The 57,671-nt window shown below is 57.7% G+C and carries 45 protein-coding genes and 3 pseudogenes (2 of these 48 running past the window's edge); 15 read left to right on the top strand and 33 right to left on the bottom strand.

The window, feature by feature from the left end:
• Window positions 1-405, top strand: partial view of a DUF4197 domain-containing protein gene (locus LJU29_RS07885; RefSeq protein WP_005760182.1) — the 3' portion only. 285 nt of this gene lie to the left of the window's left edge; only the last 405 of its 690 coding nucleotides appear in the window; the start codon falls outside the window, past its left edge; the stop codon is at window positions 403-405.
• Between the two features lie 73 nt (window positions 406-478).
• On the opposite strand, the gene LJU29_RS07880 is transcribed toward LJU29_RS07885, so the two are convergent.
• Window positions 479-1,288, bottom strand: a complete 810-nt coding sequence (locus LJU29_RS07880) for a class I SAM-dependent methyltransferase (protein ID WP_005760181.1) — start codon at window positions 1,286-1,288, stop codon at window positions 479-481.
• 96 nt (window positions 1,289-1,384) lie between these two features.
• Between LJU29_RS07880 and LJU29_RS07875 the strand changes: the two genes are divergently transcribed.
• Window positions 1,385-2,008 carry a hypothetical protein gene (locus LJU29_RS07875; protein WP_005760179.1) on the top strand — a complete coding sequence of 208 codons (624 nt, stop codon included), beginning with the start codon at window positions 1,385-1,387 and terminating at the stop codon, window positions 2,006-2,008.
• Between the two features lie 34 nt (window positions 2,009-2,042).
• Here LJU29_RS07875 and LJU29_RS07870 read toward each other — a convergent pair.
• From LJU29_RS07870 to ppc, 8 genes and pseudogenes are all read right to left on the bottom strand, one after another.
• Window positions 2,043-2,186, bottom strand: a pseudogene (locus LJU29_RS07870) (extensin family protein); the annotation flags it as partial.
• 184 nt (window positions 2,187-2,370) lie between these two features.
• Complete coding sequence (locus LJU29_RS07865) at window positions 2,371-3,600, bottom strand: IS91 family transposase (RefSeq protein WP_442628774.1); 1,230 nt, start codon at window positions 3,598-3,600, stop codon at window positions 2,371-2,373.
• A gap of 354 nt (window positions 3,601-3,954) precedes the next feature.
• Window positions 3,955-4,497 (bottom strand): annotated as a pseudogene (locus tag LJU29_RS07860) (extensin-like domain-containing protein); the annotation flags it as partial.
• Window positions 4,498-4,629: 132 nt separating this feature from the next.
• Entirely contained in the window at window positions 4,630-5,493 is an 864-nt protein-coding gene (locus LJU29_RS07855; protein WP_010201500.1) for a DUF72 domain-containing protein, read from the bottom strand.
• A 2-nt stretch (window positions 5,494-5,495) separates the two neighbouring features.
• Entirely contained in the window at window positions 5,496-5,807 is a 312-nt protein-coding gene (locus LJU29_RS07850; protein ID WP_002554750.1) for a hypothetical protein, read from the bottom strand.
• A gap of 237 nt (window positions 5,808-6,044) precedes the next feature.
• Window positions 6,045-6,719 carry a tRNA (adenosine(37)-N6)-threonylcarbamoyltransferase complex dimerization subunit type 1 TsaB gene (gene tsaB, locus LJU29_RS07845; protein WP_057454561.1) on the bottom strand — a complete coding sequence of 225 codons (675 nt, stop codon included), beginning with the start codon at window positions 6,717-6,719 and terminating at the stop codon, window positions 6,045-6,047.
• A 92-nt stretch (window positions 6,720-6,811) separates the two neighbouring features.
• Entirely contained in the window at window positions 6,812-7,474 is a 663-nt protein-coding gene (gene adk, locus LJU29_RS07840; RefSeq protein ID WP_005760175.1) for an adenylate kinase, read from the bottom strand.
• 279 nt (window positions 7,475-7,753) lie between these two features.
• A complete protein-coding gene (gene ppc, locus LJU29_RS07835; protein ID WP_257112001.1) occupies window positions 7,754-10,390 on the bottom strand; it encodes a phosphoenolpyruvate carboxylase in 2,637 nt (878 codons plus the stop codon).
• A 380-nt stretch (window positions 10,391-10,770) separates the two neighbouring features.
• On the opposite strand from ppc, the gene LJU29_RS07830 reads away from it, so the two are divergent.
• A complete protein-coding gene (locus tag LJU29_RS07830; RefSeq protein WP_004657980.1) occupies window positions 10,771-11,184 on the top strand; it encodes a DUF4398 domain-containing protein in 414 nt (137 codons plus the stop codon).
• Window positions 11,185-11,242: 58 nt separating this feature from the next.
• Complete coding sequence (gene lptF / locus LJU29_RS07825; protein WP_002554755.1) at window positions 11,243-12,025, top strand: lipotoxin F family OmpA-related lipoprotein LptF; 783 nt, start codon at window positions 11,243-11,245, stop codon at window positions 12,023-12,025.
• 77 nt (window positions 12,026-12,102) lie between these two features.
• On the opposite strand, the gene LJU29_RS07820 is transcribed toward lptF, so the two are convergent.
• From LJU29_RS07820 to LJU29_RS07760, 13 genes are all read right to left on the bottom strand, one after another.
• A complete protein-coding gene (locus tag LJU29_RS07820) occupies window positions 12,103-12,423 on the bottom strand; it encodes a PA3694 family proteiin (RefSeq protein ID WP_257111999.1) in 321 nt (106 codons plus the stop codon).
• Window positions 12,420-13,316 (bottom strand): alpha/beta hydrolase, encoded by an 897-nt coding sequence (locus tag LJU29_RS07815; RefSeq protein ID WP_057454557.1) that lies wholly within the window; start codon window positions 13,314-13,316, stop codon window positions 12,420-12,422. Before LJU29_RS07815 ends, LJU29_RS07820 begins: the two co-directional genes overlap by 4 nt.
• Window positions 13,317-13,536: 220 nt before the next feature.
• Window positions 13,537-14,856 (bottom strand): flavohemoglobin expression-modulating QEGLA motif protein, encoded by a 1,320-nt coding sequence (locus tag LJU29_RS07810; protein WP_257111998.1) that lies wholly within the window; start codon window positions 14,854-14,856, stop codon window positions 13,537-13,539.
• Between the two features lie 90 nt (window positions 14,857-14,946).
• Window positions 14,947-15,672, bottom strand: coding sequence for a TetR/AcrR family transcriptional regulator (locus tag LJU29_RS07805; protein WP_005743405.1), 726 nt, complete (start codon window positions 15,670-15,672; stop codon window positions 14,947-14,949).
• A 77-nt stretch (window positions 15,673-15,749) separates the two neighbouring features.
• Window positions 15,750-17,252: a lysine--tRNA ligase gene (gene lysS, locus LJU29_RS07800; RefSeq protein ID WP_005732488.1), complete on the bottom strand. Its 1,503-nt coding sequence runs from the start codon at window positions 17,250-17,252 to the stop codon at window positions 15,750-15,752.
• A gap of 69 nt (window positions 17,253-17,321) precedes the next feature.
• Window positions 17,322-18,417, bottom strand: a protein-coding gene (gene prfB / locus LJU29_RS07795) for a peptide chain release factor 2 (RefSeq protein ID WP_099259081.1) whose coding sequence is annotated in 2 segments (ribosomal slippage) — window positions 17,322-18,344 and window positions 18,346-18,417 — 1,095 coding nt in all. Because the reading frame shifts where the segments join, the coding sequence is not laid out codon by codon here.
• A gap of 117 nt (window positions 18,418-18,534) precedes the next feature.
• Window positions 18,535-19,539 carry a response regulator gene (locus LJU29_RS07790; protein ID WP_002554762.1) on the bottom strand — a complete coding sequence of 335 codons (1,005 nt, stop codon included), beginning with the start codon at window positions 19,537-19,539 and terminating at the stop codon, window positions 18,535-18,537.
• Window positions 19,540-19,584: 45 nt separating this feature from the next.
• A complete protein-coding gene (locus tag LJU29_RS07785; protein ID WP_005732486.1) occupies window positions 19,585-20,595 on the bottom strand; it encodes a chemotaxis response regulator protein-glutamate methylesterase in 1,011 nt (336 codons plus the stop codon).
• Window positions 20,592-22,973, bottom strand: coding sequence for a hybrid sensor histidine kinase/response regulator (locus LJU29_RS07780; protein ID WP_257111994.1), 2,382 nt, complete (start codon window positions 22,971-22,973; stop codon window positions 20,592-20,594). Before LJU29_RS07780 ends, LJU29_RS07785 begins: the two co-directional genes overlap by 4 nt.
• Window positions 22,970-23,659, bottom strand: a complete 690-nt coding sequence (locus tag LJU29_RS07775) for a chemotaxis protein CheW (RefSeq protein ID WP_002554765.1) — start codon at window positions 23,657-23,659, stop codon at window positions 22,970-22,972. Before LJU29_RS07775 ends, LJU29_RS07780 begins: the two co-directional genes overlap by 4 nt.
• A complete protein-coding gene (locus LJU29_RS07770) occupies window positions 23,659-24,945 on the bottom strand; it encodes a CheR family methyltransferase (RefSeq protein WP_054996433.1) in 1,287 nt (428 codons plus the stop codon). The genes LJU29_RS07775 and LJU29_RS07770 overlap by 1 nt, the downstream gene beginning before the upstream one ends.
• The gene (locus LJU29_RS07765) at window positions 24,942-25,478 is read right to left on the bottom strand and encodes a chemotaxis protein CheW (RefSeq protein WP_002554767.1); all 537 of its coding nucleotides are present in this window, start codon (window positions 25,476-25,478) and stop codon (window positions 24,942-24,944) included. Before LJU29_RS07765 ends, LJU29_RS07770 begins: the two co-directional genes overlap by 4 nt.
• 8 nt (window positions 25,479-25,486) lie before the next feature.
• Entirely contained in the window at window positions 25,487-27,109 is a 1,623-nt protein-coding gene (locus LJU29_RS07760; RefSeq protein WP_004657990.1) for a methyl-accepting chemotaxis protein, read from the bottom strand.
• Window positions 27,110-27,399: 290 nt separating this feature from the next.
• Here LJU29_RS07760 and LJU29_RS07755 point away from each other — a divergent pair, with 290 nt between their 5' ends.
• On the top strand, window positions 27,400-33,363 hold the full coding sequence (locus LJU29_RS07755; protein WP_257111992.1) for an NEL domain-containing protein: 5,964 nt from the start codon (window positions 27,400-27,402) through the stop codon (window positions 33,361-33,363).
• Window positions 33,364-33,420: 57 nt separating this feature from the next.
• Here LJU29_RS07755 and LJU29_RS07750 read toward each other — a convergent pair whose 3' ends face one another.
• Complete coding sequence (locus tag LJU29_RS07750) at window positions 33,421-34,167, bottom strand: tellurite resistance TerB family protein (protein WP_257111991.1); 747 nt, start codon at window positions 34,165-34,167, stop codon at window positions 33,421-33,423.
• A 288-nt stretch (window positions 34,168-34,455) separates the two neighbouring features.
• Between LJU29_RS07750 and LJU29_RS07745 the strand changes: the two genes are divergently transcribed.
• Window positions 34,456-36,543 (top strand): hybrid sensor histidine kinase/response regulator, encoded by a 2,088-nt coding sequence (locus LJU29_RS07745; protein WP_257111990.1) that lies wholly within the window; start codon window positions 34,456-34,458, stop codon window positions 36,541-36,543.
• A 59-nt stretch (window positions 36,544-36,602) separates the two neighbouring features.
• Here the strand turns inward: LJU29_RS07745 and LJU29_RS07740 are convergent, their stop codons facing one another.
• The 3 genes from LJU29_RS07740 to LJU29_RS07730 form a co-directional block, all read right to left on the bottom strand.
• Window positions 36,603-37,709 carry an NADH:flavin oxidoreductase/NADH oxidase gene (locus LJU29_RS07740; protein WP_004656368.1) on the bottom strand — a complete coding sequence of 369 codons (1,107 nt, stop codon included), beginning with the start codon at window positions 37,707-37,709 and terminating at the stop codon, window positions 36,603-36,605.
• A 113-nt stretch (window positions 37,710-37,822) separates the two neighbouring features.
• Window positions 37,823-39,538 (bottom strand): single-stranded-DNA-specific exonuclease RecJ, encoded by a 1,716-nt coding sequence (gene recJ, locus LJU29_RS07735; protein ID WP_257111989.1) that lies wholly within the window; start codon window positions 39,536-39,538, stop codon window positions 37,823-37,825.
• A gap of 62 nt (window positions 39,539-39,600) precedes the next feature.
• Entirely contained in the window at window positions 39,601-40,143 is a 543-nt protein-coding gene (locus tag LJU29_RS07730; RefSeq protein WP_257111987.1) for a YaeQ family protein, read from the bottom strand.
• A gap of 333 nt (window positions 40,144-40,476) precedes the next feature.
• Here LJU29_RS07730 and LJU29_RS07725 point away from each other — a divergent pair, with 333 nt between their 5' ends.
• Complete coding sequence (locus LJU29_RS07725; protein ID WP_183137902.1) at window positions 40,477-41,316, top strand: TIGR02285 family protein; 840 nt, start codon at window positions 40,477-40,479, stop codon at window positions 41,314-41,316.
• Window positions 41,317-41,498: 182 nt separating this feature from the next.
• Here the strand turns inward: LJU29_RS07725 and LJU29_RS07720 are convergent, their stop codons facing one another.
• Window positions 41,499-41,795, bottom strand: a complete 297-nt coding sequence (locus LJU29_RS07720; RefSeq protein ID WP_004656356.1) for a DUF3509 domain-containing protein — start codon at window positions 41,793-41,795, stop codon at window positions 41,499-41,501.
• A gap of 287 nt (window positions 41,796-42,082) precedes the next feature.
• Between LJU29_RS07720 and LJU29_RS07715 the strand changes: the two genes are divergently transcribed.
• Window positions 42,083-42,745: a response regulator gene (locus LJU29_RS07715; RefSeq protein ID WP_005743385.1), complete on the top strand. Its 663-nt coding sequence runs from the start codon at window positions 42,083-42,085 to the stop codon at window positions 42,743-42,745.
• Here the strand turns inward: LJU29_RS07715 and LJU29_RS07710 are convergent.
• The 4 genes and pseudogenes from LJU29_RS07710 to LJU29_RS07695 all read right to left on the bottom strand — a co-directional run bounded on the left by LJU29_RS07710 (window position 42,718) and on the right by LJU29_RS07695 (window position 46,952).
• Window positions 42,718-43,995: an EAL domain-containing response regulator gene (locus LJU29_RS07710; protein WP_094185956.1), complete on the bottom strand. Its 1,278-nt coding sequence runs from the start codon at window positions 43,993-43,995 to the stop codon at window positions 42,718-42,720. The genes LJU29_RS07715 and LJU29_RS07710 overlap by 28 nt on opposite strands.
• A 44-nt stretch (window positions 43,996-44,039) precedes the next feature.
• A protein-coding gene (locus tag LJU29_RS07705) for an IS3 family transposase (protein WP_122320854.1) occupies window positions 44,040-45,202 on the bottom strand; the annotation gives its coding sequence in 2 pieces (ribosomal slippage) (window positions 44,040-44,947 and window positions 44,947-45,202; 1,164 coding nt in all).
• A 50-nt stretch (window positions 45,203-45,252) separates the two neighbouring features.
• A complete protein-coding gene (locus LJU29_RS07700) occupies window positions 45,253-45,783 on the bottom strand; it encodes an amino acid permease (protein WP_257112699.1) in 531 nt (176 codons plus the stop codon).
• 18 nt (window positions 45,784-45,801) lie between these two features.
• Window positions 45,802-46,952 (bottom strand): annotated as a pseudogene (locus tag LJU29_RS07695) (IS3-like element ISPsy29 family transposase).
• A gap of 70 nt (window positions 46,953-47,022) precedes the next feature.
• Here LJU29_RS07695 and LJU29_RS07690 point away from each other — a divergent pair.
• From LJU29_RS07690 to hisD, 5 genes are all read left to right on the top strand, one after another.
• Entirely contained in the window at window positions 47,023-47,580 is a 558-nt protein-coding gene (locus LJU29_RS07690) for an ABC transporter permease (protein ID WP_257111985.1), read from the top strand.
• 19 nt (window positions 47,581-47,599) lie between these two features.
• Window positions 47,600-48,379, top strand: coding sequence for an ABC transporter permease (locus LJU29_RS07685; protein ID WP_122321360.1), 780 nt, complete (start codon window positions 47,600-47,602; stop codon window positions 48,377-48,379).
• Window positions 48,380-48,400: 21 nt separating this feature from the next.
• Entirely contained in the window at window positions 48,401-49,483 is a 1,083-nt protein-coding gene (locus LJU29_RS07680; protein WP_057423662.1) for an ABC transporter ATP-binding protein, read from the top strand.
• Between the two features lie 180 nt (window positions 49,484-49,663).
• The gene (locus tag LJU29_RS07675) at window positions 49,664-50,476 is read left to right on the top strand and encodes a helix-turn-helix domain-containing protein (RefSeq protein WP_257111983.1); all 813 of its coding nucleotides are present in this window, start codon (window positions 49,664-49,666) and stop codon (window positions 50,474-50,476) included.
• Window positions 50,477-50,740: 264 nt separating this feature from the next.
• Window positions 50,741-52,048: a histidinol dehydrogenase gene (hisD, locus tag LJU29_RS07670; protein ID WP_257111981.1), complete on the top strand. Its 1,308-nt coding sequence runs from the start codon at window positions 50,741-50,743 to the stop codon at window positions 52,046-52,048.
• Window positions 52,049-52,138: 90 nt separating this feature from the next.
• Here hisD and LJU29_RS07665 read toward each other — a convergent pair whose 3' ends face one another.
• Both LJU29_RS07665 and LJU29_RS07660 read right to left on the bottom strand, forming a co-directional pair.
• Window positions 52,139-53,299, bottom strand: coding sequence for an MFS transporter (locus LJU29_RS07665; RefSeq protein ID WP_122321354.1), 1,161 nt, complete (start codon window positions 53,297-53,299; stop codon window positions 52,139-52,141).
• Window positions 53,300-53,442: 143 nt separating this feature from the next.
• Window positions 53,443-54,507 carry a LacI family DNA-binding transcriptional regulator gene (locus LJU29_RS07660; RefSeq protein WP_223886765.1) on the bottom strand — a complete coding sequence of 355 codons (1,065 nt, stop codon included), beginning with the start codon at window positions 54,505-54,507 and terminating at the stop codon, window positions 53,443-53,445.
• A 961-nt stretch (window positions 54,508-55,468) separates the two neighbouring features.
• On the opposite strand from LJU29_RS07660, the gene LJU29_RS07655 reads away from it, so the two are divergent.
• Complete coding sequence (locus LJU29_RS07655) at window positions 55,469-56,128, top strand: ThuA domain-containing protein (RefSeq protein WP_057423486.1); 660 nt, start codon at window positions 55,469-55,471, stop codon at window positions 56,126-56,128.
• Between the two features lie 89 nt (window positions 56,129-56,217).
• Window positions 56,218-57,671: the 5' portion of a thiamine pyrophosphate-binding protein gene (locus LJU29_RS07650; protein ID WP_257111980.1), read on the top strand. 334 nt of this gene lie beyond the right edge of the window; only the first 1,454 of its 1,788 coding nucleotides appear in the window; its start codon is at window positions 56,218-56,220; the stop codon falls past the right edge of the window.

Below are 57,671 nucleotides of genomic sequence, written 5' to 3'. Positions count from 1 at the left end.
ATGAACCAGGCCGCCGAAGCTGCAGTGCCTCAGGCTCAGGCGTTGTTGGTAGACGCCGTGAAAAAGATGAGCGTGACCGACGCCAAGGCCATTTTAAGCGGCGGGAAGGACTCGGCCACCCAGTACCTCAACAGCACCAGCCGCGAACAGATCCGCGCCAAATTCCTGCCTATCGTCAAGAAATCTACCGATCAAGTCGGTCTGGCACAGAAGTACAACGCATTCGCCGGCAAGGCGGCGGCATTTGGCGCGCTGGACAGCAAAAATGCCAACCTTGAAAGCTACGTGACCGAACAAGCGCTGAACGGGCTGTTCGAGATTATTGCAAAACAGGAAGAAAGTATTCGCGCCAACCCGGCGGCGGCCGCTACAGGCCTGGCGAAGAAGGTATTTGGCGCGCTTTGAGTGCAGGGTTAGCGCCTGTATTCACGGGCGCATCTGCGTTTGATTCGGGCTCAGGCCGTCGACGCTACAGGCGCTATGCACCGCTATCGTCTGTGACTGCCTTAGGCTTCAAGGCCTTCTTCGGGTAGATGTCGTAGCGGCTGGATTTTCCATCCAGCGCATAACCTGGCTTGGGCCCGTCAATGCAGGGGGCCTTGCGCGGGCGTTTGACCACAACACGGTGGGTGGCAAGCGCAAGAGCCGCTTCCAGCAATGCAGGCGCATCCATGTCATCGCCGACCAGAGGCCGGAACAGGCGCATTTCCTTTTTGACCAGAGCGGTTTTTTCCCGATGCGGGAACATCGGGTCGAGGTAAATGACCTGCGGCGGCTCCGCTGTCCAGCCACGAATGATTTCAATGGAGTTGCCGGTCAACAAATGCATCCGGGCAACGATCGAACCCACATCACGATCATCGCGTCCGCGCGCCAGACCGTCTTCCAGCAGTGCAGCAATAATCGGCTGACGCTCGATCAGGCTAAGCTCGCAACCAAGACTCGCCAGCACGAACGCATCCTTGCCCAAACCTGCCGTGGCATCCAGCACGCCGGGACGAACGCCTGGCTGAATACCGACGGCCTTGGCAATCATTTGCCCGGTGCCACCGCCAAACAGACGACGATGTGCCACTGCACCCTCGACAAAATCAACTCGCACAGCGCCAGGCGCATCGTCGCCCAACTGCTGCAATTGCAGGCCATCGTCGGTCGATTGCAACGCAAAATCAGCTTCCGCGTCGTGCAACGGCAAGCCTAGACGCTGCGCCCAATGCTCCGCCTGCTCCTGCCCTGCGACCGCGAGCGCTTCGACCCGGATACGACTGCCTGTTTGCTGCTCAATCATTACGCCCACACACTCAAAAATTGTTAATGATCGGCAAAGTCTGCCGATAACCAAGTATCCGGCATTTTGCCAGACCCAAGGCCAGTACTGATCGCTATGTCAGAGATTGTTCAATCATCCATCGGCTATTTGTCGCACTCAGGCGACTTTAGCGTTCGCAACAGACGCACACTGGGTGGTGTGACGCAGCTGTGGTCGGATGCATTTGCCCGAGCGATGGCGGATCAGGTCAGTGAAAGCACTCCCGTGCCGGTGCACCCGACGGCCGTTGAAGTGGATGTTGAAACAGGCGAACCGGTCGCTGGCGCAAAAACCCTGAGCAAGATTGTCGAGCAACGTACCTGCCCGGTCACCGACACCGAGGTCAAACCACCTGAGCCGCTGTTCCTGCCGATTGCCGAGTTCGACCTTGACTTGCTGCCGCCGCCTGCCGAGCCCTTCAGCATGGCTGAGCTGATCGAACAACAACGCCATCTGGAATTCGAGAGCCACTGGGTACGCCCTACCGTTCTGAACCCGTACAGCGACAGCGTCAACCCGGGCCCCGGCCCTCAACCGCGCCCATTGCACCTGCCAATCGCCGAATTCGAATGGGAACTGGCCGACAAGCCTGCCCTGCCCCTGGATGAGCAGACCATTGCTGCCCAACAACGCCAGTTCGACTACGAGAACGGCTGGGCTCGCCCGCTGATCCTGCAGAATCTGCGGATGGCGGCATAAGCCCCAACGCTCTTGCCGGCAGCTTACAGGCTCGCTACCTACACACCGACCAGCGCCCCATGTCGACGTGAAAATGATCGCGATGCGCCGCGTTATACTCAGGCCCGAGCACCGTACTGAAGTTTTTGCAGGCGCCGTCACGTAACAGCCTCAGAAAACGCCCCTTGTCCCCTTCGTCGTTCATGCATAGGAATTTCAAAATGCCTATGCATCAGGCTGACGCTATGACGGAGGCGTCATGCCTTCATAGCGATGCGTAGTAAGACGCTGAGGCGTTACATATGCAGTGAAAATCCCTATCAGAAAGCGTTAATGCAGGTTATTTCACCGCGAAGCCTAGGTGCGGACGCACCTTCCCCCTGTCAGGGCTTCACGTACCTCATCTGCGCGATCGCCTGAGCGTTGAGGACCAGTCCCTGCACCGTCAGCCCGCTGATTGCCGCCGTGTATACCATCCGCGCGCCACACAGCACGCAACGGAACGGATCGACGTTTAGAAAGGCTTTGGCCATCTGCACAAAATACAGCTTCGGTGTTGGTCCTGGCGTCGCCATCTTCAGTGCTTCATAGACCTTTGGCAGGTACTGCCCGCAGACCCGATTGGCCAGAAAACCAAAATACCGGATCATCCGGAAATGCTTTTCCGGGATGTGCTGCACCACCCGGAAAAGCATGTCGGCCTGGCTCAGCGTTTCCTGCTGATAGGTCTGTGTGCGGTGATCCAGGTAGGTGAAGCTCAACGTGGCCCCGTTGGTGTAATGCGCCAGACGACTGCCCGAGATGGGCGGTTTTTTCAGGTAGCGGCCCAGGTAATTGACGGTCTTTCGGCCGTTTTTCGTCTTCTTCGACAAGTGGATGTGCCAGTGCTGGCCACCAGCGGTCAGTATCAAACGGCGCCAGTCGCTTTCACAGAGGATGTGGGCCAGCGGCGGCGGCATCGTCAGTTGCGAAAGCGGCTGTCCCAGCAGGTAATCGCGCACCAGCCACATCCAGCGCCGCCGCAGGGCCTCTTTGTGGAACGACAGATTTTTCCAGACGCCCTGCTCATCCAGGCCGCCCGCGGTCACCGACAGGTGGACGTGGGGATGCCAGTTGAGCCGCCGGCCATAGGTGTGCAGCGCCCCGAAAATCCCGACGCGCAAACCGCGCCGCCTGGCGGCGTAGAGCAGGTTATCGGCCGCCAGCCGAAACAGCGCATCGAGCAGCCAGCGGTTGTAGAAGAACAGGGGCCATAGCGTGTCGGGCAGCGTGAACACCAGATGCTGCCAGGGGCAGTCGGGCAGACGGTTGTTTTGCACGGCGATCCACTGGTCGGTGGCCTTTTTGCCGCAGGAGGGACAGGCCCGGCAATGGCAGGTGTTGCACAGGTATTTGACGTGTGGGCAATGCTCATTGGCGCAGGTGTAGTGTTTGACGCCCAGTATCGAGGTGCCGCAGGCGAGCATTTTGCTGATCGACTCCACTTCGATTTGGCGCAGACCGCCGGCCTCCAGCAAATCTGCCCAGCAGCCGTTGGCCGTGAAGAGGTTTTTGAGCGGTCGAGGTTTGTAAGCAGGCGGTGCAGAGGCCACGTCAGCAGGGCGGCTCCTCATCGTGGTGAATGACGGCGGTGATGGCCAATCCGCCTGGCCCTTCTCTCATCGAAACGCTTACGCAAGAAGCGTCGGGAAACATGTCGTTCAGATACGTTGTCTGGCAGCAACTACAAAGATCGACATTACCGAAAGGATTGATATCGAAGAAAAAGTCGGTATCGGGAACGAAGGTGGTATGCCCGGCGCGTTGGAGACGGGTCTGCTTTGCCTTGGCTTTTGCCCGGCTCGCCCGTTTACGTTTTTTGGTCTCTGACGCCATGTGTAAGCCTGTGCTGAGGAGGGATCGACTCGATTTCGGCTATGATAACCGATTTCAAAATCCCACAATTTGCAGCCGCAGGCTGCCCAGTTCCAGTCCTTGAGAACACCGATGCGCTGACCGTCTGCGAGGCGAAAACCTGCCATATCCAGTGCATTGGCGGTCGCGTGCTGACTGAGCCGGCCGTTGGCCCGGTTGTAGATGTTGCGGCAGGCAAAGCTGCCCAAGTGATCTACTCGCGCTACCCGCTGGCCGAAAACCGCTTGGGCAGCGGGCTGCAAGGTGTGGACATCGAACAGCGCATAGGCCACCGCCAATGGGCAACTGGCCAGGAAACTGCTGCTCAGCGCCACGTCGCCGCCTTGAATGCGCAGGGTATTTTCCAGAGGGCAGCGAGCAGAAGGTTCACTGTCGGCCTGACGACTGAAACGCAGCCCGGACGTACTCAGCACCTGGTCGCACAGCGCAGCGTCGTTCTGCAGTCGTGACAGCTTGTAAAACGTCAGAAAATTGGGCTCGGCCCGCACATCCAAAGGCGCCCAGGGGTTCCAGCGCGCAGGCACGTCGACCCAGCCTCGCCAGACTGCAAACGCCCCTATTGCACAGAGCAGCAGGAATACCAGCATCACGCGCATGCTCAGCCCAGGCCCCATACAACAGGGATGGATTTGACGAAAGGTTTGTAAATGGGTGGCAAATAGCGCAGTTGCGAATCCATAAGCGGGCTCTCCACAAGGTCGGGCTCTGTCAGCCCCCTCTGGAAGACCTCAGAGCAAGCCCAACTGTTCCACCTGAGGCCCACGATCCAGCTCAAACAATGCCGGCAAGCCAGGCAATCGCGCCATCAGTTGCTGGTGAAAGCGCATGGCCTGCTCGGCAGCCCTGACGTTGTCCGGGGTGTGCAGGAAGACATAAGGCGTGCGCCCCTCTTCGATCCACACGGCGACCTTTTCCACCCACTGCACCAAAAACTGATCATTGGCCTCCAGGTCAGGACCGCCGATGAAACGGACCTGGGGGAACAGCGTCAGCGCAGCCGGACGCGGTGGCACCTTGGGCTTTTTCGATTGAGCGTGCAGCACGGCAGGATCAGTCGATACACAGCTGAACAATGCCCGGGAGTCGAGACAGATGCGCTCAATGCCTCGATCCAGCAGCAGACGATTGAGCATGCGTTCTTCGTCACCTTTCATGAAAAAGGCCATGTTGCGCACTTCCACAGCCAAAGGCACATTGAGTTCATCGAGGAACCCGACCAACTCGGCAAGGCGCTGCGGTGTGAAGCTGGCGGGCAACTGAAGCCAGAATGGCGCAATCCGCTCACCCAACGGCGCGAGCAGACGGATGAATTCCTCGGCGGCGCCCACCTGATCACGCAGGTCGCCGTTGTGGCTGATGTCTTTGTGAAATTTCGCAGTGAAACGAAAATCGGCAGGCATTATTTCCGCCCAGCGTTGCACCGTTGTGGCAGCGGGACGGGCATAGAATGTGGTGTTGCCTTCGACAGCGTTGAATACCTGAGTGTAGAGATTCAGGAAATCATTGGGGCGGGCGTCTTCCGGGTACAACGAGTCTCGCCAGGCGTTTTCACTCCATGACGGACAACCGAGGTAGTAAGGCAGGCGAGACACAGTCAAACGTGAAGATCGAGCCCCGATACTTCAAGGTCCCAATCGACAAAGCTGGCGGTGGTCAGGTAGCTGGCCAGTGCGTGAGCGACACGAGAGCTCATGGAGCGCGGGAAAATGATGTCTTGCGGACGCGCAGGCACATTGGCAGTGCTGCCTATCGGTGAATCACCCGCATCGCGACGAGCCTGCGCAGGAGGCGGCGGCAACTCGGCATCAACTACGACTTCCTCGAAAGAGCCTTCAACGGTCGAAGGCGTTTTCTGCGGCTTGCGCTTGATGGGGTAAGAGCGTGATGAGGTTCCGTCTATGCGCATCGATTATATACTCGGCGTCGATAGTGGCAATTTAGCGTTACTGCCTTGTAGTTCGCAAATTGCTTAACGATAACTAGACCACACATATTGCAAATTGTTTTCGCCAAATGAGATTAAAGACCATTCAGACGATAAACGGTAGCTGGCGAATTGATATTTTTCCAGCTATAGACGGAATAGCAAGACCTGGACAGGCACGACAGCAGAACACTGTGGCGTGCCTTGAAGCCAATCACATCAACGCGCTTTGGGTGTAGCAACCTTGTCGCGCAGGTAGACCGGCTGGGCGTCGTCTGCCGGCAGGGCTTCGCCACGCGCCCATGCGAAGGACGCCAGCGTCAGCAAGTCCTGCGCATGGGGCAGCATGCCTGCGTCATGCCCGGCAAGACTGACCGGAATACGCTCGGCATAGCCCCAGCCGGTACCGGCACCAAACCATTGTCCACTGGTGTGCGCAGGCAGCGTCGCCAACTCGGGCGCCATGACCGCCTCGTTGCCGAGCAGACGCATCTCCCCGACTGTCTCGTGATAGCAACCCCAATACACCTCATCCATGCGTGCATCAATGGCCGATGCCACCTGAGACACGCCATGCTCACGAAAGGCACGCTGGGCCAGCACGGCAAGATTGGAAACAGGCAATACCGGGCGCTCCAGCGCGAACGCCAGGCCTTGCACGACACCAATGGCAATGCGCACGCCGGTGAAAGCGCCAGGGCCGCGCCCGAACGCGATGGCATCCAACGCCGACATCGCGATACCCGCCTCGGCCAGCAGGTCCTTGATCATCGGCAGCAGCCGCTGGGCATGCAGGCGCGGGATCACCTCGTAGTGGCTCAGCACTTTGCCGTCGTGCAGCAAAGCGACCGAGCAGGCTTCAGTGGCGGTATCCAGGGCCAGCAAGGTGGTCATCGGTGTTTCCATCATGGTCAAGGTGAAAAAGTGCAGCAGTATAAATGACAAATGGCCCGCAAGCGGGCCATTTATTGTTCAGACTGAGAGTCTTACTTCAGTGCTTCAGGCTCCAGTGCTTCCAGTACTTTTGCAGTGATATCTTCAACCGAGCCGACGCCAGGAATATGGCTGCACTTGGGCTTGCCATCCTTAGCTTCCAGCTTGCTGTAGAACTCGACCAGCGGCTTGGTCTGGGCATGGTAGACCGACAGGCGATGGCGCACGGTCTCTTCGACGTCGTCCTTGCGCTGCAGCAGCGGTTCGCCAGTCACATCATCGATACCCTCGACTTTCGGCGGGTTGAAGATGGTGTGATAGATGCGACCAGAGCCTTCGTGAACCCGGCGGCCCGACATGCGCTTGACGATTTCTTCGTCATCAACGGCGATTTCCAGCACGTGATCGATTTCCAGACCTGCTTTCAACAGGGCTTCGGCCTGAGGAATGGTGCGCGGGAAGCCGTCGAACAGAACGCCGTTCGCACAATCCGGCTGGGCCAGACGATCCTTGATCAGACCAATGATCAGGTCATCGGAAACCAGACCACCCGAGTCCATGACGCTCTTGGCCTTCAGGCCAAGCTCGGTTTCAGCCTTGACTGCAGCGCGCAGCATGTCGCCTGTCGAAACCTGCGGGATGCCGAACTTTTCAGTGATGAATTTTGCCTGAGTACCTTTACCGGCCCCGGGAGCTCCTAGCAGAATCACGCGCATCGTCATGCTCCTCAAAATTTTTATAGTGAAATCAACGGATTCGCCTCGGGGGCCAATCTAAAAATAATCAGGCCAACAGGCCGAAAGGCTGATCAAGATACACAGCCGACCGAGGCCGCACAAGCCGCCAAAAGTCGCATTAACCGCGTGCGCACCGGCTTGCGCGCCCCGATTGTCGAGCGGCGTGATCTGTATCAACGTTTCCGGCAGGCCAGCCCGCAAACCCGGCATTGCCAATGCCGGGCCAAAACGGCCCGGCAATTAAAGTAATGCGCGTGTTTAACCAGTGTTACGCAGACCGGCAGCGATCCCGGCTACAGACACCAGCAGCGCCAGTTCCAGAGGGCTGTCCAGACTGGCTTCGCGACTGCGGGAGCGGGACAGCAGCTCGGCCTGGAGCAAATGCAACGGGTCGAGATAGGTGTTGCGCAGACTGATGAATTCCAGCGTTTCAGGGCTATGCGCCAGCAGTTGCTTCTGCCCGGTCAGCCCCAGAACCACATTGCACGCCTGCGACAATAGGTCGCGTAAATGTGCGCCTAAATGTTGCAGCTCAGCACTGACCAGACGCTCGTCATAGAGTCGGGCAATGTCCGAATCGGCTTTGGCGAGGACCATTTCCAGCATGTCGATGCGGGTTCTGAAGAACGGCCACTGTTCGCGCATCTGCGCCAGCACCATACCCTCGCCGCGCTCCAGAGCCTTGCTCAGCGCAGCTTCCCAACCCAGCCAGGCGGGCAACATAAGACGCGTCTGCGTCCAGGCGAAGATCCACGGAATGGCGCGCAGGCTTTCCACGCCACCTTCGCGGCGCTTGGCCGGGCGACTGCCGAGTGGCAGGCGCCCCAGTTCCTGCTCGGGCGTTGCCTGACGGAAATACTCGACGAACTCAGGGTTCTCGCGCACTACCGCGCGATAGGCGCTCACCCCGTCAGCGGCCATCTGGTCCATCATCGTCCGCCAAGACGGTTGCGGAGGTGGTGGCGGCAGCAGGGTCGCTTCCAGCACCGCTGCCAGATAGAGATTGAGGTTCTGTTCAGCGATGTCCGGCAGGCCGAATTTGAAACGAATCATTTCCCCTTGCTCGGTGGTCCGGAAGCGCCCGGCTACCGAACCTGGCGGCTGCGACAGAATCGCCGCATGCGCGGGGCCGCCACCACGACCAACCGTACCGCCGCGACCATGAAACAGCAGCAGTTCGACCTGCTGTTCGCGACAGATCTCCACCAGCTTTTCCTGCGCGCGGTACTGGGCCCAGGCCGCCGCCGTAGTGCCCGCGTCCTTGGCCGAGTCGGAGTAACCGATCATGACTTCCTGCGGGCCGTGCAGACGCGAACGATAGCCAGGCAAGCCGAGCAGCGTCTCGATCACCGGCCCGGCGTTGTCGAGGTCAGCCAGGGTCTCGAACAACGGCACCACACGCATCGGCCGTTGCAGTCCGGATTCCTTGAGCAGCAATTGCACGGCCAGCACGTCGGATGCCGAACCTGCCATCGAAATGACGTAAGAGCCCAGCGACGCTGCCGGAGCTGCTGCCACTACCCTGCAGGTTGCCAGCACTTCTGCGGTGTCGGCTGCCGGTTTGAAGTAGCTTGGCAGCAACGGCCTGCGGTTGTTCAGTTCGCGCAACAGAAAGTCGATGCGGGTCTGCTCGTCCCACTTTTCGTAGCGACCCAACCCCAGATAATCGGTAATTTCAGTCATCGCCGCACAGTGGCGACTGGAGTCCTGGCGGACATCCAGACGCACCAGAAACAGGCCGAACGTGACAGCACGGCGCAGGCAATCCAGAAGCGGCCCGTCGGCAATCACGCCCATGCCGCACTCATGCAGCGACTGGAAGCACAGCAGCAGCGGGTCCAGCAGCTCGCGGTTGTCTCGCAGCACCGCTTCAGGCGCAGGCAAGGTCTCGCTCAATGAGGCATTGGCCCAATTGCGCGTCGCGCGCAGGCGCTCACGCAGACGCTTGAGTTCTGCCCGATAAGGCTCGGCACTGTCACCGACGCTGGTCCGCAAGGCGTCGCTGGCCTGTTGCATCGACAGCTCTGCGGCCAGGTTGTCCACATCACGCAGATACAGGTCAGCCGCCATCCAGCGCGCCAGCAACAACACTTCACGGGTAACTTTGGCCGTGACGTTCGGGTTGCCGTCACGGTCTCCGCCCATCCAGGAGGCAAAGCGGATCGGCGCGGCTTCCAGCGGCAAATGCAGGCCGGTCGCTGCGTGCAGTGCATGGTCAGCCTTGCGCAGGTAGTTCGGAATGGCGTGCCAGAGGGAGTGCTCGATAACCGCAAAACCCCATTTGGCCTCATCAACCGGCGTGGGACGGATACGCCGTATCTCTTCGGTATGCCAGGCCTCGGCGATCAGACGCTGCAAGCGCGAGGTAATCTGTGCGCGCTCGGTGCTGTTGAGGTCGCGATGATCGAGCGCGGCCAACTGCGCAGCGATGGCGTCGTATTTCTGAATGAGCGTACGGCGTGCAACTTCGGTGGGGTGAGCCGTCAACACCAGCTCGATTTCCAGCTTGCTCAGTTGGCGCGCCAAGGCATCAGGCGTGTGACCTTCCGTTTTCAGGCGGTCAAGCAGCTCGGGCAACACCCGCGACTCAAAGGGCAGAGGCTGGGTATCGTCACGGCGATGCATGAGCTGATACTGCTCGGCAATATTGGCCAGGTTGAGAAACTGGTTGAACGCACGGGCCACAGGCAAGAGTTCGTCATCACCCAACCCGTCGACACTGGCGCTGAGTTGCTCGGCACCTTCTGCAGAACCGCGCCTTCCCGCCTTGGCGCCTTTGCGAATACGTTCGATCTTGTCGAGGAATTCAGCGCCTCGCTGCTCACGAATCGTGTTACCCAACAGCTCACCCAGCAGGTGAACGTCTTCGCGCAGACGCGCATCGATATCGGCCATCGTTCCTCTCCCGTTTTTTGTCTGGGCTCAGTTGCGTACCCGCAAAACAGCGCGGGCGTACGTGAATTCGAATCCGCATTGCCAACAGTGCACCAAAAGCCTGCAATTGGACAAATGGTTCAACAAAAAGCCGCGCCTCAACGCCTGATTAATCCTGCAGCGACGTCCGTTCACATGCCGATCAACATGCTGACCGCTTCCTGAAGCCCCCTGAAAATTCCTGACCACACAGTAGATATTTATCTGAACTATTCAAAAACAGCGCAGGTCGGAGCCTTTAACCATTACAGGAAAGCCCGAAAGGCAGCAGGCGGTTGTACGACCTCATGCCCGGACTTGATGCAACAACTGTCATGGATAACCACGTTCGGAGTCAGACAATGGAGTTGATCACCATGAACACCTTAACTGCCAAAACCAAGTTCAAAGGCCTGCGCGGTCTCAAGCTGGCTGCGCTGGCGCTCGGTAGCACCTTTATCCTCGCCGGTTGCGCAGGTAACCCGCCATCCGAGCAATATGCAGTCTCGCAATCGGCCGTCAACAGCGCCGTCAGCGCCGGCGGTACCGAATTCGCAGCGGTGGAAATGAAGTCGGCTCAGGACAAGCTCAAAGAAGCTGATCTGGCCATGCAGGATCACAAGTACGACGAAGCTCGCCGTCTGGCTGAACAAGCCGAGTGGGACGCTCGTGTAGCAGAACGCAAATCTCAGGCCGCCAAAGCTGCCAAGGCTGTGCAGGATGCTCGTCAGGGCGTCAACGAACTCCGTGAAGAAGGCCTGCGTCAGGTGCAGTGATTGCCCTGAACCCTTTCTGTTTTCATGAATTCGTAACTGATTAAAGGACGACCATATTATGCGTAAACAATTGATGATCCCTGCTCTGCTGGCCATGAGTGTTGCCCTGGCAGCCTGTGCAACCAAGCCTAACCCTAATCTGGAACAGGCCCGCAGCAACTTCACCGCGCTGCAGACCAACCCGGAAGCTACCAAAGTCGCGGCGCTTGAAACCAAAGACGCCAGTGAATGGCTGGCCAAGGCAGAACAGGCTTTCCGTAACGATGATGACGTCAAGAAAGTTGACCAACTGTCTTATCTGACCAACCAGCGCGTAGAGCTGGCCAAGCAGACTATCGCCCTGCGCACCTCCGAAGCTGCTCTGCAGAATGCTTCTGCCGACCGCGCCAAGGCACGACTGGAAGCTCGTGATGCTCAGATCGCTGCGCTGAAGAACAGCCTGAACGCCAAGCAGACCGAACGCGGTACGCTGGTGACTTTCGGTGACGTGCTGTTCGACTACAACAAGGCCGATCTGAAGCCGACCGCTCAAGGCGACATCGGCAAGCTGGCTGCTTTCCTTCAGGAAAACCCTGATCGCAAAGTGATCGTTGAAGGCTACACCGACAGCACAGGTTCTGCTTCCTACAACCAGTCGCTGTCCGAGCGCCGCGCCAATTCGGTTCGCATGGCACTGGTACGTATGGGTGTAGATCCAGCACGCGTTGTGACCATGGGTTACGGCAAGGAATATCCGGTTGCTGACAACACCAGCAACTCGGGCCGTGCCATGAACCGTCGTGTGGAAGTCACCATCTCCAACGACAACCAGCCTGTTGCACCGCGCTCGTCGATGAAATAAGCGACTGAGCCGCTGCACTGAAGCCCCGCCTGCGCATACAGGCGGGGCTTTTTAATGCCGAAAATTTATCGCCGTGTTTACTGCTGTGGCGTCTGCTGGCCGATGCACCGCACCGCTTGCCTGTGGTCATCGATCAACACACCTGACAAGCCCTTTCGCGATGTGTCGAACAGCACCAGCACGCCATCAACGCATTGCGCCACCTCGACCGCTGGCGTCGCGGCGATCTTGTAGTCCTCGCCTGGCACGGTCTTGAGCAGAGTGAATTCGCCGAGCAGCAATGCATCCTCAGGCTTTGCGAAGTGCAGGTAGCCGTAAAACCACAGACAGCCGACGGTGCCGAGGACTGCACCGACGGCGCTGAGAATCATGCCGTTGACGTTACGGTCGCGGCTCATGGCGTTGGCGGTGTATCGGGGATCGGGTAGTTGGGCACTTGCGCAAGACGACGCAGGCCATTGAAATGCGTCGGGTCGTCCAGATAGCGCAGCATCACCTGACGCCAGAGAGGGTCTGCGAACGTCTGTACGTGCTCGCCACGGGTCAGTTGCAATACGCGCGGTGGAGGAGCGGCCTTGTACAGCTCGATACCGTTGGCGAGCGGCACCAGTGTGTCGTCCATGCTGTGAAAGATCAGCATCGGTGTGCCGGCCAATCGTGGCAGGCCGTTGACGGCACTGTCAGCCTCCGGGATCAGCCAGGACAAGGGCGTCTTCAATGGCCAGGTCAGCCACGACTTGCTCAGCGAGTTTCGCGCGACGCTGCGATAGCTGGCCGGCACGCTGTCCAGCACCAACGCCTTGAGCCGCGAGCGCTCCTGCGGGTGTTCTGACAAGTAATGCACCGCCAGCGCTCCACCAATGCTTTGCCCCAGAACCACAAGGGGTTTGCCTTGCACTTGCGGTGCAGTGTTCAACCAGTCGAAAGCGGCCTGAACATCCTGATAGACCGCCGGCAGGCTCGGTTCGCCCTGCGACTCGCCATAGCCACGGTAATCCAGCATCAGCACCTGATAACCCTGCTCGGGCAACCACCAGACGCCACCAAGGTGCCAGGACAGATTGCCGCCGTTGCCATGCAGATGCAGCACCGTACCCTTGACCGCCACACCCTCTTTCGCGGGCAGCCACCAGCCATGCAGGCGTGTACCGTCGGCGGCGGTGAGGTTCACGTCCTGATACTGTAAACGAGCCTTGTCTGGTGTGAACGGAACACCTTGCTCGGGGTAGAACAACATCGAACTGCAGCCTGTGAGCGCGAGGACCAGGGTGAAGATGCCGAGCAGTTTCAAATGAGGTTTCCTTGCTGTTTTGATCGCTAAATCACCGCCGTGCTGGCGCAGAGCAATGGCACGATAGTTACAAGATTATCGTTCCTCACGCTCCAGCGTGGGAATGCCGTTCTGGACGCTCTGCGTCCGATCCTGACTGTGCAGCGCGGCGTAGATTTGTGACGCCGAGCGTCACCCACTGCGTGCCAACGCGGAGCATTGGCACGATAGTCAGTTCGGCCTACAAAATATTCGAGTAGTCCGCTTCGATACGGTCCAGGCTCAGGTGGTTGAGGAAGTTGGAGAAGCACATCCAGGCCGACAGCGCGTTCATGTCACGGAACTGCTCAGGCAGGTATTTGGGTGCCACTACCAGTCCTTCATCTACCAGTTGGCGCAGGGTGCGCATGTCTTCCAGCATGGTCTTGCCGCAGAACAGCAGCGGCACCTGTTCAAGCTTGCCCTTGCGCACGGCCAACTGAATGTAGTTGTAGACCATGATGAAACCCTTCAGATAGGACAGGTCTTTAGTGAACGGCAAGCCGTTGGGCACCGAGCCGCGGAACACGCGACTGGCATTACCATAGCTCTCCGACATGCCGAAGCCCTGCTCGCGGTAGAACTCGAATACCTGCAGAAAATCAGCGCCCTGCTCGGCCATGTGAATGGCACGGGTGCGATTGGTCAGTTTGCGCAAACGGCTGGGGTAGGAGGCAAAGGCGATGACTTCCATGAGAATCGCCAAGCCTTCCTGAGTCACCGTCGATGAAGGCGGACCTTTGGAAAGGAACGTACAGATAGGCTGGTTTTGCCCGTTCAACGTGGTGCCGACATGCACCAGCCCTTCGTGAACCTCCAGTGCCCGTACATCCCGCTCGTTGAACATCGCATCGGTGCGAATCTTGATGTAGTCGGCACCGGCAGCCGCGTCGGCGACGATACCGTCAGATTCGAAAACCCGGATGGTCTCCTCGGCTTCACCGAACACACGGTTCAAACGCGATTGCAGCAACGAAACAGCGTCCTTGGCCGTGAGGGTTTTCGGCTCGTCCTTGAGGTCACCACGCCCGGCGATGTTGTTCAGGTAATCCGAGAGCATCAGGCCCAGATCGGCCAGCGTCGGGTCACCGGCGTGAAAGGCATCGGACGCAGCGCCATACAGCTCCTGCGAGATCAGCCCGAAGTCAGGCGTGCCACGCGCTTCGAGCATACGCACCACCATGCGGTACTCACGGCACATGCGGCGCATGATCTGCCCGACCGGGTTGAACTGCCCGAGTTGACGCGTTACATCCCGCTCGATGTTCTGAAACTCTTGCTTCAAGGCGACCGAATCAAAGCCCAGCGGGCGGTTTTCGTAATAGGCACGGTCCACGGCAGGAAGCGCCTTGCCCTTGGCGGCCAGAAACTCCTTGCGAACTGTCTCATCCCATTTAACTGCATCCAGAATGCGAATCGGCGTCTGTGCAATGACGATCCGATCCGATAACGCACGAATAGTCTGTTGATACTCGTCCACCGGTACTCCTTGGCTGGCTGTTTCGCTACTGCTCGGCGGCATGAGAACACGCCACCGCTGGAAAATATCGAAATTGGCAGGGTCGTCAAGCCGTCTGAACCGCCGACCCAGAGCACGTCGAACGAAGTATAGTCACCCTCGAACCGGCTGCGGCGTCCCCAAAACCAGACGCATCTGCCGGGTCAGAATACAGAGCATTTCTTCGTCCGCCTGACGCTGTGGGCCATGCAGCAGGCCTTGATACTCAATGCGCCGGATGAGCCCCGTCAACACCTGAGCATCCTGATAGGGCTGCAACGAGCCAATCACCTGAAAGAACTGACAACTGCCTTGCAGCAGAATTTCCTGATGGGCCATCACCAGCGGGGTCAGACGCGGGTTGATCAGCGCTTCGTGGTAGAACGCCTGCTCGGCGATCAGGTAGTCGCGTCGGGTCAGCAATTGATGCCGGATATGCTCCATCACCATACGCGCAATATCGTCAGCCAGCCGAAAACGGTCGGTCGGGCTGCCCGAACTGCGGCTCATCATCTCACGCAGAATACCTTCGGTGTTCTGCCAAAGCCGCGCCAGGTAATCGGCACTGCGCTGTACATACTGGGCAAAGGCATCGGTGAGCAGGTCATTGATGTCCTTGAAGTAATAGGTGGTTGCCGACAATGGTACGCTGGCCTCAGCGGCCACTGCGCGATGACGTACAGCGCGCACGCCGTCGCGCACCACAATACGCATGGCCGCATCGAGAATGACCTGTCTGCGTTGTTCACTGCCTTCGCGGGCCGCCTTGCGGCCTTGATACTTGACACTTTTGGCCACCGCGCTCGCTACCCCGGCGGCCCCTTCTCTGGCAATCGTCACGACAGCTTCCTTTTTGAATTGTCCTGAAAAACACCTAAAAAAAAGCCGCTCATTGAAGGCGGCTATTTTTTCATTGATTACGCTTGCGGGCGCATGTGCGGGAACAGAATGACATCGCGGATCGAAGGCGAGTCGGTGAGCAGCATCACCAACCGATCGATGCCGATCCCTTCACCCGCAGTGGGCGGCATGCCGTATTCCAGCGCACGCACAAAGTCGGCGTCGTAGTGCATGGCTTCGTCGTCACCGGCATCCTTGTCGGCTACCTGAGCCTGGAAGCGTTCGGCCTGATCTTCGGCGTCGTTGAGCTCGGAATAGGCGTTGGCGATTTCACGGCCGCCGATGAACAACTCGAAACGGTCGGTTACGCTCGGGTTTTCGTCATTGCGACGAGCCAGCGGAGACACTTCGAACGGGTACTGAGTAATGAAGTGCGGCTGTTCCAGCTTGTGCTCGACCAGCTCTTCGAAAATCATCACCTGCAATTTGCCCAGGCCTTCGAAGCCGAGCACCTTGGCACCGGCCTTTTTGGCAATGGCACGAGCCTTGTCGACGTCCTGCAGATCGGCAGCGGTCAGATCCGGGTTGTACTTGAGGATCGAGTCGAACACCGAAAGGCGCACAAACGGTTCGCCGAAGTGGAACACCTTGTCGCCGTAAGGCACGTCGGTGGTGCCCAGAACCAGTTGAGCCAGTTCGCGGAACAGCTCCTCGGTCAGGTCCATGTTGTCTTCGTAATCGGCGTAGGCCTGGTAGAACTCGAGCATGGTGAACTCGGGGTTGTGCCGGGTCGAAACGCCCTCGTTACGGAAGTTGCGGTTGATCTCGAAGACTTTCTCGAAACCACCGACCACCAGACGCTTGAGGTACAACTCCGGCGCAATGCGCAGGAACATTTCCATGTCCAGCGCGTTGTGATGGGTTTCGAACGGCTTGGCTGCCGCACCGCCGGGAATGGTCTGCAGCATCGGCGTTTCGACTTCAAGGAAGTCGCGCTTCATCAGGAAGCTGCGAATGTGAGCGATAACCTGCGAGCGCACACGGAAGGTTTCGCGCACGTCTTCGTTGACGATCAGGTCGACGTAACGCTGGCGATAGCGCTGCTCGGTGTCGGTCAGGCCATGGTGCTTGTCGGGCAGCGGACGCAGCGACTTGGTCAGCAGGCGAACGGTGGTCATCTCGACGTACAGGTCGCCCTTGCCGGAGCGTGCCAGGGTGCCTTCGGCAGCAATGATGTCGCCCAGGTCCCAGGTTTTCACCTCGGCCAGGGTTTCTTCAGGCAGGGTCTTGCGGTTGACATAGACCTGGATACGCCCGGTCATGTCCTGGATCACCATGAACGAGCCACGGTTGAGCATGATGCGACCGGCGACTTTGACCGGAATCGCTGCCTCTGCCAGTTCTTCCTTGGTCTTGTCGACGTACTGTTTCTGCAAGTCGTTGCAGTAGCTGTCGCGGCGGAAGTCGTTGGGGAAGGCCTGACCCTTGGCACGGCCTGCAGCAAGCTTTTCCTTGCGCAGGGCGATCAGGGTGTTTTCTTCCTGTTGCAGGGCTTGCGGGTCGAGTTGTTGGTCGCTCATGTCTTTAAATATTCCATCACAGGTTCGCCCTCGTCTTGCGACGAGGGACTTGAGGTGTCGGCTGACGGTTTACAGCCCTTGCTTGAGGCTCGCGATCAGGTATTCGTCGATATCGCCATCAAGCACCTTGTCGCAGTCGCTGCGTTCGATATTGGTCCGCAGGTCCTTGATACGCGAGGCGTCCAGCACATAGGAACGAATCTGATGACCCCAACCGATATCGGACTTGGTGTCTTCGAGCGCCTGCGACGCTGCATTGCGCTTCTGCACTTCCTGCTCATACAAACGGGCCCGCAGCATTTTCATGGCGGTGTCCTTGTTCGCATGCTGGGAACGTTCGTTCTGGCAACTGACCACGGTGTTGGTCGGAACGTGGGTGATACGAACCGCCGAGTCTGTGGTGTTTACGTGCTGACCACCGGCCCCGGAGGAGCGGTAGGTATCGATGCGCAGGTCCGACGGGTTGATGTCGATTTCGATGTTGTCATCGATTTCCGGCGAAACGAACACGGCCGAGAACGAGGTGTGGCGACGGTTGCCGGAGTCGAACGGGCTCTTGCGCACCAGACGGTGAACGCCGATCTCGGTACGCAGCCAGCCAAAGGCGTATTCACCCTTGATGTGCACGGTAGCGCCCTTGATACCAGCGACTTCACCGGCAGACAGCTCCATGATGGTGGCGTCGAAACCGCGCTTGTCAGCCCAACGCAGGTACATGCGCAGCAGAATGTTGGCCCAGTCCTGTGCTTCGGTGCCGCCGGAACCGGCCTGGATATCCAGGTAGGCGTTGTTGGGGTCCATCTCGCCACTGAACATGCGACGGAATTCGAGCTTTTCCAGCGATTCGCGCAGGCGCTCGACTTCGGCGGCGACGTCATCGACGGCGGCCTGGTCTTCTTCTTCGGCAGACATCAGCAACAGGTCTTTGGCATCGGCCAGACCCGACGACATTTCGTCTAGGGTTTCTACAATCTGCGCCAGCAGGGAGCGCTCACGCCCCAGTTCCTGGGCGTAGGTCGGGTTGTTCCAGACGTTTGGATCTTCGAGCTCGCGGTTGACTTCGGTCAGACGATCATGTTTGTGATCGTAGTCAAAGATACCCCCGAATGGTTTCGGAGCGCTCGGACAAATCCTTGATGCTGTTTAGGATCGGGTTGATTTCCATGGTAGGCAGCACTCGCAGGCGAAATTTTCAAAGCCGACGAGTATACCCCAGGCAAGGCCACGAAAGCAGCCCGTCGAGCAGGCGTTGTGAGGCCTATTTTACCGGTCACTGGCGGCGTCAGCCTGCCGCAACCTGATTGCGTCCGTTGTTCTTGGCCAGATAAAGCCCCTTGTCGGCATCCAGAATCAGCTGACGGCTGTGCATCCCGACCTGCGGCGTCACGGTAGCGACGCCAATACTTACGGTAAGGCTGGAACCCGGCGTTGGAGCGATATGCGGGATGTTCATGCCTGACACGCTCTGGCGCAGTTTTTCAGCCAGCAGACGCGCCCCGCCCGGAGAGGTATTGGGCAGGACCATGGCAAACTCCTCGCCGCCGTAGCGCGCGGGCAAGTCGGACGGGCGACTGCAACTGTTGCGGATGGCTTTCGCCACCTGACGCAGGGCCTCGTCGCCCTCCAGGTGCCCGAAGTTGTCGTTGTAAGCCTTGAAGTAGTCGACATCGATCATCAGCAGCGACAACTGCGCCTGATCGCGAATAGCACGTCGCCACTCCAGCTCCAGATACTCATCGAAATGGCGGCGATTGGACAGCCCCGTCAGGCCATCGGAGTTCATAAGGCGTTGCAGCACCAGGTTGGTGTCAAGCAACTGTTGCTGGCTGACCCGCAGGGCACGATAGGCCTCGTCACGCTGCAACAGTGTCATATAGGAGCGCGAGTGGTAGCGAATGCGCGCCACCAGTTCGATGTTGTCCGGCAGTTTGACCAGATAATCGTTGGCCCCGGCCGAGAACGCGGCGCTCTTGATCAGCGGGTCTTCCTTGGTGGACAACACGATGATCGGGATATCGCGGGTCAACGGGTTGCTGCGGTACTCGCGAACCAGCGTCAGACCGTCGAGGCCCGGCATGACCAGATCCTGAAGAATCACGGTCGGTTTAATCTGCACGGCCTGGGCAATTGCCTGATGCGGGTCGGCGCAAAAGTGGAAGTCGATCGATTCGTGGCCAGCCAGCCCACGCCGGACAGCCTCGCCAATCATGGCCTGATCATCAACCAGAAGCACCATGGCGGTGTTCTCATCCGGGGTCTTGATCTCATCCGTCTGCAGGTCATGCATAGTGTTTCTCCTGATCGCCGACCACAGGTGAATGCACCTGAGCAGTCATTGAGTAAATACCTCGACCAAGCGAGGGGCAATGGCGGGCAGCGGACGTATCTCAACAGCAGCATCAATGGCTGCAGCCGCTTTGGGCATGCCATACACAGCAGAACTGGCCTGATCCTGAGCGATGGTCAGAAAACCTCGCTCCCGCATTGCCTTGAGTCCCTGCGCACCATCGCGCCCCATGCCGGTCAGTAGAACGCCGACTGCCTCACCACTCCAATAACGGGTTACGCTCTCGAAAAACACATCGATCGAGGGCCTGTAGACTTCATTCACAGGCTCTGCGGTATACGCCAGCGTACCGTCCTTGAGCAAACGAATATGATGATTGGTTCCGGCCAGCAGCACCACCCCTGGCTGCGGCGTTTCGCCTTCCGTTGCCAACCGCACGGGCAGGCCGGAAGCGGAACTCAACCACTCTGCCATACCGGCCGCGAATACCTGATCAACATGCTGCACAAGGACGATGGCTGCCGGAAAGCTCACCGGAAGCCCCTTCAGGAGAATCTCCAGCGCCGCGGGCCCGCCCGCCGAGGAGCCGATGGCAACGAGCCTGTCGCGTCTCGCCGGCTCCGATCTCGGCGCAGCCACCACATGCTCGCGGCCGACACGCTGACCGATCAGCCAGTCAATATTGAGTATCTTGCGCAGCAGAGGTGCCGCCGCCTCTTTGGGGTTAGGACCGCCGATGGCAGGCGTATCCACCACATCCAGCGCACCATGCCCCATCGCTTCGAATACGCGACGCATGTTCTGCTCGCGGTCGACGGTCACGATGACAATAGCGCAGGGTGTTTCGGCCATGATCCGACGGGTGGCCTCTACGCCATCCATCACCGGCATGATCAGGTCCATCAGGATCAGGTCCGGGGTCTGCTCGACGCAGCGCTGCACGGCGTCGGCACCATTGGACGCCACCCATATGATCTGGTGCGCGGGCTCGAAGGCCAGCGCGCGACGCAGGGCTTCGATGGCCATGGGCATGTCGTTGACGATGGCAATCTTCATCCTTGCGCGTCTCCTATCAATTCGACAACAGCGTCGAGCAAGGCATCATCGTGGAAACTGGCTTTGGCCAGGTAGTAATCCGCTCCGGCGTCCAGGCCGCGGCGTCGGTCTTCTTCACGATCCTTGTAGGAAACAACCATGACCGGCAATGACTGCAAACGGGTATCACGGCGCAGCAACGTCACCAGTTCTATACCGTCCATGCGCGGCATATCGATGTCGGTGATGAGCAGGTCGAAGTCCCCGGCACGCAGGGCATTCCAGCCGTCCATCCCGTCCACGGCGACCGACACTTCGTAACCGCGACCGACCAGCAGCTTGCGTTCCAGCTCGCGAACAGTCAAAGAGTCATCGACCACGAGAACCCGTTTGCGCGATACATGGTCGACCTGACGGTTGCGCCGGTCAATACGCTCAAGGCGTCCGGTATTCAGGAGTTTTTCCACCGAGCGCAGCATGTCTTCTACATCAACGATCAACACCACAGAACCGTCATCGAGCAAGGCCCCTGCCGAAACATCCTGAACCTTGCCCAGCCGCGCATCGAGCGGCATCACCACCAGCGTACGCTCACCGATGAAGCGTTCGACGGCTACGCCATAAACTGCATCACGCTCGCGAATAATCACAACCTTGAGCGCTTCGCCGGCATTCTGGGCGGGCGGCCGATTCAATAACTGACTGGCCGAGACCAGACCGACATGGCGCTCTTCATCCCAGAAGTGCTGACGCCCTTCCAGTTGCAAAATATCATCCGGCTGCAAGTCGCGCATGCGCTCGATATGGGCCAGAGGGAAGGCATAGGCTTCTCCGCCCACTTCCACCACCAGGCTACGCACTACTGAAAGCGTCAGCGGCAATTCAATCCTGAAGCGACTGCCCTCGCCCGTCCACTGCTGCAGCTCGACACTGCCGTGCATCTGGCGAACCATATGCTGCACAGCATCAAGCCCGACACCACGACCGGAAATCTGCGTGACCTTGTCGCGCATGCTGAAACCCGGCAGAAACAGAAAACTCAGCAGTTCCTCTTCGCTCAACTGCGCGGCGGTTTCTGCTGGCGAAAGCTTGCGTTCAACAATGCTCTGGCGCAAACGCTCCAGGTATACGCCGCCACCGTCGTCACTCAACTCAACGACCAGCAAACCAGCCTGATGCGATGCCTGCAGACGAATCAGACCTTCAGGGTCCTTGCCCGACGCCGCGCGTTTTTCGGGCGACTCGATGCCGTGGTCCACCGCGTTGCGCAGCAGGTGAGTCAACGGCGCATCAAGCTTTTCCAGTACATCGCGGTCGACCTGGGTCTTCTCCCCTTCGATCTGCAAGCGGACCTGTTTACCCAACTCACGCCCCAAATCGCGGACCATGCGCGCCTGACCGTTCAGCACATCGGCGAAGGGCCGCATGCGGCAGGCCAGTGCGGTGTCATACAGCAGCTGCGCGCGCTGCGCCGACTGCCAGCCAAACTCATCCAGCTCTGCGGTTTGCTGGACCAGCACCTGTTGCGCCTGGGACAGCAGGTTGCGTGCATCTTCCAGGGCTTTTTGCACATCAGCCGGGGGGCCTTCTTCGCCAAAGCTCGCACCCAATACTTCAAGCGCGCGGTCGCTGCTGCTTTGCAAGCGTTTGAGGCGCTGCATACCGGCCAGCAGCGGCTTGAGTCGCTGGGTCTCGACCAGTGATTTGCTGGACATGTCCAGCAGCCCGTTCAAACGCTCGGCAGTGACCCGCAATACACGCTCGCCGCCCTCGGCCACTCGACGTTCACGCAAGGGGGTAAAAGGTGCTTCCGGTTCCGGAGCCGGAGCCGGCTTGGCGGCGGACCTGGATGGCGGACGCGGCTGTGCTGTCAGTGGATCAGGGGCAGGGTTGATTACTGGCTCAGCCCCTTGGGCTGAAGACTCAAGCTGCTGCATCGCGCTGGCCAGCAATGCGTCCGAAGCCGGGTCAGGCAGCGGCGTATTGACCGTGCGCGCTGCGCCAGCACCGGAGGCCAGCAGCGCGTTGAGCCTTTCAACATAATTGTCGATATCGGGCTGACCAACGCTATTACCGCCTGGCGTAGCGATACGCATCAACAGGTCAGTGCCGGACAGCAGCGCATCAATGTGCTCGGCCTGCAGCAATAGACGGCCTTCTTGCGCGCTGACCAGACAGTCTTCCATCACATGCGCAACGCTCACACCGAAATCGACGCCGACAATGCGCGCCGCGCCCTTGAGCGAATGTGCCGCCCGCATGCAGGCTTCCAGCTGATCCGCCTGGGTCGGGTTACGCTCAAGCGCCAGCAGGCCCGCACTCAATACCTGGGTCTGCGCATCGGCTTCCAGCGTGAACAGTTCAAACAGTGAGGCGTCACGCATTTGATCTGGCGTCATGTAAGGCTCCGGTGCACCGCCGACAACAACTCTTCTTCGTCCAGCCAACGCAGGCTTCGGCCTTTCCATTGCAGAACGCCGCGAGTAAAACGGGCGTTGGCATGAGTACCGGACGCAGAAGCGGCTTCCAGCTCACGCTCGTCAATGGCGTGAATGCCGTCAACCTCGTCCACCGGTACCACGACCGGGCCGCCTTCAGCGGCAACGATCAACATGCGCGGAACCACCCGCGCCGACTGGTCACTCGCTGCATTGCTGTCCAGCCCTAGCAGCTCGACCAGCGATATGCACGCTACCAGAGCACCCCGTACGTTGGCGACACCCAGCATCGCACGCGAGCGCTGGTGCGGCAGCGAATGGATGGTCTGGCTGGGGGCGACCTCCGAGAGGCAGCGGGAAGCCAGCCCCAGCCACTCTTCGCCAAGACGAAATACCAGGATGGAGCGGGTCTGTATGTCGCGTAGCAATACAGAGCCCTGAAACTGCTCATGCGATTCCTGGGCCAGCGCGTAGCGGTCCAGCAGACGAGTGGCCGCCGCAGAATAAACCGCGCAGTTGCGACAGTGGATGTGCTCTTCAAGCAACGGGCAGGAACGATCACCGTGAATACCGATACGGTTCCAGCAGTCATCGATATCCAGGGCTTGGTCATGGGTAAGACTGGAAAAACCGGACACACCCGTCATCAATGGTTTCCTTGTTTATTCGCGCCACGTGCAGCACGGTCCTGCAAGCGCCGGGCCCCGGCACTGTCGCCCTGGGCGGCCAGCAACGCAGCCAGTTGGGCCAGCGATTCGGAGTGCTGCGGTTGCAGGTACAACGCCTTGCGATAGAAACCCTGAGCCTGCGCCACGCTGCCTTCTACTTCGCTGAGCAGGCCCAGCCAGTAAAACACCTGTGCAACCGGCTCATGCTGTTGCAGATAGCGCTCGCAGGCAGCCCGTGCCTCGGCACTTTTGCCTTCGTTGGCCAGGCCGGCAATCCTGTCGAGCAGCGCCGAAACCTCGCTATTGCCAGTGACAGCAACCGGCTTGACGATGGGCGCAAATGCTGCGGACGTTCGTGCGACAGGTCGTGGCGCAGGCGCTCTGGCAGGTGCATCGGGGGCCGGGCGCGGTGCAACCGGGGCGGCTACCGGAGCCGGGGTCCAAGCAGGGGCCGGAGCCGTCGGTTCGATTGGCGCATGCCGGAAGACAAATGATTGCGCAATACCGATAGAGCGCATGCCAATACTTGCCAGCAGGTTGCCCTCCGCCGGCCCGATGAACAGCAGGCCGTCTTCCCGGGTCAGTTGCTTGAGGACCTTGAACACATGTTGCTGGGTCTGCCGATCAAAATAGATCACCAGATTGCGGCAGAAAACGATGTCATAGGCGACCTGCGAAGCCAGTTTCGGATCGAGCAGGTTGCCAGCCTGAAAACTCACACAGGCGCGCACACTGTCGGCGATTTCAAACCCGTCAGCGACCGGGTTGAAATACCGCTCGCGAAAACCGGTGTCGCTGCCCCGGAACGAGTTCTTGCCATAGATACCGTGCTCGGCCTTGGCAATCGAAACAGGGCTGATATCAATGGCATCGACCTTGAACTGCCTGGCATCGACTCCCGCATCGAATAACGCCATGGCAATCGAATAGGGTTCCTCGCCGGTCGAGCACGGCAGGCTGAGAATACGCAACGGGCGCACACCTGCAAGGCTCGCTATACGTTCACGGGCCAGCATGCCCAGTGTGACGAACGATTCCGGGTAGCGAAAAAACCAGGTTTCGGGAACGATCACCGCCTCGATCAGCGCCTGCTGTTCTTGAGGCGATGACACCAGAAGATGCCAGTACGTATCACTGTCGGGGCAATGGGCGGCCGTCGCACGCTGACGCAAGGCACGCTCGATGATCGCCTCGCCGACCGAGGTCACATCCAGCCCGATACGCTCCTTGAGAAAGCTGAAGAAGCGTGAATCGTCGGCCTTCATGGCGCATCCTCAAGCAGTTCAAGGTCGATTGGCGGCACCGGGTACAACAACTCGCGAACCGGCTCGCTCAACAGTTCCTGAACGTGAATCCATTGCAGCAGCCCCTGCTCATCCTCGCGAACCGGCCCCAGGTAAGGTGACAGGCGATTGTCCAGCCCGTACGCCTTGAACTGTGACACCGGGCAACGCAGCGTTTCGGTGGCCTGCTCCAGAATCAGCCCGAGTAATTGCGCCGGGTGCGCGTCGTCGTGCCGATAATGCACCAGAACCATGCGGGTGCTGGTGCGCAAGCGCGCTGGCTGACCGGAGTTCAGTGCACTGATGTCAATCACCGGCACGATCTCGCCGCGATGGGCAAAGATCCCCGCCACCCAGTGCGGAGCCTGGGCAATTGCCTTGAGTTTCACGCGAGGCAGGATCTCGGCAATCTCTGTCGCGTCCAGTGCATAGCGGTCTTCGCCGATGCAAAACAGCAGAAAGAGTTTGCTGGTGGTCAGTGGCGTGCCGTTGCGCCTCGGCGATTGATCCGTCATTGGAGTGTTCAGACCTTGAATCGCGAAACGCCACCGCGCAGCCCGACCGCGACCTGACTCAACTCGTCGATGGCGAAACTGGCTTGACGCAGAGACTCGACGGTCTGGCTGCTGGCATCCGCCAGTTGCACCAGCGCCTGATTGATCTGTTCGGCACCGGTAGCCTGAGCCTGCATACCTTCATTGACCATCAGCACACGGGGCGCCAACGCCTGTACCTGCTGAATGATCTGCGACAACTGCTCGCCGACCTGAGTGACCTCGAACATGCCACGGCGCACTTCTTCGGAAAACTTGTCCATGCCCATAACGCCTGCGGAAACCGCCGACTGGATTTCCCGCACCATTTGTTCAATGTCATAGGTGGCGACAGCGGTCTGGTCGGCGAGGCGCCGCACTTCGGTGGCGACCACCGCGAAACCACGGCCGTACTCACCCGCCTTCTCGGCCTCGATGGCTGCGTTAAGCGACAGCAGGTTGGTCTGGTCGGCCACCTTGACGATGGTAACGACGACCTGATTGATGTTGCCGGCCTTCTCGTTGAGGATCGCCAGCTTGGCGTTGACCAGGTTGGCAGCGCCCATTACCTGATGCATGGTGTCTTCCATGCGTGCCAGCCCCTGCTGGCCGGAACCGGCGAGAATCGACGCCTGATCTGCTGCCGAGGTGACTTCGGTCATGGTTCGCACCAGGTCGCGCGAAGTGGCAGCAATTTCCCGCGAGGTCGCGCCGATCTCGGTGGTGGTTGCCGCGGTCTCGGTAGCGGTGGCCTGCTGCTGGCGGGAAGTCGCAGCGATTTCAGTGACAGAAGTCGTTACCTGCACCGAAGAACGCTGGGCCTGCGCAACCAGCGCAGTCAGCTCGGTCATCATGTCGTTGAAGCCGGTTTCGACCGCATTGAACTCGTCCTTGCGGGACAGGTTCAGGCGGGTGCTCAGATCTCCGGTACGCATGATGTCCAGAATCCGCACGATCAGTTGCATCGGTGCCATGATCGAACGCATCAGCAGCAGCCCGCAGGCCGCAGCCGCCAGCACTGCCACCAGCAGCGACAGGATCATGCTGATCTTGGCAGCCAGCACGGCATTGACGATATTGGCGGTAGCCTGATCAGCCAACTGCTTGTTGGCGACAATCAGGTCGTTGAGCTGCTTGCGGCCCGTGAGCCAGACCGGGTTGACCTCGCCATAGAACTCGGCGCGCGCACCGGCATAATCGCCGCGATCATACTTGGCGTGGACCTCGGCAAGCATGCGCGAGTAGGCCTCGCGGCGTTTTTCAAAAAGCGCAAAACTGTCGCGGTCTGCGTTATCGAAAATGGACTTTTTGTAGCCGTCCATCTGCGCCTGCAGGTTCTCGTCAAAAGCCTGAAACTGGTCTTTTTCCTGCTTGGTCATCGCACGCGCTTCGCCTTCGGCAATCAGCTCCAGCGTACGGATATAACTTTCCCCCCACGCGCTACGCACCAGAGTGCTGTAGTAGACGCCAGGCAGCGCATCGAGACGGACCTCTTCCTCACTGGACTCGATGGACAACAGCCGTGAATAAGATACAACGACCATCAACAGCATGATTGCGATGATGACGGCGAAACTCGCCAGAATCCGTTGGCGCAAGGTCCAGTTCTTCACAGTCAGCCCTCAAGAGTTCAACGACGGCATCGGGCCGTGTTCAAGAAGCGGACCGACGAGCGGTCCAAGCGGCGTGAGTATAGCCCAGCCGTCAACGGGTACACGGGGAATGAAAAACCAAATCATCGCACCTGCTCATTAACCCGCTTTCCTGCCTTCTTGTCGGCACCTGCCACCACTACTTGAACACAACACGTCAGGAACCTGTGCAGCCGATAAATAGTTAGCACTTGCCGGCCTGACCTCAAACGTAAGCTTTGTCGCCTGCTCACTCACGACAAGGCACTTCAATGCTGGACCAAACTTCGCCGGGCAAGGCACCTGCCGCCCCGCATGTGCAACTTATAAAAGATAAATCCCCCCGATGGCTGCTTGACGCAGAACCGTCAACCCATGCAACTCTGCGCAAAACCTCCGGACGCCCCTTGCAATGGCTGACGAGCGCGCGCACGTCCAGCCTGGAGCAAGTCGATAAACTTCAGCAGCTCTATGCCGAGCATCGCCAGAATGAACAAAAGGTTCGTCCGACGCTTGATCGCCTCTCGACACTGGAAGACTTCGCGACCCCTCTTCTGACGGCGGCGATCAAGGACCGCTTCGGTCTGGACGTGGACGTCGCCCGGACCTGGCTGTTTCACGCCAGCCGGGCCAAGGTCGACCAGTCGTTCCTGGCGGCATCCCGAGACCCCATAACTCAAGCCAACATTGCCTTGAGGGCCGCCTGTCAGAGCCTGCTCAAGGCTGCGCTGCAGAATTTCGAAAAGTGGGAAACCGCGCCTGGCGCGATGGATTCGGGCATAGAGACTCAGGTGTTTTCCGCCTTTGAAATCACCGGTCAACAGATCGCCGGCCAGTCCTTGCCGATATCTGCGACCGGGTTCGCAGCGATGTGCCGCGAGCTGGACCTGGGCGGTAAATACCAGACCCACCTGGAGTCCGTCTTCAATGCACCTTCGACACCCGAAGAAACGGCGGACGCTGCGGCATCCAGGCTGCGCAAGGACTTCCTGAAACTTCAGTCATCGTCCATCCGGCTTCAACTGCAGATTGCCTCCCTGCAGGAACTTGTCAGCCCGCCATTGCAGGGCGCGTTACTGGATATTCTCGACGGCAAGCAAAACGTCCGGCTTGATAACAGGCCGGTCAACTGCAGCGTGCTGTGCCTGGGGGATGTCGAACTTGACGGCCCGTTCGTTATTGGCAAAGACCGCGACATGGCAACTCAGGCAGAAAAAATTGTCGTCTACATTCCAGACGATCCGGTTGCGCCATTGAAGGAATACGCCTCGGTCGAGGCGTTTATAAACTCGTTGCGCGACCGGATGTTCATCGATGGATATCTGAATTTTTTCATGCGTTTCATACCGGCGCGCCATCGAAGCGCCCTGTTTGAAAAGCTGTCCGAGCGTCTGCACCCCAAAGTCAAGAAAGGGGGGTTCTTCGAGCGCCAGTGGCTGGAACGTGAAGCGGACCGAAACGCCCGGCTGGACCTGAGAGAGACTCCTCTGCAAGGCCCCTTGCCGGAGGCCCTGTACGATCGCAAACGTGCAGCGTTGAAGGACAATGCGCTGTTTCATGGCGTGCCAACGGCGGCGCAGGACCAGAAAACTGTCGGCGAGCGTGTGCAGTACTTTAAGGACAAAGCCTTCGACGTCTTGAACATCGCCGCTTTTGTCGTTCCGGTATTGGGCGAAGTGATGATGGCCGTCACAGCCATTCAGTTGGCCCATGAAGTCTATGAGGGCATAGAAAGCTGGGCCAAGGATGAAAAACAGCAGGCGCTCGCCTACCTGTTCGACGTGGTGGAGAATATTGCGCTGATGTCGGCCCTTGGCGCTGCGGCGACGGGCTCAGCAGGCATACCTGCTATACAGGTGCCCGAGTTCGTAAACGGCCTCAAACCCGTGGAATTACCGAGTGGAATGACTCGTCTCTGGAAACCGGACCTGACACCCTTTAGCCATGACATCGTGCTGCCAAAGGGTCTGCTGCCCAACGCCACAGGCCTGTATACATGGCAAGGCAAGCAGTGGCTGCCACTTGAAGGACGCACCTATTCGGTGAGCCCTGCCCCGACCGGCGATGGTTATTTGATGGAGCACCCGAGCCGTCCGGACAGCTACCAGCCCGCCTTGCGCCACAACGGTGCTGGGGCCTGGTTGCATGAGCTTGATCGCCCGCTGGAGATGGAAGGCCTGACGCTGTTCCGACGGCTGGGATATTCCAGCGAAGCGTTCCCCGACAGCGCAGCCAGACGCATCATAAAAGTCAGCAACACACCTGAATCCGTGATGCGCCAGGCACTGGCCGAGCAGCGCCGCCCACCCGCATTGCTCGAAGACACAACGCGTCGCTTCAGGCTGGACCAGGAAATTGATCGTTTCATAGAGCAGATGGAAGCCAACGATGCAGACGCAGCAGCGCCTCTTCAACTTGAACTGCTGAGCCAAGACTCTGGCTGGCCGAACAATCGCGCGCTGGTGCTGGTGGATGCCCAAGGCAATACGCTCCAGAAATTCGTCGCGGCGCAGCAGTCTGGCGCTGCCGCCCCCCTCGACATCCATATTCGTGCCGATCAGCCAGATGCCCTGCGCCAAGTCCTGGAAAAACTGAACAACATCGAAATCCGGACTCTGCTCAACGAAGAGTTCGGTGCGGGTCAGCCGGGCATCGCACCGCGGCTGATCGCTTTACGCGCACAATTGGTGGCGCGTGCCCGGACAACCAGAGCCTGGTTGTTCGAATCACGTTACCGCGCCCTGAAAGTCGCTGATACGGACGGCGCGCAAACCCTCCAGCAGGCGTTTTCCGGCCTGCCGCCGCTGGTTGTCGAGGAATTGGCCAGCCACGCCTCGCCAGCAGAGCGGATACAACTCACTACAGAGCGCCGCGTACCCTTACGCATGGCCGAAGAAGCCAGTGCCTATTTGCAGCAAGTACGGCTGGCACGAGCCTATGAGGGCCTTTACCTGACCTCGGTATCCAGCGCAGATACCGATTGCCTTGCCCTGCACAGCCTTGAAGCCCTTGCGCAATGGCCTTCTCAGGTCAGGCTGGAGGTGCACAATCGCTTCTTTGGCGGCCAACTGCTCGACAGTATCGGGGCTCAGGAGGCTCCCGTTCGCAAGGTGCTGATCAAAGATGGCAATCGTTATGAGACACGTGACGCTGAAGATCAGCACCTGCACGGGCTGGACGATCTGTATTCATCCGTACTTCACGCCCTGCCCGATGCCGAGCGCAGCCAATTGGGTTTTGCCCATACCGGCCAGGGGCAGGCGCTGGAGGCTCTGATTCAGGAAAACCCTCTGCCTCGCCAGACTCTCGCGCCACTGCTGAAAATGCAGGCGCTCAAACCCGGCTCCAAGTCCCCCATGCGTCTGGCCGATGGGCGCCTTGGTTATCCCTTGAGCGGTAACGGCAGAACCGACTGGCATATGACCGATGAAAGTCTGCTGGACAAGATCCGTTTGCTGGAACTGGAAGACGCGTTCCCCGAAGACATTCTCAGCCGCCTGCGCCACACAGGCAGGGATAATCGGGCTATCGATGAACGACTCAACAGCCTGCTGGGCGAGCAAATGATGCTGCGGGAAAGTCTTGACGCCTGGACCTTTGAAGTCGTGGCAATGCCCCCCATGAGTCAGGCGCATATCGATAGCCGGGCGCGTATCAGCGAGGCGATCTGGAACCACTGGCGCATCAATAACCTGCCTGAAATCGGACGAACGCTTGAGCCACTGTATCTGCAGCAGGTATCCCTGACTGACTTCCCACGACACCTGCCAGATTTTGTATACGCGCGGGTGAGCGGACTCTATCTGGAGAATATCTCGATCGAGCCCCGAGTGCGCCCGGGCGCGGAGCTTTCAACACCGGTAGCCACGGATCTGCCCAGACAGTTGACCAACAGCTTCGAACTTGGACACTTTCTGCAACGCTTCCCCCACACACGCTCACTCATTCTGGTCGGCGAACCCGGCGCCGGTGCGGATCCGCAGATATCGGCCTTCCTCAACCTGCCCCAGCAAGTGTCCAGTGTGCTGCCGCAACTTACTGAACTGGGACTGATAAACCAGAGCATTTTTCTGGATCAGGCGCAGATGGACCACTTGCGCGATATGCCTGATCTCAGGTCGCTGAACCTCAGCGGCAACCGGCTGGTCAGCTTGCTGCCTATGGACCTTGGCTGGCTGCATCTTGACCGGTTGATACTGGAACGAGTCGGCATGCACCGCTGGCCTTCCTGGCTGACGGACATAATCCCGAACAATATTCGTGAGCTGTCGGTGGCTCATAACAACCTGACCGAACTGCCGGACTGGATCCTCGACAATCCCCTCAACCCCGAGCATCAGACCCTGATCGTTTTGCGCGGCAACAGCCTGTCCAGGCATACGGTGATGCACGCACGCATCAATGAGGCTGTACCCGACTGTTCGTTTCGCTTCCTGATGGACACGCCGCTCGCTGTGCAAGCCGCTATAAACATGCAATTGCGCGAAGGTGCCGAATTATCTGCCGCGCTTGATCAGTGGACACATGCCTCAAATTCGCTGGCCATTACGAGTGAACGGACCATCGAAGCCCGCCGCGAGATCGGCAGGATACTGACTGATCACTGGCGAGCGTTCAGCCTGGGGCAAATCCACCGTCCACTGCGCCTGGAAAACCTTTCGCTGGCCGACTTTCCCCGCCAACTGCCGGAGTTTTTCTATCGTCAGATACGCTATCTGCACCTGAGCAGAGTCACGGCCACGGGATCTGATCTGGACCAGCTGCTGCGCCGTATGACTGATCTGAGCTCACTGGTAATGAACGGGCATGTCGCACCGCTGCTGCAACTGCCTCCGGCGCTGCTTGAGCTTCCATCACTTCGTTCGCTATTGCTGATTGACCAGGGAATGGTGATCGAGCAAAAGCACATCGATTTCTTCAGCCGTATTCCAACGCTTGCAAGGCTGGAACTGGATGGCAACCGGATGGGTGCGATCAGCGATCTGTCTGCCCTTAACAATACCGCGCTCAACTGGCTATCACTCAATAACGTCGGATTAACCGAATGGCCGACCTGGGTGGATGACATGATTCCAGCACATCTGGGGACGCTCCTGCTGGAGGGCAATCTGATTACTGACTTGCCGGAGCATATTCTGGCCAATCCCGGCAGCGAATCTGCGCACACGGAAATAAGCTTGCTGAACAACCCGCTTTCCGAAGACAGCATGCGTCGAGCACATTTTTCAGAACGTTATGGACGCTCTTTCACCTTTGACATGGACCTGCCACCCGAACTCGCAGCGATGGACTGGACGGAGCAGCATGATTCGGACTCATCGATATCAGACTACGAGTCAGAAGACAGTCGGGCATCGACTCCAGAGCCAGTGACTGCCGAACCCTGGCTGGACGACAGCAACCCGCTCAGCGCCACGCGGCGTGCGCTCTGGGAGCAACTGGAGGCCAGCGACTACAACCGAAGGCTATTGGACCTGATCGGTTCGCTGCGCCACAGTGCCGACTATCGCAATACCGCCAGCCGGGCAGCACTGCAGGAGCGCGTCTGGCGAGTACTCGGCGCGGTGAGTCAGGCCCCTCAACTGGGAACGACCCTGAGTGCTATCGCCGAAGAACCACTCAGGCTGTTCCGTGACAACAACACCTGCCCGGACGGCATCCTGCTGGAGTTCAACCAGATGGAGGTGATGGTGTTCATTCGTCAGTCACTGCAAGATGTTGTGCCGGAGCAGCGAGGTGCACTGCTGTACAGGCTGACAACCCGGCTTTATCGCCTGTCCGAACTGGATGCTGCTGCCCGAGAGCAGACCGGGGGCCGCGATGAAGCTGAAGTTCGTCTGGCGTATCGCATACACTGGGCAAGCGCGCTGGACCTGCCCGTACCACCGGAAGGCATGTTGTATCAGGCCCACGCCGCCATCAGGCCGGGTGAGTTCGAGACAGCCCTGCTTCGCGTGCAGTCCGGAGAACAAGGCGAACCATTCCTGCGCTTCGCCGAGCAGCAGGATTACTGGATCAACTATCTGCGCGAAACCCATGCTGGACGGTTCGATGAACTCGAACATCTTTACAGGACTGACCTGACCCGGCTCACCGACGAATTCGAACAGCGCAACATCAGCCTGGACAATCCAGAATACGAAAGACGCATTCGGGAGTTTGAAGCCAGCTTCAAGGCACAGCAAACAGTGCTGATAAGGGAGCTGACCAACGCCGAGGGGCTGGAGCATCATTGATGGCATGGGCCGCCTGACGCAAAGTGCGCCAGGCGGCCCGGCAGCGGACGTGGCAGCTTACTCGGCGCCCCGCACCTGTGCTTCCAGTCCGGACTTGAGACCGGGCTCCAGTTTCAACTGGCGCGCCAGCTCATCGAGATAGGCGCGCTCCATGAAGTGCTCTTCATCCACCAGCATGACACTGGCGATATACATTTCCGCCGCCATTTCAGGCGTGGTCGCGGCGCGTGCCACTTCTACCGGGTCCAGCGGTTTGTTCAGCTCGGCCTGAAGCCATTGCTGAAGCGCCTGATCGCTGTTCAATTTGCTGAACTCGCCCTCGATCAGTTCTCGCTCACGCTCATCCACATGACCATCGGCTTTTGCAGCGGCGACCAATGCACGCAGGATAGCCTGGCTGTGCTGCTCGGCTTCAGCCTCGGGCAAGCGATCAATGGTTTGCGGCTCACGCTGACCGACGAGGCCCTGACTGGACTGCCAGTTGTTATAGGCCTTATAGGCCAGTACGCCCAATGCCGCCAAGCCTCCGTAAGTCAGCACCTTACCGCCCATGCCGCGCGAGCGTTTGCCGCGCAGAAGGCTCATGGCACCTGCAGCCAGCGCACCGCCACCGGCGCCGGACAGCAGACCGCCAAGACCGCTCTGAGAAGTCCCTTGGCCTTTACCGCCGCCGAGCAGACTGCCCAGACCATTGATCAATGAGTCGCTGCCCGAAGACTGCTTGGCGGATTTGCCGTTAGCCTTGTTCTGCAACATGCTTTGTCCGGATTTGAGCAACTGATCGAGTAAGCCACGCGTATTCACAGAAAGCCTCCTACAAGGTTTGTCAGATGAGTCATTGACCAACAAGTTGACAGGAAGTCACTGACTCAAGATTACCGGTGTGCTTCCGAATGTTACGATTCCCGGCCAGCCCCATTCATCCAATCATTCCCGATATCAGCGAAACACGTGCAACGCGCGGCTCTGATAAGCGGTCAATATCAGGGCAGCCGGTACGAAAAGCAGTTAAAAAGACTGCTCGTCCAGATCGATCAACCTTAAGTACACCCATATGAACGCAAGACGCATACCGTCAGGAGCTTGCCTGAAGTGATATCGCCCACTGGTTTCCCGACAGCTAACGGCACGGCTGCCGGGATTATCCGATCAAAGGACTGGAGCCAGACACCACTCGGCCCCATCGAGCATTGGCCGGTATCGCTGAAAAACACCCTGAATCTGATTCTGAATTCGCCGGAATCGATGTATCTGCTCTGGGGACCGGAGCTGGTGTTTTTCCATAATGATGCTTATACCCCCATCCTCGGCCCGCGTAAGGATAACGCCATCGGCGCACTTATTCCGGACCTCTGGGCTGACGTGTGGGATCAGGTCGCGCCACTGGTCATTGATGCATACGCCGGCAAGCCCTGCCATTACAAGGACATGCCGCTGAGCATGGCGCGCTATGGTGAGGTCGAGCAGACATGGTGGTCATTCTCCTTCTCGCCGGTTATCGACGAGCGAGGGATGATCGTTGGCATGTTTTGCATCACCAACGAAACCACCGAGCATGTCCTCAGTCAGCAAGCGTTGCAGGACAGTGAGCGCGAACGCCTGAAACTGATCGAGGATCTGGTAAATCTGGAACGGCGGCAGACCGCCAGGCTGGCACAGCGGACCCTGGAGCTGGATACATTCTGGGAGATTTCCCCGGATCCGCTGGCGATACTCGATTTCAACGGCATTTTCCTGCGGGTGAACCCGGCCTGGACAGTGCTGCTGGGCCACACTGAACAAGAGCTGCTGGGCAGTTCGATCATGAGCCTGCTGCATCCCGATGATGTGCGTAATACCGAGGATGCCCTGAAACACACTATCAATCATGTTTTGCCGCTGTTCGAGAATCGCTACCGGCATGTGGACGGGACCTATCAATGGTTCGGCTGGACCGCTGCGCCAGGCAATGGAATCATTTTTGCGCTGGGCAAGCACCTGACCCATGAGAAAGATCGCATCGAAGCATTGCGTATTGCCGAAGAAGCACTGATTCAAGCGCAGAAAATGGAAGCGGTCGGGCAGTTGACCGGCGGTTTGGCACATGACTTCAACAACCTGCTGATGGGCGTGACCGGCAACATGGAGTTGCTCCTGTCGAGGATCAGACAGGAGCGCTTCACGGCGCTGGATCGCTATATCAATGCAGCACTGGAGGGCTCAAGACGCGCAGCCTCTCTGACGCACCGCCTGCTGGCATTCTCGCGCCGTCAGACACTGGCCCCCAAGGCGACGGATATCGACCTTCTGGTGGCGGGCATGGATGAACTGATCCGGCGTACCGTGGGTCCTGCCATCGATATGCAGGTCATTGCTTCACGAGGGCTGTGGTCGACCCTGGTGGACCCGCATCAGTTGGAAAACTCGCTGCTCAATTTATGTATCAACGCCAAGGACGCCATGCCCGACGGCGGGCAGCTGCTGATTCAGACCGGCAACCGTCATCTGAATGCAGCCGCAGCGGCGAGGTATCAGTTGCCCGCAGGTCGTTACGTGGAGTTATGCGTCAGCGATACAGGCACGGGCATGGACAAAGATGTCATGGCACGGGCCTTCGATCCGTTCTTCACCACCAAACCGTTAGGCATGGGGACGGGCTTGGGGCTGTCGATGATTTACGGCTTTGCACGGCAGTCCGGAGGCGGCGTCAACATCACCTCAAACGTTGGAGAGGGCTCGAAAGTCTGCATCCTGCTGCCGATGCATGAAGGTGAGCCTGAAGCGGTGGCACTTGAGGACAGCCCTCTACAAGTACCCGCACCTGGCATCAGCGATGAAACCATTCTGGTCGTTGATGACGAGCCCGCTGTGCGCCATCTGATTGCCGAGTTGCTTGAAGACCTTGGCTATACCATTTTGCAGGCCGAGCGAGGTGCCGATGCTCTGACCATTCTGCAGTCCAAAGCGGCTATCGACCTGTTGATTACCGACGTCGGTCTGCCAGGCGGCATGAACGGTCGTCAGGTCGCAGACGCCGCCCGGGATGTTCGGCCCGACCTGAAAATACTGTTTGTGACCGGCTATGCTGAAAATGCGGCGCTGGCCCACGATACGCTTGAACCTGGCATGCATGTACTGCCCAAGCCTTTTGCCATAGCCGAACTGATCGGACGCGTCACCGAACTGCTTGAAGGCGAATAAAAATGAGCGCCCTGCGGCGCTCACTTATTTGCTGCTTCCTTTCGTAAACCGAACGGGCATCAATCCCGCAGATCAGATTCATGAATCGGCTGATCCCGATGTGTGGCGCGTTGGTACTGCGCGGGCCAGGTCGCCAGACGCCCGCCCAGGTCTTCATCGGCACGCAGCGGCCAGTACGGATCACGCAGCAACTCACGCGCAAGCAGGATGATATCGGCCTGCCCGGTACGCAGAATATGCTCTGCCTGGGCCGGATCAGTAATCATGCCTACCGTCCCTGTAGCGATTTCGGACTCTTTGCGAACCCGTTCGGCAAAACGCGTCTGGTAGCCGGGGCCAACCGGAATTTCTGCGTTGGCTGACGTGCCGCCCGACGACACATCGATCAGGTCGGTACCCAGCGCCTTCAGACGGCGCGCCAACTCTACCGTTTCATCGGCGTTCCAGCCGTCTTCCACCCAGTCGGTGGCGGACACGCGAACGAACAACGGCAGCTCTTCAGGCCACACTGCGCGCACCGCTTCGGTGACTTGCAGCGTCAGGCGAATGCGGTTCTCGAATGAACCACCGTATTGGTCAGTGCGCTGGTTGCTCAATGGCGACAGGAACTGGTGCAGCAGATAACCGTGGGCCGCGTGAATTTCTACCACCTTGAAGCCTGCGGTCAGGGCGCGCCGTGCGGAATCGACAAACGCCTTGATCAGTTCCTGAATCTGCGTTTCGCTCAGTTGCACAGGCGCCGTGTGCTGCGGATCAAAAGCAATTGCCGAAGGCCCGACCGGAGTCCAGCCGCCTTCATTGAGGGAAATGCTGCCGTGCTTGCCAAGCCACGGGCGCCAGGTGCTGGCCTTGCGACCGGCGTGCGCCAGCTGGATGCCAGCCACCGCACCCTGAGCATTGATAAAGCGGGTAATGCGTTGCAGCGGCTCGATCTGTTCATCATTCCACAGCCCCAGGTCTTCGGGGGTTATGCGGCCGTCCGGCGTCACAGCCATCGCTTCAGTGATGACCAGGCCGGCGCCGCCAACTGCTCGGCTTCCCAGATGAACCAGATGCCAGTCGTTGGCCAGGCCGTCGACACTGGAATACTGGCACATCGGCGAGACTGCGATACGGTTGCGAAGGGTCAATTGGCGCAGGGTGTAGGGTTCAAGCAGCAGGCTCATGGCAACCTCTCGTAATGAAAAATCAGGTGTCCAGACCCCGTTCATTCAATGAACAGGTTTTGCAGACAGTCTGTTGTCGACAACCCGGTAGCGAGAGGGGTTCCTGCTGATTGTCAGCGTGGCGCGATGTGCACCACCATCAACTGCACGGTTTCGTTGCCACGAAACTCGTTGAGGTCCAGTTTGTAGGCCAGTTCGACCCAGCGAATGTTGGGGTTGGGCCAGATGTCGCGGTCGACGCCGAACGCAATGCCATCGAGCTTGACGCTGCCGCACTCGGTCTTGAGCACCATCTTCAAGTGACGCTCGCCCACCACCCGCTGTTCAACAAGCTGGAATACGCCGTGGAACAAGGGCTCGGGGAAGTGCTGTCCCCAGGGACCGGCGTTGCGCAGTGCGCGGGCCAGTTCCAGATGGAATTCCTCGACGGCCAGCGAACCGTCAGACAGCAGACGTCCGGTCAGGTCCTGCTCGTCGAGCTGACGACGCACTTCCAGATCGAACGCTTCGGCAAACGCCGGGAAGTTCTCTTCAGGCAGCGAGAGACCTGCCGCCATGGCGTGGCCGCCGAACTTGCTGATCAGATGCGGATGACTGGCCGCCACAGCGTCCAGCGCATCGCGAATGTGAACCCCCGGCACCGAGCGAGCCGAGCCTTTGAGCACGCCCTCCCCGGCACTGGCGAACGCGATGGTAGGTCGGTGGTAGCGCTCCTTGAGGCGCGAGGCCAGGATACCGATGACACCCTGATGCCATTCGGCATCGAACAGGCACAGGCCGAACGGCATGGACTCCAGCGGCAGGTCCTTGAGCTGCGCGAGCGCTTCACGCTGCATGCCCTGCTCAATGGATTTGCGATCCTGGTTCAATTCGTCCAGTTGCACGGCCATTTCTCGCGCCAGTGTCGGGTCGTCGCAGAGCAGGCATTCAATGCCCAGGCTCATATCGTCCAGGCGCCCAGCCGCGTTCAGGCGTGGTCCGAGAATGAACCCCAGGTCAGTGGAGGTGATGCGCGAAGGTTCACGTCGTGCGACTTCCAGAATGGCGCGCAGTCCCGGGCGGGCACGCCCGGCACGGATACGCATCAGGCCTTGATGGACCAGAATGCGGTTGTTGGCGTCCAGCGGCACGACATCGGCCACGCTGCCCAGCGCGACCAGGTCCAGAAGCTCACCCAGGTTGGGCTGGGCACGCTGGTTGCTTTCGAACCAGCCGGTGTCACGCAAACGCGCACGCAAGGCCATCAACACATAGAAAATAACCCCGACACCGGCCAGCGATTTGCTGGGAAAGGTACAGCCTGGCTGGTTGGGGTTGACGATGGCGTCTGCCGCCGGAAGCTCGTGACCCGGCAAATGGTGGTCGGTGACCAGTACCTGCAAGCCTGCCGCCTTGGCAGCGGCCACACCCTCGACGCTCGAAATGCCGTTATCCACGGTGATCAATAGCTGAGGCTCGCGCTGCAACGCCACTTCGACGATTTCCGGCGTCAGGCCATAACCGTACTCAAAACGGTTAGGCACCAGATAATCGACGTGCGCCGCGCCCAGCAGGCGCAGCCCCAGAACACCCACGGTGCTGGCAGTCGCACCGTCGGCATCGAAATCACCGACAATCAGCATGCGCTGGCCTTCGCGCAGCGCCGTTACCAGCAGATCTACCGCAGCATCGATTCCCTTGAGTTGCTGATAAGGGATCAACCGCGCCAGGCTTTTGTCCAGCTCGGCCTCGCAGGCCACGCCCCTTGCAGCATAAAGACGAGTGAGCAAGGGCGGCAGGTCGCCGAGAAACGGCAAGGTATCGGGCAATAGACGGGGTTCGATGCGCATGCGGGTCAGCTGATTCTCTTTGCAGTGTCGATGAATGTTTTTTCGATCGGAACCGGCGGCTGTCAGCCGCGTTCGCCCGCAAGCCATTGCAACTGGACTTCATGCTGGCCACGGTCGCCGGTGACGAACACCGTTCCTTCACTGATCATCACATCCCACTTGATGACCCGCGGCATATCCTTGGCCAGCACTTCCAGCACGTCCTGCGGGACGGCGGCAATATTGACGTTTTTCAGGTTCTTGATCGCCGGGATGACCTTGCCTTCCCAAACGCGCAAGCTGCCGTAGGCAAGCAGGCTGGTGCGTTCGGTGCGACGCGAGCACCAGGTCAGGCGGTCGGCATCCGGCTGTCCGACTTCAATCCAGTGCAGAACCCGATCATCCAGGCTTTTTTCCCACAGTGCGGGTTCGTCCACATCAGACAGGCCGCGACCGAACGACAATTGTTCGTTGTACCAGAAGGCATAGGCCAGCAGGCGCACGGTCATGCGTTCTTCAGTTTCCGAAGGATGGCGGGCAATGGTCTGTTTGACGCTCTCATACACTCCGCGATCGAGGTCGGTGAGGTTGAGTTCGAATTTGTAGGTCGTGGACGGCTGGGCCATGAACGGGCTTCTAGAGTCTGGAGGTAAGACGGCAAGTCTAACCGATGCCGGGCCTGTGAACGAACTTGCTCGCGCAGGGGATGCAATTGCTCCTGCTTGCGGGCTATACAAAAATCGATAGCCTGAAACAAAATTCTGATACAGATTGGCTTTATAGACGATCTGCTCCGAGTACCTGGATCCCGGCAAGGGACTGCCGAAGCACCTGAATGTGACGCCACAGGCGCAGCGCCACTCAAAGAGCTGCCACTCTACTCCAGTTTGCTGAATCTTTTTCGAGGATGAAACCAGCGAATGTCCCTTCCTGCCTCGTACTGCACAACGGCTCGATTGATGCTCGCCCTGTCGCTGGCTGCCCTGTCATGCGCCAGCCAGGCAAGGGAGACATTGACCTGGCTGATGCGCGACATACCACCTTCGACGATTTTTTCCGGAGTCATGCGCGGGCAAGGTGCCATTGATCAGCTCATGCCTTTGTTAACTGCACGAATGCCCGAATACGATCACGTGCTGATGCGCGTCAATCGTGCCAGGGGCCTGCAGATGCTTAACGACGCCACGTCTCTGAGTTGTGATCCCACCATGCTGTGGACTGAGGAGCGAGCCAGAACCCTGCTCTTATCCATACCGATCGGCGCCATATTCAGCAGCGGCCTGATTGTACGCAAGGAAGACATGTCGACGTTCGAGCCGTATGTCGAGGACGGAAAAATCGACTTCGCGGCGCTCATGGCCAGCCGGGCAATCAAATTGGGCATAGTCGCCGAACGCAGCTATGGCGAACTGATTGACCATACGCTGCAAGGTGTCGACGAAGATGCGCTGGTGCTCCATTACGGTAACGATGCCACCGGCAGCCTTCTGCAAATGGAACGCCTGGGGCGCCTGCAAGCCTTTATCAGTTTCTGGCCGGAAGCGCGCTATCAGGCCATGCAACAAGGTATCAGGCCGGATGAACTGACCTTCTTGCCGATCAGGGGCAACCCGGCCTACCAATTCGTCTATATCAGTTGCAGCAACTCACCTGAAGGCAAAAAAGCCCTCGCACAGATCAACCGCGAGATGCGTACGTTGCGCGAAAGCAGCCTGATGGGCTTTTACGCGCAGTGGCTGGACCCCGAGCAACAGGCAAGCTACCTGGAAGACGTCAAAGCGCTGTTCGAGAAGAACTGAGCACCTAAAAGAAACCCCGGGCAGAGGGGGACCTGCCCGGGGTAAACATGACCATGATGGTCAGTACGCCAACCTTCGATCACCGGAGCACAATGATCAAACCTGACGTAATGGATAGGAGTGCAACGAGCGCGTCAGGTTCCGAACTTGTTGACGCAAGCCAGACGACTGTTTAGCAACTGTTAAGCAAAAGACGGAGTGCCGATAAACGTTCGGCTGATTGCAGCATTACGCATCGCGGCAATGACGCAGGGTTCGATTCGACCTTCGGCGACCATCAAATCCCGGCGCAGGCCGTCTACCACATCGGTGAGCTGACGTTTGTCGCTCAGTTGATCAGCGCCGAATGTACGCTCGATCACACAGACGCCCGCTTTATCCTTAAGAGTCACCAGACGTTCGCCCCGAGTACCCGCCGGGCCAATAGTGGCCTGATAAGGAGCCAGCGCTTCGCTTAGCAGTAAGCTGATATTTTCCATCCGGATCACCACTCAACAGTTTGAATGCAAAGGTGCTAACCAATGACCGTCGGCGACAGCAGAAAGTTCTTTCTATCGCCTGATCACAGCACCGGTCTGTCATTTCGAGCATGCCTGTTGAATGTGACAAGGAAAAAACCGGAGGCCAATGGCGACAGGAAGTGGGCTTGTAGGAAAACTCAACATAATTACGCTACGCCTCCTACAAGGTGCCTATGCTATTGATCACTGCGTTAAACAACCCTGTGGTCTGTAATACCAGTCAGCCTTTTTGATGGAGCCACACCTTGAGCGATTCCACTGATCGCCCGTTGCGCGTCATCGTGGCTGATGACCACCCTATTTTTCTCATCGGCCTGCGTGTCGTACTGGAACAGGACAATCTGGCTACCGTTGTCGCCGAGGCCTGTAATCCGGATGAACTGCTACAGGTACTCGCGCGCCATCCCTGCGATGTGCTGGTGACTGATTTCATGATGCCGGTCGAACTGCAGAACGATGGCTTGCGTCTTTTGCAGCGCATACACCGGGATTTTCCGGCATTGCCGGTGATCGTTGTAACAACACTGAGCAATGCCGGACTTTTTCAGTCCATGCTGGACCTTAACGTGCGGGGCCTGTTGAGCAAGGCCAGTCTTGCCGGAGAACTGCCAGCTGCCATCAGGGGCGTGCAGCGCGGTGAGTTTTTTGTCGCCGATTCCGTGCGCAGGGTGCTGAGGGAAGCCCGTCAGTACGGCCCTGACGCGCTGTTGCCAGCAGAAAAGCTGTCGCCAAGAGAGCTGGAGGTGCTACGCCTGCTCTCGGCGGGTCATACCGTCGGCCAGATCGCTGCGCAGCTCAATCGCAGCAAACAGACTGTCAGCGCACAGAAAGTCGCGGCCATGCGCAAGCTCGGTCTGGCCAACGACGCGGCACTGTTCATTTATTTGCAGGAAAGCGGCATGTCCTGAGGCCGGCCGTCTGTCAACATGGCCTGCAGATGAGACCCGCGCTCGGCGGCCCAGCGCACCAACTCTGATGAAGGCATCGGACGCGCAATGAAATAACCCTGAATGGCCGGGTTGCCCAATGCAAGCAGGCTGTGAAAGTCGTCAATCGTTTCGACCCCCTCCACCACTACCGACATGGACAGCCGCTGTGCCATGAGCATGGCTCCAGCCACCACTGCAGACTTGCGCGCATCGTCGGCCATGCCACGTACAAACTCGGTCGGTATCTTCAACTCGCTGAAGGGCAACTGCAGGAGCCTGTCGATGTTCGAAGCGCCCATCCCAAAGTCATCGATAGACAATTTGCAGCCCTGCATGCATAACCTCAACAGGCCCTCCATCTGCCAGGTTTCCGGGCGGGCGGCATCCTGTTCGAGAATCTCCAGGGTCAGCGCAGTTGCCGGCACGCTGTGACGGGTGAGCGCCTGCATGATCTGCCCGGCGAAATCCGCCTGTTGCAGCACTTGCGGGTCGATATTGACCGCAACCGAGAGTACTTCGCCCTGCTCGCGCATGAACTGTGCAGAGAACTGCAGGGCCTGATCCAGCATACGCCAGGTCAACGCAACGGTCAGTTCCTCAGCTTCGATGGCGTCCATGAATCGTCCGGGAGCCAGCAAGCCATGCGTGGGGTGCTGCCAGCGGACCAGCGCCTCGACACCCAGCAACTTGCCCTGCAGATTCACCTTGGGTTGAAAATAGGCAATCCACTGTTCGGCAACAGACGCAACGTCTATGGGCATATTGTCTTTCGGATCAAACAACTCCACGGCAGACAGTGCCCCGAACGCACGCTTTACCGGTGACTGTGGTGCACTCCCGGCACGGCCTGGCCCGTACGCCTCAAGCAGGTCATGGAGTACAGCGGCCGAAGCAGGTTTTTGCACATACCCCAACACGTCCAAACCTTGGCTGAGCGCCAGCTGCGCAACACCTTCCAGCACGCAGGCAGCTGAACTGCTGACAATGATCAGCGCCCTCGCCAACCCGTTTTCGGCCATAAAGCGGATCAGCTCAAGGCCGTCGGGGCCGTCCATCTGCAAGTCACAGATAGCAATGTCGACAGGACCACGGCTTTGCAGGGAAAGCCTGGCAACCTCAACGCTCTCGGCAGCCAGCACATCGAACACCTGATTGGCGTTGAGCATTTGGTGCAGAGCCATCAGCTGGAAAGGATGGTCTTCGAGAATCAGAACCTTGAGTGAGTGCACGGTCACGCCTACGGGAGTCAGAGCCAGCGGCTCAGGTGTAGTGGTCAACTGATCCCGGACACGACGTTAAGGTTTTTCTCGTACTGAGCGGGCGCCATTCCATCATTGAACTGGTGTGGCCGAATCCAGTTGTAACGATGCATCAGGTAATGACTGATATCCCGCTGAGCCTCTTGGACCGTCATGTAGCCCACGGTCGGTATCCACTCAGTTTTCAAGCTGCGGAACACACGCTCCATCGGCGAGTTGTCGTAGCAATTACCCCGGCGGCTCATGCTCTGGCGTATGCGGTATCGCCAAAGCCGCTGGCGAAACTGTCGGCTCCCGTATTGGACGCCCTGGTCGGAATGAAACAGCAGGCCCTGAGGCTTGCCGCGTTGCTCATAAGCCATGTCCAGCGCCTTGATCACCAAGTCCGTATCCGGTTTGTTCGAAAACGCCCAGCCCACCACCCGACGCGCGTAAAGATCCATAACCACCGCCAGGTAATGCCATTTTCCTTGCGCCCAGATGTAGGTGATGTCGCCACACCAGACCTGATTGGGCGCGGGTACATCGAACTCCCGATTCAAAATGTTCGGAATGTCAGGCCGCTCCACTGTTGCTTTTTTATAAGCATGCGAGCCTGGTTGCTTGCTGATTAATCCCAGCTCCCGCATCAAGCTACGCACCTTGAACCGACCGATTTGCTCGCCATCCGCCTGCATCATCGACACGATACTGCGGCTGCCGGCAGCGCCTCGACTTTGCCCGAACAGCTCATTGACTCGGCTAAGTAAACGAACCCGCTCGGCGTCTGGAGACCGACGCCGCAGGCAATGGTTGTAGTAGCACGAGCGAGGTACCTCGAACACTTCGCACAGCAATTCGATTGGCTCATGGACACTGAGCTGATCAATCAGCGCATGCGCTCGTGCTCTTCCGACATCAAGAGCGCGGTGGCCTTTTTTAAAATGGATTTCTCCCGCTCAAGACGGGCGATCCGGGCTTCGAGCTCCTGGATTTTTTGCTGCTCGGGCGTGAGGGCTTTGCTCTGTGGAGTGACACCGTTGCGCTCTTGTTGAAGCTGGTTGACCCAGCGACGCAGCGCAGATTCGACCACCCCAAGCGAGCGGGAGGCTTCGATATGGCTATAGCCTTGATCGAGCACGAGGCCTGCGGCCTCGCGTTTGAATTCAACGGAAAAGGTACGGCGTTGTTTGGTCATCAGACACCTCTATCTGGCGATATTCTCGCCTAAATGAGTGTCCGGAACCATTAGACCACTACAGTCTGGTGGCCTGGCACGATGGCCATCATGCAAAGGAAGCCAAGAATCGCGAAAATCGTGATGTAGGACAGCACCGGGAACCCAGGGAATTTGACCAAGAGTTCCTGGCCTGCCTTGATCGCTCGCTTACGTAGGATCACATGACTGACGGCGATCACCAGATACATCACAAGCGCGATGGTACCGATGGTTGCGATCAGTGGTACCAATACCGTCTGTGGCAGGGTGTAGTTCGCGACCAGCAGAACCAAGGCGCCCGCCGATGCACAGAGGATCGAAACCTTGGGCACGCCCACTTTGTTGGTGGTGGCCCAGGACTTTGGTGCATCTCGCCTCACTGCGAGCGAGTACCCCATACGGGAAGCAGTGAAAATCGCAGAGTTCAAGGTACTGGCGACGCCTACCAAAATCACGGACTGGATGATCATCCCCGCCCCTGGAATGCCCATCACCTCAAGCGCAGACTGGAATGAGCCAACCTCCAAGCGTGGCGAATTCCAGGCTACGAGGCTGACAATTGAATCGCCCCGGATTCTCTAGACACCTTGCAAGCTCATTGCGTAACGTTTTTCAAACTCTACCGGTGACAGCTGATTGTTGAAACCATGGCGGCGTTTTGGGTTGTAGAACATCTCGATGTAATCGAACACATCACTACGAGCATCTTGCCGTGAGGTGTAGATTTTCCGCTTGATTCGTTCCCGTTTCAGAAGCTGGAAAAAGCTCTCAGCCACGGCGTTGTCATGACAATTGCCTCGGCGGCTCATGCTGGCAACCAAATTGTTTGCCTTCAAAAAACTGCGCCAATCGGAGCTGCTGTACTGGCTGCCCTAGTCGGAGTGAACCATCACCTCTTGTTTCGGTTTTCGCCTCCAAACCGCCATCAATAACGCATCAATGGCCAAATCACTGGTCATCTGCGACTTCATTGACCAGCCAACGACCTGACGAGAAAACAGATCCAGCACCACCGCCAAATACAGCCAGCCTTCATACGTACGAATGTAGGTGATGTCGGTGACCCAAACCTTGTTGGGTTCCACGACATCGAACTCGCGCTTCAGTAAATTGGGTGAGGCGACCGCTGGCTTACCGCCGTACTTTCCAGGGCGACGTCGATACCCTGTCTGAGAGCGCAGACCTTCAAGACGCATCAACCTCGCCACACGATGCCGACCACAATCTTCACCGACCTCGCGCAGGTCGTCATGGATTTTGCGATAGCCATAAACTCCGCCGCTCTCCAGCCACGAGTGCTTGATCAAACCCAGCAATCGCTGGTCGTCTTTAGCGCGTGCAGATTGCGGCTCAGACAACCAAGCGTAATAACCACTGGGATGGACTTTCAGCGTCAGGCAAAGCCGTCGAATGGAGTAGTCGCCCGCGCGCTGCTTGATAAAGGCGTACTTCAGCCGCACTCCTTGGCAAAGTACGCGGCGGCCTTTTTTAAGATGTCTCGCTCTTCAGTGACCCGCTTGAGTTCCGCTCGCAGACGACGCAGTTCAGCGTGCTGATCATCGTCTTGCTGCCGTTCTGCCTGAGGTTTGCTGTAGCGCTTTATCCAGGCATAGAGGCTATGCGTCGACACGCCAAGACGCGCCGCCACATCAGCGACAGGCAGCTTCTTTTCGGTCACTTGATTGACCGCTTGGATTTTGAATTCTTCGGAATAACGTGGGTTGCTCATGGCACCTCCTGATTGGCCTCAGTTTAAGGCATGGAGGTGTCTACGAAACCCGGGCGATTCAGTCCTGTACTTGGCTTTGATCTCCTGGTTTTCAAGTTATCTTGTTAGGGTATTCGCCTGGAGAACCATCCTTGGCTCGACCGGTGTGATTAACAGCACACTGACTCAATGGGGCATTATTGACTCCCCCTTGGAATGGCTTGTATTCAGCAAGTTCTCTGTGATCATTACCCTGGTGCATATCATGCTTCCCTTTACACTGCTATTGCTTGTATCGGGCCTCAGGGATATCAAGCGAGACTACCTAGAAGCGTGTGCTGATTTAGGGGGTGGCCAGCTTACAGTGTTCACAAAAGTCATCATGCCGATGGCCCATAAAAGCATCGTCAGTTCATTCATGTTCACCTTTGTCCTTGCGGCGGCAGACTACATCACCCCACAACTGCTCGGTGGCCGCGATGCTATGACTACAGGGCTACTTATCTCAAACCAGTTCAGAACTGTAGGCAACTGGCCACTGGGCGCTGCAATGGCCTTTATATTGCTTTTCGTATTCATGGCTGTATACGCACTGTTACTCGCTGTGTTGCGAATACTCAATCTTTCGCCTGGCAAACGCTACCATTAACTCACAGAGCACCTTAGCCATGACACGCCTTTTTACGTACGTCTACATGGTGTTTCTATATGCACCCGTAGCGCTTATCACGCTTTTCAGCTTTCACGCGACCCCTGCACTGTCGTTTCCGTTCGAAGGCTTTTCCTTGCGGTGGTATGAGGCGATTTTCACGAGTTACGACTTCAGATCGGCACTTCTGAACAGCGCCATCGTGGCAATCGGCTCAACCATGATCACGACAGTGCTGGGCACCTGCTCGGCGCTGGCACTCATGCGTATAAAGGGGAGATTCAAGCAGGTTTTTTCCTTCCTGAACTTCGCTCCCATCGCCCTGCCCGGACTGTTTTTGGGAATCGCGCTCGTCATCTTGTTCTCACTGATCGGCCTTCCGCGATCACTGATTACAGTTACGATCGGGCACGCCCTCTTCACCTTCCCATTCTTCGTGGAGTCTGTGAGATCTCGTCTGGGCTATTTCGATCTCTCGTTGGAGGAGGCAGCTCGCGATCTGGGGGCATCTCCCATGGCCGCGTTCTGGCTGGTTACTTTTCCGATAATCAGGCCAACGATCTTAGGGGCCGCGATACTGGCTGTAGCGTTATCCCTCGACGAATTCTTGATCACGGTGTTTGTAACCGGCTCAGACTCCACCTTGCCACTGCTGATCCTCTCCATGATTCGTAGGACGGTAGATCCAACAATCAATGCCGCATCGGTTGCGATGCTGGTACTCACCCTCATCATTTTGGCGCTGGCGAGCTTCGTGATGAAGTTCCGTCGTCACCAAGTAGAACTTGAACGCAGCTGACTCTCTGGAGCACACCTAGCCATGAGCATCAACAGTATCGAATTGCGCGGCATCTCCAAGAGCTATGGCAACCTCACGGCACTTGGTCAGCTCGACCTGACCATCAAAAAAAATGAAATTCTCACACTGCTGGGCCCCAGCGGCTGCGGGAAGACGACCCTCATGCGCATCATTGCGGGCTTTGAAACGCCCACGACAGGCCAAGTGTTGATTGACGGAAAAGACACCACCAACCTGGCGCCCGAGCAGCGCCCAGTTAATATGGTATTTCAGAAATACGCACTCTTTCCCCACCTGGACGTCTTCGACAACGTCGCGTTTGGATTACGCCTGAAGAAATTGCCCAAGGCAGAAATCCGGATTGAAGTCGAAAAGGCCTTGGAGATGGTGCAACTCAGTAATTTCAAATCCAGGTGGATATCAGAGCTGAGTGGTGGTCAAGCCCAGCGGGTTGCTCTGGCACGGGCGCTGGTCAATAGTCCAGCAGTTCTGCTGCTTGATGAACCTCTCGCCGCTCTGGACTTGAAGATCAGGCATCATATGCTTGAAGAGATAAAACGTATTCACGAAGAAAGCTCTACAACGTTCGTATACGTCACTCATGACCAAGACGAGGCCATGATTCTCTCTGACCGAGTTGTTCTTTTGAACAAAGGCGGTATTGAGCAAATTGGTGAGCCTGAAGAGATGTATTGGAAGCCGAAAACATTATTCACCGCCAAGTTCTTTGGAGATACCAACATTGTCAACGGCTCATTTGATAATTCTAAAGACTCGGGCAACGTCGTCGCCCTACCCTTTGGTGAGTTCAAGCATGCAGGGACAGATATTTCCAAAGGCCCTGTAAACGTATCTATCCGCCCGGAAACGATTTCCCTACGTCCAAACATAGGAAATGAGCCAGCGCTCGAAAATGAGTGTCTTGGCGTAGTCAAGGACACCTCATTCATCGGCAACCGAGTAATCTACCGAGTCTCTGTGGGCAGTGGCGATATCGAACTTAAATGTCAACAGTTACCGACGCCTGGTAGCCATACACTGATCCCAGGAACAGCTGTTTCCCTCAACTTGAAACCTGACAGCTTCGTAGTCTTATCAGCTTGACCAATGCTGCTTCGTATCGTAGCTATACGGAGCAGCCCCATTTTAGAAAATACGGGTATCCGTTAGTTCTCGCAGAAGCACTAAGGGATGCATATAACGCGTGAGCTATCGGGCCAGCCGCTTGCCCACCGAGGCAGAACAAATTACACTGGCACTTTGAATTGACGTCGACCAAAAGCCATGGACAGTGAAGATAACTTTCAAGAAAATTTGAAAATGCTTTGCGAGCAAAGTAGCACAGTTGCAGAACTGTGCCGGCGCATAGGTATAAATCGCCAGCAATTCAACAAGTACCTGGCAGGCACTCACTCTCCATCGAAGCCCAACCTGCGAGCAATTGCAAATTTCTTCGGGCTTAGTGCAGACGTTCTTTATTCAAACCCTCATGATTTTCGCTCCATGATGGAGGGCGGACACTTCCACATTTTCCGCAACTTGGTACAAACGCCTAAAATGCTCATGTTCATCAATGAGCTCATCCAGAGGAATAATAACAACCATTCGGACATTGTAGGTGTTTACGAACGCTACCAGCACTCTTCGATCTACAAGGGAAAAATCGTCCGATCGATTTTTTGCATTTATGAGCGCAACAACGTTCTGATGCATTATTACCTAGAGCGTTTCCCCAACCAAGATGGCAGCGGAAAGATAGACTATCATTTCAAATACCATGGCCTTACCTTCCTGATAGCCAATCGAATTTTCTCGGTTGACTTCGAAACCATTCAAAAGAACGAGATTACATTCAGTAATCTTGCAGCCGTCAACCGTAACGCAAAACGTTATATCTTCGGGGTGACCAGTGGAATTGCAGCGACGATGGTACGCCAACCTGTAGCAACCAAGGTCGCAATGAACTACATCTCCAAAGGCTTGATCACCAAAGCAATGATTAAGCGAGCCACTGTGTTGGCCCCAGACGATGCCTCGATCCCCAAAGAAGTAGCTGACTACCTCGGATCCGGGACGTCTACCATCGATCCTATGTGATCCCCCGATTCCTGGCTCATCTCGACTCACAAAATTCCTTATGTGCGTCTTGGTGAGCCATAAGTACGTACCCAGTGCGTCACATTGCGTCATATCTCTGCGATTTGAGAAATTGTAGCGCCTACCGCTCTGCGTACACTGGGCATCAGCGACTACATATACCCGGAAACTCATCGGATCAACAGTAGCGCCCATCCAATGACTAGATGGCTCTTATCTTATGCAGATGGCAATCGATCATCTGCCATTACAACCAGGTGATTTATGGCCGAGTGGATTAAAAAAGCCAAGCACGCTGACCAGCAGGTTGAGCGCAATGAACAAGTTAAAACCGATGTATCGCGTATCCTGCTGGACATCGAGCGTCGGGGCGATGCTGCTGTGCGCGAGCTCTCGGTCAAATTCGATAACTGGGATCGCGCAGACTACCGCCTGTCCGATGCCGAAGTAAAAGAGTGCTTGGATAAGCTCACTCAACAAGAGCATGACGACATCGTCTTTGCCCAAGCCCAAGTCCGACGCTTCGCCGACGCCCAACGCAAGTCCATGCTGGATGTCGAAATCGAAAGCGTCCCAGGAGTTATCCTGGGCCACAAGCACATCCCTGTGAGTGCTGCGGGCTGCTACGTACCTGGCGGGAAGTACCCACTGCTGGCGTCGGCTCACATGTCCATCGTGACCGCCAAATGTGCTGGCGTGCCGAACATCACCACTGCTGCACCTCCGTTCCAAGGCAAGCCGGCACCTTACATTGTCGCCGCGCAGCACCTGGCCGGTGCTGACGCTATCTACTGCCTGGGCGGTATCCAGGCCGTCGCAGCAATGGCACTGGGCACTCAGTCCGTCACCCCCGTAGACATCATTGTAGGGCCAGGCAACGCCTATGTTGCTGAAGCCAAGCGCCAACTGTTTGGCCGCGTCGGCATCGACCTGTTCGCCGGCCCAACCGAGACTCTGTTGATCACCGACGACTCGGTGGACGGTGAACTGTGCGCAACCGACATCCTTGGCCAAGCTGAACATGGCGTCGACTCGCCTGCCGTCATGCTCACCACTTCCCGTGAGCTGGCCTTGGCCACCCTCAAGGAAGTGGAGCGCCTGCTGGAGAAGCTGCCTACCCAGAAGATCGCCGCGCAAGCATGGGAAAACTTTGGCGAAATCATCCTCTGCGAAGACTATGCAGAAATGGTTCGCTATTCCGACGAGTATGCCTCCGAGCACGTCCAGATCATGACGCGCGATGACGACTACTTCCTGAAGAACCTCACCAACTACGGCGCGTTGTTCGTAGGCCCGCGCACCAACGTCTCTTATGGCGACAAGGTCATCGGCACGAACCACACGCTGCCTACCAACAAAGCGGCGCGTTACACCGGTGGCCTTTGGGTCGGCAAGTACATCAAAACCTGCACCTACCAGCGCGTACTCACCGACGAAGCATCGACGCTCATCGGCGAATACTGCTCTCGCCTGTGCTTGATGGAGGGCTTCGTAGGCCACGCCGAACAAGCGAACATTCGTGTACGTCGCTACGGCGGAAAGCACGTGGGTTACGGTGAACCCGCTCAGTGAAAATGCCGAGCTGACACAAAGCCAGGTTAGGATCTAACCTGGCTTTTTAGTTTCCGCCGCAAGCTCAAACTGAACCCTGCTACTCAGATATCAGCGTTGATCAGTGATCTCGTAGGACACTGTTTTGGAAGTAATCAGCACGGACAGAAGCAGCAGCCCCGTGATGACAAGAGCGATGCTCAATGACGTTAGATGAGCCACGAATCCGATCAGGGCAGGCCCCATCAGGATACCCGCGTACCCAATCGCATTTACCGTAGCCAGCGCTTGACCGACTGGCATGTCCGTCTGGCGACCGGCGCGAGAACAGAAAATCGGCACCAGGTTCGAAAGACCAGCACCCACCATCACAAAGCCCAGGACAGAAACTAACGCGTCGTTGACAGCAACAGCGAGTGTCATGCCGGCAATAGCCAGTAGAGCGCCAAGCACCAAGACCCTCTTGGCACCCAGCCACCCGACTACGCGGTCTCCTGTCAGGCGCCCCACTGCCATCATCGTCGAGAATGCTGCATAACCGATGGCCGCATTGCTGGCTGGGACATCCCTGAAGCTTTTGAGGAACACCGCACTCCAGTCGAGCATGGAACCTTCGACCAGAAAAGCCACAAAGCAGAGCCCTCCCAGCAAAATCGCCAACCCGCTTACCTTCGATTTACCTTCAGCCCTCTCGCTCTCTGCATAAGGGAGCATATGCTTTGCAAAGTAAGCCAGCATTGTGGCGCACAGAACAATCAACACACCAATTGCCGCAGTCGGGGAGAGCCCGCACCAGAGCAGACCGCTAAGTACCACTGCACTGAAGATGTTGCCCACACTGAAAAGCCCATGAAAACCTGACATCAAGGACTTCCCCAAATGTCGCTCCACGACAGAGCCTTGCAGGTTCATATTTACGTCAGCCGTCCCCACAGACGCGCCGAACAGCAGGAGAAACGCGACCAACAGCCAGAACGATCCAGCCATTGAAAGGCCAACCAAGCTAATCGCTATCCCGACACAGGCCAACAGCATTGTGTTTCTGCAGCCAATCCGGCCTGCTACCCGCCCCACAAAGGGCATCATCAGCATGGATCCTGCTCCCAAGCAAAAGAGCAGCATTCCCAAGCTCGCCTCGTCCAGGCTGGCACGGTCACGCGCGAAGGGCACCAGAGGGGCCCAAGCCCCCATGCCTATCCCGGATATAAAAAAAGTAATACGTGCCGCACTCAGCGTTTTGCTTGAAACGAAGTGCTCCCGCAAGCTGCTCATAGAACTCGCACCCTCTCCAATAAATTTAAAATAAAGCAGCAGACAAAGCCGTCCCGCAGGCGGATCGAGGTCGTTTAACGCTCAATCCGGCCTTATAACTACTTGCGATACAAACCAGTATTATCGTGCTGTACGCTGCAGAACTAGCCAATAGGCGAAGTTGTCCCTCGGACAATTAGCCTCGTAGGATAAATCTTGATATTCGCTTCAGCGCCTTCATCACGAGGTGTTTCAATAATCTGAGTCAGTACCCGTGCAGCCCATTCCCCCTTCTCCACCAGTGGCTGACGGATTGTGGTGAGGTCAAAGCGAGCCGCTTCAGGAATATCGTCAAACCCGATGACCGAGAGATTCTCTGGCACTTTGTACTCCAATGCCTTAGCTGCCGAGAGACACCCCAAAGCCATGACATCGGAGCACGCGACCACAGCTGTGACCTCTTGGCGCTGCAACATCGACTTCGCAGCCTGCTCACCCAGTGCCTGGGTAAACCCACCCGCCTCGACGATATCGAGATCCTCGTAGGACAGCCCGGCTTCAGCGGCGCCCTCCAGATATCCCGCCAGACGCTCACGCGCGATCATTTCAGTGGACTGCTCGAAGCGAGTGCGTGAGACCACACCACTGTACCCATCAGGTCGCAGCCGCTCTATCAGCACACCAATCTTTCGATGCCCTAATGCCAGTAAATGGTCGATTTGACTCTTGGCTGCTGAGCGGTCATCAATGCCAACATAGTCGATACCAGGTATGCGCGGAGAGTCGACGACCACCACCGGGATTTTCCGACCGATGATGAACTGGACGAGCGGATGATCATCGGGAAGCGTCGAAATGATCAACCCATCTACCAAACCCCGAACGGCAAGATTGGACTCAGCCCCACCCTCCTCAAGCTTGCTGCTATTCATCGGAAACAGAGTGAGTGCTACGTTGGCCAACTCGTTGACACGGCTGATTCCCTTCAGAAGCGAGACGGCCCACGGGTCTTCCAGAGCGTATGACAATTGGCCCATAACGACCAAGCCGATTGCACCTACGCGACCAGACTTGAGCATTTGCCCACGAACGCTAGGCCCTGGATATCCCAACCGTTCAGCGACTGAAAAAATATGCTCTCGTTGAGATGCAGAGATTTTGTTCGACCCGCTATAGGCATACGACACCGCCGGCTGGGAGACACCCGCCTCCTTGGCTACGTCTTTCATTGATACCATTACCGTCTTTTCCCTCCTAACTCGCCATCAACGAACGCCAAGTGAGCGATTCGCCAGTGCGAGTCGGGTCATCAGCCGCAATTCAAAACGCAAAACGCAGAAGTCTATCACTCCGCCCCATAGACCACCGGATTCGGAGGGTACTGGAGGCCACCGCAGAGGACTCTCGCCAGATTCGCAAGCCAACTGCCTTTATAACATACGTATAACCATCTGTCGTTTTTCAACTGATGGGTGGCAGCCTTGATCCGTTCTGCTGCGAGTGAGCGGCTCCCCCACTCCCCATTGACAGGGGGTAAAAACAGCCAATAGATCTAGGTTTTACCCTATATAAATCATGTACTTAAACAAGTATATCGTATAGAGAAACTAAGCCGCATGCACTCTTGCTCAAGCCGCCTATTTCCTTTAACCCGTTACCCCATAGGCGAAAACCTTTCACTCAACGGGGGATTGACAACGTCATCATCGGTGATATTGTAGCGAAAAAGGTTATACGTATAACCAAAGAAAAATAAGAGGTACGCCATGACTAGCCCTGTCCCAAGAGTGCGTCGCTACAACCCGCTACACCCCGGCCACGTGGACGTCTCACGCCAAGATGAGATGCCAGACCCGCGTCATTTCAGCTTCAACTGCCAGTACGCCCGCGTTCTCTCTCCCATGCCCTCCGACGGCAGGCAGATACGTTCGCAGTTGCGTTCCGCTCCACAGGAGCGAGATGCAGCTATCGCATATCACATTGGCTTAGGAGCACTTCCATGATTCTCACGACCAATCCCCCGACGTAGCTCTCCCACCCGCCAAACAGGTCGCGGGGGTATTACTCCAATTTCTTTAGTTGTTTTGCCGGACTCATGGCACGGCGTTCGCGCGCTCGTAGGTCAGGTACCAGCGCGCATTTTTTTGAAACCAAAGTGTTTCACCTATGAGTAATTCGGAGGATGCAACTGTGACGCGTGCACTTTATCTCTACGGCGGATGGCCAGGGCATTACCCGTATGAAATCGCGGCGTGGGCCCGCGAGCTGTTCAAGGAGCTTGAGTGGGATGTTGAGGAATCGACCGACATCTTCACATTGGATCGTGACCTTAAAAGCTATGACGTTGTGATCATCGGTTGGAACAACGCAGTCACCACCGAGACGTTGACCGCATCCCAAGAGCGCCATCTGTCTGAAGCGGTGGAGAGCGGTGTAGGCCTGGTTGGTTGGCATGGCGCCGGCGCCGCTTTCCGAAGCAGCCTTAAATACCACTTCATGCTGGGTGGTTCTTTCTTAGAGCACCCGGCGGGTGAAGGCTACCCACATCCATACATGGTCAACTTCGTTGATAAAGACCATGAGGTAACTACGGGGGTTGAGGACTTCGAAGTCCGCTCCGAGCAGTACTACATGCAAGTCGACCCAAACATCCACGTCTTGGCAGAAACCACGTTCGATGGAAACCCGATGCCGTGGCTGAAAGGTCACCGCAGCCCAGTGGCCTGGGTACGCAATTGGGGTGAAGGCCGGGTTTTCTACCACTCCATTGGACATGACACCAGCAATCTCGCCGACCCAAACATTCGCCGCCTGACCAAACAGGGCCTCGTGTGGGCCGCGAGAAAGTAAGCGCCTGTAAATCAAGCTGTAAATCGATTCAAAACCAGTGATTGGGTTCTGAACTTTTAACTTCTTATCAACAATGGGAGTGCTATCGCATGCCTAAATTAACAGCCAGCCAAGTGGTTGCTCAAACGCTGAAAAACTACGGCGTCGAGTACGTTGCCGGTATTCCAGGCCATGGTATCTGGACTTTGATGGACGCTTTCATGGAGGAAGAGTCCAAGCTCAAGTTCATCCAGGTATTCCACGAGCAGAGCGCGGTTCACCTTGCCGATGGTTATTACCGTGTTGCCGGTAAGCCAATGGCCGCCGTCACCTCCATCGGTGCCGGTGCGACCAACACCGTAATCGGCATGGCCACTGCCTACACCGACTCGACCAGCTGCATGCTGATCACCGGCGGGCCACCCACTCACATGCGCGGCCACGGTCTTCTGCAAGAGCTGGAGCGTTATACCGACAACGATTTCCCGAAAATCGCTGAGGCTGTTTCGAAGCGCCACTGGGTAGCCACCCGTACCGAAGAAATGCCCTTCATCATGCACCGTGCTTTCAGCTCGATGCTGACTGGCCGTCCAGGCCCTGTACACATCGAAATCCCGATGGATGTCCAGGCTGAAGCGGCTGAAGTCACCCTGCACGATCTTGATCAGCGCATCCCTGTCGGCAAGGTGTTCCCCGCCCCTGCAGCGGTCAGCAAAGCTGCGCAGGTTCTGCGCGAAGCCAAGCGCCCAATCATCGTTATCGGCGGTGGTGTCATCACGGGTGAAGCCCACCTCGAAGTACTCGCGTTGGCCGAAGCCTGGAAGATTCCTGTGGTCACCACCTGGAACGGCAAAGGTGGCTTCCCTGAAGATCACGCCCTGTTCGCCGGTAGCGTAGGTCAGACCGGTACGCTGTGCGGTAACAAGATGGCTTCCAGTGCGGACGTGATTCTTGCCGTGGGCTGCCGCTTCACCGACTGGTCGTCGTCCAGCTACGCCAAAGGCGTCACCTTCTCGATCCCACCAGGTCGCCTGATCCACATCGACATCGACCCGCATGAGATCGGCAAAAACTACCCAGTCGCCGTCGGCATCGTCTCGGACGCCAAGTACGCTCTGGCTCACATCGTGGAAGAGCTCGCCAGCGAGACCGTTGACCGCACAGAGTACCTGGCCGACCTCAAGCAGGCTCAGGACGAGTGGGAAACGAAGCTGGCCGGTCGCCGTGATTCCGATCGCTTTCCGTTCACCTCCCAGCGTCCTCTGGGTGCGCTGCGTAAAGTCTTCCCACGCGACACCATCGTTGTAGTTGGCTCCGGCAACACCCAGGGTGCGGTTAAACAGACGTTCCCTGTGTATCAGCCACGCACCCACCTCACCTCCGGCGGCTTCTCGTCGATGGGTTGGGCCGTTCCGGCGGCTATCGGTGCAAAACTGGCCGCGCCAAACCAGCCCGTGGTTTGCTTGCTTGGGGACGGCGACTTCTTGATGAACTCTCAAGAAATTGCCATCTGCAAAACCAACAACATCCCGGTGATTTTCCTTATCCAGAACAACGCGGGCTA

Origin of the sequence: Pseudomonas ficuserectae, assembly GCF_024584585.1 — a bacterium.
GTDB lineage: Bacteria > Pseudomonadota > Gammaproteobacteria > Pseudomonadales > Pseudomonadaceae > Aquipseudomonas > Aquipseudomonas amygdali.
The sequence above is the reverse complement of the archived record's forward strand: the minus strand, read 5'-3'. Positions and strand labels throughout refer to the sequence as shown.

Bases quoted from the DNA above. Each gene is read 5' to 3' on its own strand.
- LJU29_RS07865 (WP_442628774.1), bottom strand. From the start codon at position 3,600: ATGAGGAGCCGCCCTGCTGACGTGGCCTCTGCACCGCCTGCTTACAAA.
- LJU29_RS07785 (WP_005732486.1), bottom strand. From the start codon at position 20,595: ATGAAGATTGCCATCGTCAACGACATGCCCATGGCCATCGAAGCCCTG.
- hisD (WP_257111981.1), top strand. From the start codon at position 50,741: ATGGCCGAGTGGATTAAAAAAGCCAAGCACGCTGACCAGCAGGTTGAG.
- LJU29_RS07775 (WP_002554765.1), bottom strand. From the start codon at position 23,659: ATGACGGGTGTGTCCGGTTTTTCCAGTCTTACCCATGACCAAGCCCTG.
- LJU29_RS07730 (WP_257111987.1), bottom strand. From the start codon at position 40,143: ATGGCCCAGCCGTCCACGACCTACAAATTCGAACTCAACCTCACCGAC.
- LJU29_RS07675 (WP_257111983.1), top strand. From the start codon at position 49,664: ATGGACAGTGAAGATAACTTTCAAGAAAATTTGAAAATGCTTTGCGAG.
- LJU29_RS07720 (WP_004656356.1), bottom strand. From the start codon at position 41,795: ATGGAAAATATCAGCTTACTGCTAAGCGAAGCGCTGGCTCCTTATCAG.
- LJU29_RS07665 (WP_122321354.1), bottom strand. From the start codon at position 53,299: ATGAGCAGCTTGCGGGAGCACTTCGTTTCAAGCAAAACGCTGAGTGCG.
- recJ (WP_257111989.1), bottom strand. From the start codon at position 39,538: ATGCGCATCGAACCCCGTCTATTGCCCGATACCTTGCCGTTTCTCGGC.
- lysS (WP_005732488.1), bottom strand. From the start codon at position 17,252: ATGAGCGACCAACAACTCGACCCGCAAGCCCTGCAACAGGAAGAAAAC.
- adk (WP_005760175.1), bottom strand. From the start codon at position 7,474: ATGCGCGTGATTCTGCTAGGAGCTCCCGGGGCCGGTAAAGGTACTCAG.
- LJU29_RS07765 (WP_002554767.1), bottom strand. From the start codon at position 25,478: ATGACGGATCAATCGCCGAGGCGCAACGGCACGCCACTGACCACCAGC.
- LJU29_RS07680 (WP_057423662.1), top strand. From the start codon at position 48,401: ATGAGCATCAACAGTATCGAATTGCGCGGCATCTCCAAGAGCTATGGC.
- ppc (WP_257112001.1), bottom strand. From the start codon at position 10,390: ATGGCCGATATCGATGCGCGTCTGCGCGAAGACGTTCACCTGCTGGGT.
- LJU29_RS07725 (WP_183137902.1), top strand. From the start codon at position 40,477: ATGCTCGCCCTGTCGCTGGCTGCCCTGTCATGCGCCAGCCAGGCAAGG.
- tsaB (WP_057454561.1), bottom strand. From the start codon at position 6,719: ATGACCACCTTGCTGGCCCTGGATACCGCCACTGAAGCCTGCTCGGTC.
- LJU29_RS07770 (WP_054996433.1), bottom strand. From the start codon at position 24,945: ATGAAGGCCGACGATTCACGCTTCTTCAGCTTTCTCAAGGAGCGTATC.
- LJU29_RS07880 (WP_005760181.1), bottom strand. From the start codon at position 1,288: ATGATTGAGCAGCAAACAGGCAGTCGTATCCGGGTCGAAGCGCTCGCG.
- LJU29_RS07875 (WP_005760179.1), top strand. From the start codon at position 1,385: ATGTCAGAGATTGTTCAATCATCCATCGGCTATTTGTCGCACTCAGGC.
- LJU29_RS07850 (WP_002554750.1), bottom strand. From the start codon at position 5,807: ATGCGCATAGACGGAACCTCATCACGCTCTTACCCCATCAAGCGCAAG.
- LJU29_RS07755 (WP_257111992.1), top strand. From the start codon at position 27,400: ATGCTGGACCAAACTTCGCCGGGCAAGGCACCTGCCGCCCCGCATGTG.
- LJU29_RS07685 (WP_122321360.1), top strand. From the start codon at position 47,600: ATGACACGCCTTTTTACGTACGTCTACATGGTGTTTCTATATGCACCC.
- LJU29_RS07820 (WP_257111999.1), bottom strand. From the start codon at position 12,423: ATGAGCCGCGACCGTAACGTCAACGGCATGATTCTCAGCGCCGTCGGT.
- LJU29_RS07740 (WP_004656368.1), bottom strand. From the start codon at position 37,709: ATGAGCCTGCTGCTTGAACCCTACACCCTGCGCCAATTGACCCTTCGC.
- LJU29_RS07810 (WP_257111998.1), bottom strand. From the start codon at position 14,856: ATGCCGCCGAGCAGTAGCGAAACAGCCAGCCAAGGAGTACCGGTGGAC.
- LJU29_RS07830 (WP_004657980.1), top strand. From the start codon at position 10,771: ATGGAGTTGATCACCATGAACACCTTAACTGCCAAAACCAAGTTCAAA.
- lptF (WP_002554755.1), top strand. From the start codon at position 11,243: ATGCGTAAACAATTGATGATCCCTGCTCTGCTGGCCATGAGTGTTGCC.
- LJU29_RS07780 (WP_257111994.1), bottom strand. From the start codon at position 22,973: ATGACGCCAGATCAAATGCGTGACGCCTCACTGTTTGAACTGTTCACG.
- LJU29_RS07790 (WP_002554762.1), bottom strand. From the start codon at position 19,539: ATGCATGACCTGCAGACGGATGAGATCAAGACCCCGGATGAGAACACC.
- LJU29_RS07660 (WP_223886765.1), bottom strand. From the start codon at position 54,507: ATGAAAGACGTAGCCAAGGAGGCGGGTGTCTCCCAGCCGGCGGTGTCG.